67 protein-coding genes and 1 CRISPR repeat array (1 of these 68 running past the window's edge) are annotated in these 54971 nt (G+C 46.8%); of the genes, 29 read left to right on the top strand and 38 right to left on the bottom strand.

The window, feature by feature from the left end; all coding sequences use genetic code 11:
* Positions 1-170: 170 nt before the first annotated feature.
* Complete coding sequence (locus AC6RV6_RS06725; RefSeq protein WP_500239840.1) at positions 171-443, bottom strand: hypothetical protein; 273 nt, start codon at positions 441-443, stop codon at positions 171-173.
* 10 nt (positions 444-453) lie between these two features.
* Between AC6RV6_RS06725 and AC6RV6_RS06730 the strand changes: the two genes are divergently transcribed.
* Entirely contained in the window at positions 454-870 is a 417-nt protein-coding gene (locus tag AC6RV6_RS06730; RefSeq protein ID WP_500239841.1) for a hypothetical protein, read from the top strand.
* On the opposite strand, the gene AC6RV6_RS06735 is transcribed toward AC6RV6_RS06730, so the two are convergent.
* The 3 genes from AC6RV6_RS06735 to AC6RV6_RS06745 are packed head-to-tail and all read right to left on the bottom strand — an operon-like array spanning position 851 to position 2173.
* Complete coding sequence (locus AC6RV6_RS06735; protein ID WP_500239842.1) at positions 851-1423, bottom strand: hypothetical protein; 573 nt, start codon at positions 1421-1423, stop codon at positions 851-853. The genes AC6RV6_RS06730 and AC6RV6_RS06735 overlap by 20 nt on opposite strands.
* On the bottom strand, positions 1416-1991 hold the full coding sequence (locus tag AC6RV6_RS06740; protein ID WP_500239843.1) for a hypothetical protein: 576 nt from the start codon (positions 1989-1991) through the stop codon (positions 1416-1418). The genes AC6RV6_RS06735 and AC6RV6_RS06740 overlap by 8 nt, the downstream gene beginning before the upstream one ends.
* Positions 1988-2173 carry a ribbon-helix-helix domain-containing protein gene (locus AC6RV6_RS06745; protein ID WP_500239844.1) on the bottom strand — a complete coding sequence of 62 codons (186 nt, stop codon included), beginning with the start codon at positions 2171-2173 and terminating at the stop codon, positions 1988-1990. Before AC6RV6_RS06745 ends, AC6RV6_RS06740 begins: the two co-directional genes overlap by 4 nt.
* Positions 2174-2286: 113 nt before the next feature.
* Here AC6RV6_RS06745 and AC6RV6_RS06750 point away from each other — a divergent pair, with 113 nt between their 5' ends.
* Positions 2287-3309 (top strand): DNA/RNA non-specific endonuclease, encoded by a 1023-nt coding sequence (locus AC6RV6_RS06750; RefSeq protein WP_500239845.1) that lies wholly within the window; start codon positions 2287-2289, stop codon positions 3307-3309.
* A 46-nt stretch (positions 3310-3355) separates the two neighbouring features.
* Here AC6RV6_RS06750 and AC6RV6_RS06755 read toward each other — a convergent pair whose 3' ends face one another.
* The 4 genes from AC6RV6_RS06755 to AC6RV6_RS06770 all read right to left on the bottom strand — a co-directional run bounded on the left by AC6RV6_RS06755 (position 3356) and on the right by AC6RV6_RS06770 (position 7195).
* The gene (locus AC6RV6_RS06755) at positions 3356-3730 is read right to left on the bottom strand and encodes a nuclease A inhibitor family protein (protein ID WP_500239846.1); all 375 of its coding nucleotides are present in this window, start codon (positions 3728-3730) and stop codon (positions 3356-3358) included.
* Positions 3731-3817: 87 nt separating this feature from the next.
* Complete coding sequence (locus AC6RV6_RS06760) at positions 3818-4333, bottom strand: DUF3035 domain-containing protein (protein WP_500239847.1); 516 nt, start codon at positions 4331-4333, stop codon at positions 3818-3820.
* Positions 4334-4424: 91 nt separating this feature from the next.
* Complete coding sequence (recD2, locus tag AC6RV6_RS06765) at positions 4425-6608, bottom strand: SF1B family DNA helicase RecD2 (RefSeq protein WP_500239849.1); 2184 nt, start codon at positions 6606-6608, stop codon at positions 4425-4427.
* Positions 6609-6622: 14 nt separating this feature from the next.
* Positions 6623-7195, bottom strand: a complete 573-nt coding sequence (locus AC6RV6_RS06770) for a DUF6155 family protein (RefSeq protein WP_500239850.1) — start codon at positions 7193-7195, stop codon at positions 6623-6625.
* A 75-nt stretch (positions 7196-7270) separates the two neighbouring features.
* On the opposite strand from AC6RV6_RS06770, the gene AC6RV6_RS06775 reads away from it, so the two are divergent.
* Complete coding sequence (locus tag AC6RV6_RS06775) at positions 7271-7627, top strand: calcium-binding protein (RefSeq protein WP_500239851.1); 357 nt, start codon at positions 7271-7273, stop codon at positions 7625-7627.
* A gap of 61 nt (positions 7628-7688) precedes the next feature.
* A complete protein-coding gene (locus tag AC6RV6_RS06780) occupies positions 7689-8726 on the top strand; it encodes a hypothetical protein (RefSeq protein ID WP_500239852.1) in 1038 nt (345 codons plus the stop codon).
* On the opposite strand, the gene AC6RV6_RS06785 is transcribed toward AC6RV6_RS06780, so the two are convergent.
* The gene (locus tag AC6RV6_RS06785; protein ID WP_500239853.1) at positions 8723-9613 is read right to left on the bottom strand and encodes a methyltransferase domain-containing protein; all 891 of its coding nucleotides are present in this window, start codon (positions 9611-9613) and stop codon (positions 8723-8725) included. The two genes, AC6RV6_RS06780 and AC6RV6_RS06785, sit on opposite strands and share 4 nt — an antisense overlap.
* Before the next feature lie 72 nt (positions 9614-9685).
* Here AC6RV6_RS06785 and AC6RV6_RS06790 point away from each other — a divergent pair, with 72 nt between their 5' ends.
* From AC6RV6_RS06790 to AC6RV6_RS06815, 6 genes are all read left to right on the top strand, one after another.
* Positions 9686-10270, top strand: a complete 585-nt coding sequence (locus tag AC6RV6_RS06790; RefSeq protein WP_500239854.1) for a hypothetical protein — start codon at positions 9686-9688, stop codon at positions 10268-10270.
* A 194-nt stretch (positions 10271-10464) separates the two neighbouring features.
* Positions 10465-11262, top strand: a complete 798-nt coding sequence (locus tag AC6RV6_RS06795) for an AAA family ATPase (RefSeq protein ID WP_500240188.1) — start codon at positions 10465-10467, stop codon at positions 11260-11262.
* Between the two features lie 224 nt (positions 11263-11486).
* Positions 11487-11711: a hypothetical protein gene (locus tag AC6RV6_RS06800; protein ID WP_500239856.1), complete on the top strand. Its 225-nt coding sequence runs from the start codon at positions 11487-11489 to the stop codon at positions 11709-11711.
* Positions 11712-11726: 15 nt separating this feature from the next.
* Entirely contained in the window at positions 11727-12758 is a 1032-nt protein-coding gene (locus AC6RV6_RS06805) for a metal-dependent hydrolase (RefSeq protein ID WP_500239857.1), read from the top strand.
* 3 nt (positions 12759-12761) lie between these two features.
* Positions 12762-14072: an HlyD family secretion protein gene (locus AC6RV6_RS06810; protein ID WP_500239858.1), complete on the top strand. Its 1311-nt coding sequence runs from the start codon at positions 12762-12764 to the stop codon at positions 14070-14072.
* Entirely contained in the window at positions 14072-15400 is a 1329-nt protein-coding gene (locus AC6RV6_RS06815; RefSeq protein ID WP_500239859.1) for a hypothetical protein, read from the top strand. The genes AC6RV6_RS06810 and AC6RV6_RS06815 overlap by 1 nt, the downstream gene beginning before the upstream one ends.
* A gap of 265 nt (positions 15401-15665) precedes the next feature.
* Here AC6RV6_RS06815 and AC6RV6_RS06820 read toward each other — a convergent pair whose 3' ends face one another.
* The 5 genes from AC6RV6_RS06820 to AC6RV6_RS06840 form a co-directional block, all read right to left on the bottom strand.
* Positions 15666-16025, bottom strand: coding sequence for a hypothetical protein (locus AC6RV6_RS06820; RefSeq protein WP_500239860.1), 360 nt, complete (start codon positions 16023-16025; stop codon positions 15666-15668).
* Positions 16022-16189 (bottom strand): hypothetical protein, encoded by a 168-nt coding sequence (locus AC6RV6_RS06825; RefSeq protein WP_500239861.1) that lies wholly within the window; start codon positions 16187-16189, stop codon positions 16022-16024. Before AC6RV6_RS06825 ends, AC6RV6_RS06820 begins: the two co-directional genes overlap by 4 nt.
* Positions 16186-16785 carry a PEP-CTERM sorting domain-containing protein gene (locus AC6RV6_RS06830; RefSeq protein WP_500239862.1) on the bottom strand — a complete coding sequence of 200 codons (600 nt, stop codon included), beginning with the start codon at positions 16783-16785 and terminating at the stop codon, positions 16186-16188. Before AC6RV6_RS06830 ends, AC6RV6_RS06825 begins: the two co-directional genes overlap by 4 nt.
* Positions 16760-18388, bottom strand: a complete 1629-nt coding sequence (locus AC6RV6_RS06835; RefSeq protein WP_500239863.1) for a hypothetical protein — start codon at positions 18386-18388, stop codon at positions 16760-16762. The genes AC6RV6_RS06830 and AC6RV6_RS06835 overlap by 26 nt, the downstream gene beginning before the upstream one ends.
* Before the next feature lie 157 nt (positions 18389-18545).
* Positions 18546-19226, bottom strand: a complete 681-nt coding sequence (locus AC6RV6_RS06840; RefSeq protein ID WP_500239864.1) for a hypothetical protein — start codon at positions 19224-19226, stop codon at positions 18546-18548.
* A gap of 193 nt (positions 19227-19419) precedes the next feature.
* On the opposite strand from AC6RV6_RS06840, the gene AC6RV6_RS06845 reads away from it, so the two are divergent.
* Positions 19420-19818 (top strand): hypothetical protein, encoded by a 399-nt coding sequence (locus tag AC6RV6_RS06845; protein WP_500239865.1) that lies wholly within the window; start codon positions 19420-19422, stop codon positions 19816-19818.
* On the opposite strand, the gene AC6RV6_RS06850 is transcribed toward AC6RV6_RS06845, so the two are convergent.
* Positions 19813-21450 carry a hypothetical protein gene (locus AC6RV6_RS06850; RefSeq protein WP_500239866.1) on the bottom strand — a complete coding sequence of 546 codons (1638 nt, stop codon included), beginning with the start codon at positions 21448-21450 and terminating at the stop codon, positions 19813-19815. The genes AC6RV6_RS06845 and AC6RV6_RS06850 overlap by 6 nt on opposite strands.
* A gap of 170 nt (positions 21451-21620) precedes the next feature.
* Here AC6RV6_RS06850 and AC6RV6_RS06855 point away from each other — a divergent pair, with 170 nt between their 5' ends.
* Positions 21621-21938, top strand: coding sequence for a hypothetical protein (locus tag AC6RV6_RS06855; protein WP_500239868.1), 318 nt, complete (start codon positions 21621-21623; stop codon positions 21936-21938).
* Here the strand turns inward: AC6RV6_RS06855 and AC6RV6_RS06860 are convergent.
* Both AC6RV6_RS06860 and AC6RV6_RS06865 read right to left on the bottom strand, forming a co-directional pair.
* On the bottom strand, positions 21930-22817 hold the full coding sequence (locus AC6RV6_RS06860) for a tyrosine-type recombinase/integrase (protein WP_500239869.1): 888 nt from the start codon (positions 22815-22817) through the stop codon (positions 21930-21932). The genes AC6RV6_RS06855 and AC6RV6_RS06860 overlap by 9 nt on opposite strands.
* Positions 22801-23199 (bottom strand): hypothetical protein, encoded by a 399-nt coding sequence (locus tag AC6RV6_RS06865; protein WP_500239870.1) that lies wholly within the window; start codon positions 23197-23199, stop codon positions 22801-22803. Before AC6RV6_RS06865 ends, AC6RV6_RS06860 begins: the two co-directional genes overlap by 17 nt.
* 137 nt (positions 23200-23336) lie before the next feature.
* Here AC6RV6_RS06865 and AC6RV6_RS06870 point away from each other — a divergent pair, with 137 nt between their 5' ends.
* Positions 23337-23789 carry a double zinc ribbon domain-containing protein gene (locus tag AC6RV6_RS06870; RefSeq protein WP_500239871.1) on the top strand — a complete coding sequence of 151 codons (453 nt, stop codon included), beginning with the start codon at positions 23337-23339 and terminating at the stop codon, positions 23787-23789.
* Positions 23790-24135: 346 nt separating this feature from the next.
* Here AC6RV6_RS06870 and AC6RV6_RS06875 read toward each other — a convergent pair whose 3' ends face one another.
* From AC6RV6_RS06875 to AC6RV6_RS06970, 20 genes are all read right to left on the bottom strand, one after another.
* Positions 24136-24465, bottom strand: coding sequence for a hypothetical protein (locus AC6RV6_RS06875; RefSeq protein ID WP_500239872.1), 330 nt, complete (start codon positions 24463-24465; stop codon positions 24136-24138).
* 8 nt (positions 24466-24473) lie between these two features.
* On the bottom strand, positions 24474-24797 hold the full coding sequence (locus tag AC6RV6_RS06880) for a hypothetical protein (protein WP_500239873.1): 324 nt from the start codon (positions 24795-24797) through the stop codon (positions 24474-24476).
* A gap of 26 nt (positions 24798-24823) precedes the next feature.
* Positions 24824-25339, bottom strand: coding sequence for a siphovirus Gp157 family protein (locus AC6RV6_RS06885; RefSeq protein WP_500239874.1), 516 nt, complete (start codon positions 25337-25339; stop codon positions 24824-24826).
* 63 nt (positions 25340-25402) lie between these two features.
* Positions 25403-25762 (bottom strand): hypothetical protein, encoded by a 360-nt coding sequence (locus AC6RV6_RS06890; protein WP_500239875.1) that lies wholly within the window; start codon positions 25760-25762, stop codon positions 25403-25405.
* A gap of 1 nt (position 25763) precedes the next feature.
* Positions 25764-26246, bottom strand: coding sequence for an ASCH domain-containing protein (locus AC6RV6_RS06895; RefSeq protein WP_500239876.1), 483 nt, complete (start codon positions 26244-26246; stop codon positions 25764-25766).
* On the bottom strand, positions 26243-26488 hold the full coding sequence (locus AC6RV6_RS06900; RefSeq protein ID WP_500239877.1) for a hypothetical protein: 246 nt from the start codon (positions 26486-26488) through the stop codon (positions 26243-26245). Before AC6RV6_RS06900 ends, AC6RV6_RS06895 begins: the two co-directional genes overlap by 4 nt.
* 44 nt (positions 26489-26532) lie before the next feature.
* Positions 26533-26898: a hypothetical protein gene (locus AC6RV6_RS06905; protein ID WP_500239879.1), complete on the bottom strand. Its 366-nt coding sequence runs from the start codon at positions 26896-26898 to the stop codon at positions 26533-26535.
* 200 nt (positions 26899-27098) lie between these two features.
* Complete coding sequence (gene iscB / locus AC6RV6_RS06910) at positions 27099-28376, bottom strand: RNA-guided endonuclease IscB (protein WP_500239880.1); 1278 nt, start codon at positions 28374-28376, stop codon at positions 27099-27101.
* A gap of 335 nt (positions 28377-28711) precedes the next feature.
* Positions 28712-28852 carry a hypothetical protein gene (locus AC6RV6_RS06915; RefSeq protein ID WP_500239881.1) on the bottom strand — a complete coding sequence of 47 codons (141 nt, stop codon included), beginning with the start codon at positions 28850-28852 and terminating at the stop codon, positions 28712-28714.
* A gap of 120 nt (positions 28853-28972) precedes the next feature.
* A complete protein-coding gene (locus tag AC6RV6_RS06920; protein WP_500239883.1) occupies positions 28973-29473 on the bottom strand; it encodes a hypothetical protein in 501 nt (166 codons plus the stop codon).
* Complete coding sequence (locus AC6RV6_RS06925) at positions 29470-30063, bottom strand: glucosaminidase domain-containing protein (RefSeq protein WP_500239884.1); 594 nt, start codon at positions 30061-30063, stop codon at positions 29470-29472. Before AC6RV6_RS06925 ends, AC6RV6_RS06920 begins: the two co-directional genes overlap by 4 nt.
* Positions 30060-30245 carry a hypothetical protein gene (locus AC6RV6_RS06930; protein ID WP_500239885.1) on the bottom strand — a complete coding sequence of 62 codons (186 nt, stop codon included), beginning with the start codon at positions 30243-30245 and terminating at the stop codon, positions 30060-30062. The genes AC6RV6_RS06925 and AC6RV6_RS06930 overlap by 4 nt, the downstream gene beginning before the upstream one ends.
* A 2-nt stretch (positions 30246-30247) precedes the next feature.
* The gene (locus tag AC6RV6_RS06935; protein WP_500239886.1) at positions 30248-31381 is read right to left on the bottom strand and encodes a M23 family metallopeptidase; all 1134 of its coding nucleotides are present in this window, start codon (positions 31379-31381) and stop codon (positions 30248-30250) included.
* Positions 31359-31607: a hypothetical protein gene (locus AC6RV6_RS06940; protein ID WP_500239887.1), complete on the bottom strand. Its 249-nt coding sequence runs from the start codon at positions 31605-31607 to the stop codon at positions 31359-31361. Before AC6RV6_RS06940 ends, AC6RV6_RS06935 begins: the two co-directional genes overlap by 23 nt.
* A 46-nt stretch (positions 31608-31653) precedes the next feature.
* A complete protein-coding gene (locus AC6RV6_RS06945) occupies positions 31654-32289 on the bottom strand; it encodes a hypothetical protein (protein WP_500239888.1) in 636 nt (211 codons plus the stop codon).
* A 188-nt stretch (positions 32290-32477) separates the two neighbouring features.
* The gene (locus tag AC6RV6_RS06950; protein ID WP_500239889.1) at positions 32478-34145 is read right to left on the bottom strand and encodes a hypothetical protein; all 1668 of its coding nucleotides are present in this window, start codon (positions 34143-34145) and stop codon (positions 32478-32480) included.
* Entirely contained in the window at positions 34145-34912 is a 768-nt protein-coding gene (locus tag AC6RV6_RS06955) for a hypothetical protein (RefSeq protein ID WP_500239890.1), read from the bottom strand. The genes AC6RV6_RS06950 and AC6RV6_RS06955 overlap by 1 nt, the downstream gene beginning before the upstream one ends.
* Positions 34913-34922: 10 nt before the next feature.
* Positions 34923-35084, bottom strand: a complete 162-nt coding sequence (locus AC6RV6_RS06960) for a hypothetical protein (protein ID WP_500239891.1) — start codon at positions 35082-35084, stop codon at positions 34923-34925.
* Entirely contained in the window at positions 35084-35353 is a 270-nt protein-coding gene (locus AC6RV6_RS06965; protein ID WP_500239893.1) for a hypothetical protein, read from the bottom strand. Before AC6RV6_RS06965 ends, AC6RV6_RS06960 begins: the two co-directional genes overlap by 1 nt.
* Positions 35353-36549 (bottom strand): ParM/StbA family protein, encoded by a 1197-nt coding sequence (locus tag AC6RV6_RS06970; RefSeq protein ID WP_500239894.1) that lies wholly within the window; start codon positions 36547-36549, stop codon positions 35353-35355. The genes AC6RV6_RS06965 and AC6RV6_RS06970 overlap by 1 nt, the downstream gene beginning before the upstream one ends.
* Before the next feature lie 309 nt (positions 36550-36858).
* Here AC6RV6_RS06970 and AC6RV6_RS06975 point away from each other — a divergent pair, with 309 nt between their 5' ends.
* From AC6RV6_RS06975 to AC6RV6_RS07015, 9 genes are all read left to right on the top strand, one after another.
* Positions 36859-37233, top strand: coding sequence for a hypothetical protein (locus tag AC6RV6_RS06975; protein WP_500239895.1), 375 nt, complete (start codon positions 36859-36861; stop codon positions 37231-37233).
* Entirely contained in the window at positions 37208-37894 is a 687-nt protein-coding gene (locus tag AC6RV6_RS06980) for a hypothetical protein (protein ID WP_500239896.1), read from the top strand. Before AC6RV6_RS06975 ends, AC6RV6_RS06980 begins: the two co-directional genes overlap by 26 nt.
* Positions 37891-38862 carry an AcrVA2 family anti-CRISPR protein gene (locus tag AC6RV6_RS06985; RefSeq protein ID WP_500239897.1) on the top strand — a complete coding sequence of 324 codons (972 nt, stop codon included), beginning with the start codon at positions 37891-37893 and terminating at the stop codon, positions 38860-38862. Before AC6RV6_RS06980 ends, AC6RV6_RS06985 begins: the two co-directional genes overlap by 4 nt.
* Positions 38852-39118 carry a hypothetical protein gene (locus tag AC6RV6_RS06990; RefSeq protein ID WP_500239898.1) on the top strand — a complete coding sequence of 89 codons (267 nt, stop codon included), beginning with the start codon at positions 38852-38854 and terminating at the stop codon, positions 39116-39118. Before AC6RV6_RS06985 ends, AC6RV6_RS06990 begins: the two co-directional genes overlap by 11 nt.
* Complete coding sequence (locus tag AC6RV6_RS06995; protein WP_500239899.1) at positions 39115-39756, top strand: ATP-binding protein; 642 nt, start codon at positions 39115-39117, stop codon at positions 39754-39756. Before AC6RV6_RS06990 ends, AC6RV6_RS06995 begins: the two co-directional genes overlap by 4 nt.
* A gap of 15 nt (positions 39757-39771) precedes the next feature.
* Positions 39772-41364 carry a tetratricopeptide repeat protein gene (locus AC6RV6_RS07000; protein ID WP_500239900.1) on the top strand — a complete coding sequence of 531 codons (1593 nt, stop codon included), beginning with the start codon at positions 39772-39774 and terminating at the stop codon, positions 41362-41364.
* Between the two features lie 104 nt (positions 41365-41468).
* On the top strand, positions 41469-42923 hold the full coding sequence (locus AC6RV6_RS07005) for a helix-turn-helix domain-containing protein (protein WP_500239902.1): 1455 nt from the start codon (positions 41469-41471) through the stop codon (positions 42921-42923).
* A gap of 80 nt (positions 42924-43003) precedes the next feature.
* The gene (locus AC6RV6_RS07010) at positions 43004-44107 is read left to right on the top strand and encodes an SWIM zinc finger family protein (RefSeq protein WP_500239903.1); all 1104 of its coding nucleotides are present in this window, start codon (positions 43004-43006) and stop codon (positions 44105-44107) included.
* 20 nt (positions 44108-44127) lie between these two features.
* Positions 44128-45501: a tetratricopeptide repeat protein gene (locus AC6RV6_RS07015; protein ID WP_500239904.1), complete on the top strand. Its 1374-nt coding sequence runs from the start codon at positions 44128-44130 to the stop codon at positions 45499-45501.
* A gap of 65 nt (positions 45502-45566) precedes the next feature.
* A CRISPR array of direct repeats spans positions 45567-48240; the repeat unit is 35 nt; unit sequence GTTTCCATTAATTCGACTTCATAAGAAGCCATAAG.
* Between the two features lie 204 nt (positions 48241-48444).
* Here AC6RV6_RS07015 and cas1 read toward each other — a convergent pair.
* Positions 48445-50334, bottom strand: a complete 1890-nt coding sequence (gene cas1 / locus AC6RV6_RS07020; RefSeq protein WP_500240190.1) for a CRISPR-associated endonuclease Cas1 — start codon at positions 50332-50334, stop codon at positions 48445-48447.
* A 331-nt stretch (positions 50335-50665) separates the two neighbouring features.
* Here cas1 and AC6RV6_RS07025 point away from each other — a divergent pair, with 331 nt between their 5' ends.
* The 7 genes from AC6RV6_RS07025 to AC6RV6_RS07055 form a co-directional block, all read left to right on the top strand.
* The gene (locus AC6RV6_RS07025; RefSeq protein WP_500239906.1) at positions 50666-51538 is read left to right on the top strand and encodes a CRISPR-associated endonuclease Cas1; all 873 of its coding nucleotides are present in this window, start codon (positions 50666-50668) and stop codon (positions 51536-51538) included.
* Positions 51539-51540: 2 nt separating this feature from the next.
* A complete protein-coding gene (gene cas2, locus AC6RV6_RS07030; protein ID WP_500240192.1) occupies positions 51541-51819 on the top strand; it encodes a CRISPR-associated endonuclease Cas2 in 279 nt (92 codons plus the stop codon).
* A 24-nt stretch (positions 51820-51843) separates the two neighbouring features.
* A complete protein-coding gene (locus AC6RV6_RS07035; protein WP_500239907.1) occupies positions 51844-52113 on the top strand; it encodes a hypothetical protein in 270 nt (89 codons plus the stop codon).
* Positions 52114-52256: 143 nt separating this feature from the next.
* The gene (locus tag AC6RV6_RS07040; protein ID WP_500239909.1) at positions 52257-52703 is read left to right on the top strand and encodes a hypothetical protein; all 447 of its coding nucleotides are present in this window, start codon (positions 52257-52259) and stop codon (positions 52701-52703) included.
* A 111-nt stretch (positions 52704-52814) separates the two neighbouring features.
* Entirely contained in the window at positions 52815-53339 is a 525-nt protein-coding gene (locus AC6RV6_RS07045; RefSeq protein ID WP_500239912.1) for a hypothetical protein, read from the top strand.
* Positions 53329-53628: a helix-turn-helix domain-containing protein gene (locus tag AC6RV6_RS07050; RefSeq protein WP_500239914.1), complete on the top strand. Its 300-nt coding sequence runs from the start codon at positions 53329-53331 to the stop codon at positions 53626-53628. The genes AC6RV6_RS07045 and AC6RV6_RS07050 overlap by 11 nt, the downstream gene beginning before the upstream one ends.
* 296 nt (positions 53629-53924) lie before the next feature.
* Positions 53925-54971, top strand: partial view of an AAA family ATPase gene (locus AC6RV6_RS07055; protein ID WP_500239916.1) — the 5' portion only. It continues 924 nt past the right edge of the window; only the first 1047 of its 1971 coding nucleotides appear in the window; it begins with the start codon at positions 53925-53927; its stop codon lies beyond the right edge, outside the window.

A 54971-nucleotide genomic window follows, 5' to 3' on the forward strand; every position in this document is an offset into this window, starting at 1 on the left:
AATGGCTGGTTAGTTAACGCTGATGCAAATGGTGCAGCCAATATTTTAAGAAAAGTAGCGGCAACTTTAGGATTATGTCTTAAAGGAGTCAGTAGCGGCGCTTTGACTACGCCTGTAAGAGTTCGTTACTGGACTACTTCCGAATCCCCGTCTCTTTAGAGCGGGGAGGGTCAAGATAGGTCGGCGCTAATATCGCTGCCGATAAATGCCAAGCTATCATGATTATACTCTAAATTAAATCGATAAGCGTGAATGTGTCCGACTTCCACCGCCGTATTTTCTTCGCCTTTTTCCTCGAGTTCGCACCATTGTTCTTCGGTTAAATCCTCGGCAAAGTCAACGAGTATTTTTGTATATATCCGCGTCGCCATTGAGTCTTCGCGAGTCATGGTACGCCGCGCGTCGTTTGAAATATAAAATGTCGATTCGAGTTGAATTTTCATTGTTTAATCCATGTTTGCCATCACTGCCAAGATCGCCAAGAAATTTGCGCTTCCTTTCAACGACCTCGAGCGCATCTCGACTGGCTGTTGGCTGTTGAATTCGCTGGAAGATGGCATCCTCATGGCCACCCATCAGGATATTTGGTACTCCCTCCTCTTTAGCGATCGCATTGCCGACGATCCGGAAGTTTTGGCAAACCAAGTCATTTCTCTGGCTCCGTGGTATCCTCGCTCTGAAGAGATGCTGTGGTATCGCAATGGCAATGCTTCGATTAGCGCCTTTGCTACCGCGCAAAAGCAACACATTCGACAATTGCTCGGCGACGATCGCCCGTTGGCGGAGATTGCAGAGATTTTAAATGAAACCCCCGTTAAATCCTTGGCTTGGAGAACCCCCGCCGAACTTGCTAAGTTCCATACCGCTTGAACGGCTGCCCGAATTGTTCCCAGTTCTCCTTATTAAACGGCGACTTCCACAGCGCAATCAGTTCCTTTTCGAGCTTTTGGCGCTGCCAATTCTTCCTCGGTACGTCCCATAAAAACGCAATGTTCGCAGCGCGTTCGAATTGATAAGAGTGATGAAGTGCCTGATAGCGCTGCAAGTATTCCCAGCAATAATGGTTCTGCCAGCGCTCTCTTGGGGCATTTTTGGTCTCGCCGATGTAGAGCAGAATTGGCAATTCGCTGTCGATAACGAAGTACAGGCAGTTCGTTCCATCCCATTGCCAGTCGTCGAATTCCCAAAAGTTAATGCTATGCAGTTTTAGCTTAAATGGCGCAATCGCTTTGACATCATAGGGCGACGGTGCAATATCAAATAACGTTTTCTGTTCCGATTTGTCGTTGAGAATGCCTTGTTGATGCGCGTAAACCCGCTTTTTCCATGCAATGAGTTGGTTGCAAGTTAGCACGGGCAAACTTTGCGATCGCTTGGCTTCCGTTGTTTCGACAGAAATGAGAGGCTCTTGGTTCTCACTCATTATTCGGCAATTCGTAAGGGTCGATATCGTTGTCTCGCAGGACTTTCCACAGCAATTCGTTTTCCCGCCGAATATCGTCATCGATGGCATATCCTTCCTCCAGTGCCTCCAAGCTGGTTTCGAGAGACCGAACTCGTTCTGCGAGTTTTTCGTTGTATTCGTCCTCGCTACGGGAAACGCCAAAAGCATTATCAAAACGGCGTTGCAGGGTTTCGCTCATTAAGGCGATGCACAAACTGAGCGCTTTTTTGTTACCGCGATATGCCTCCCAGAGCCAGAATGCCGAAGTTTCATCGAGGGAGAACGGTTTAATTCGCGTTTGCCCTCGCGTCTGTTGTGTAGCATCGACTTCGATGGTTTCATTTTTTCCGGGCGTATATCCCTCACCCAGCAAGGTTTTGATAGCTTTTGAAGTCAAAAACTTCCGGGCGTTACTTTCGTCTTTTTGGACGCATTCGGCGATTTGCGTCTGGCTCATGCGATACTCCCCATCGGGCAACATGAAGCCGTCAACTTCAATCTCGCCGATCCGAATTTTAGCGCGGGTGGCTTTGCTTGTTTCGCTCATTTGTTACCATCCTTTGGCTGTACTTTGATTTCAGGCTGCGGCAACAGTTCGCGATCGCGTAGTTCCTTCACGATGAACGACTCGACCAGATTGGGGACGCTGCGAACTTCTTGCTCGGCAAGGATTTTAAGGATTTCGACGATCTCTTCGTCCAGATAGACCGTCTGTTTTACTTTTGGCATTATTGATAGCCGTTGTGACCTTTCTATTACTATTGTACAGTAAAAAGGTATATAAAATCTCTAAACACGGTAAAACAGTATAGATTCTACATGAATATCATGGAAGTGATAGCATGGCAGAAACTTTAAGAATTCTGCAAATGAAACGAATATTATTGGCAATCGCCACGGTTGCGATCGTTTTCTTTAGTTTTGCGTTTAATGCCTTGGCGCTGAATCTCCCCGAGTGCGCTTTGACCGACTGCAATTGCAGCAACTTTGCCACGCAGCCCGAGGCGCAATACGTTTTCGATTTGTTTAAGGAGGATGTTTTTAAGCTAGACCGTAACAAGGATGGTATCGTTTGTACCAGCTTGCCCGATGCCCCAAAAGACGCTACGGCAGCAAAAGCGACAAGGAAACCCGCAGTTGAGGAAGTGCAGCCTCGTGTTTTATCGGAACTGGCATTGCAGCAGATTAAATTCGGCAACCCCAGCGATGCCAATTACGATAACTTAAATAATTACTTAATTCCCAAAGACCAATTCGTTATCTCCTACAATTGCTCGAAAAATCTTGCCAATTGGGTAAGCTGGACTGTTAATGCAAGCTATTTCGGTGATGTCGAACGCCAAGATAATTTTCGTCCAGACCCCGATGTGCCGTGTTATCAAGTGTCTCCAAGGGATTATCGCAGGAGCGGATACGACAGGGGACACATTGCGCCTTCAGCAGATCGCGATAGCGACCCCGAAGATAATAGCGCGACGTTCTTCATGAGCAATATGATGCCGCAAAGTCCCTCGAATAATAGAGAAGTTTGGCGCGAGTTAGAATCTTTCGAGCGAGACTTAATTCGCAAGTTGGGCGATGAAGCCGTGTATATCGTGGCGGGAGGTTATGGCAATTTGGGAACCATTGGCAATGGCGTGGTCGTTCCCGAAACGACGTGGAAAGTGATTTTAGTTATTAATTCTGAAGGCAGACCCAGCCAAGCCATTGCCGTCAATATGCCCAATGATGAATCCGTCAAGCATACGGATTGGACGGATTATCTGACGACAGTTGATGCGATCGAAGCGCTCACCGGATATGATTTCTTTGAGGAACTTCCCGACGATCTCGAGGCAATTCTCGAAAGCGATGCGGCATTGTGAGTAATATTGTGAAGTTATGGCACTCTGAGAAACTGAGGTGCTTTTTTCAAGTCTCGACTGCCATTGTCTTCAAAGCAATCCATTGCCCTGCTTCGGTTTCGCCGATGACAAAAATATCCACTTCAACTTCGCTCGCACGGTAAACCTGCAAATTCGCGCAATTATCTTGCAGCAACTTCACCAGGGCTTGGTATTTTCGCACGTCGGCTTTCTCGTCCTTGTCGTGCCAGTCCTGCAGTGTTGTGGCAGTGGCGAAAAACTTCTCAAAATCTTTGGTTTCTACCAAGCTCTTTCCCGATAGCTCCGATATCTTGGCTTCATTCGGCTCGCCGTCAAGCGTCAGAACTTCCCACGGTTCGTCGCTTTCACTGACCCAGTACAGATCGGCGATCGCTTCTTCGAGTTGGGAGCGCGAGTCCATAAGAAATTCACAGAAGAACACTTTTATTTTGCCACGAGATCGCGTTTTCTCTTGCTACGAGGACAAAACTCAGAAAACTCAGATTCTCTACTTCCCAATCTCCATTTCCCTCAAACTCGATGCGACCGAGAGTTGAAACCCTTGTCCCGTATCTTCTAATTCAAAATCAATAATCATGCGCTTGTATTCTGCAAAATAGCGATTCTTGCGTGCCATTAGCTTTTCGATAACATCTTGTATTTCTCTGCTGAATTCTTCGTCTTCTTTAGCGACACGCTGAGTTATATCCGCCATCATTTCTTCTCGGTCTGCTGGGTCGCATAAGGTCATATTCCATGCAAACATTGCCAAGGTGAGCAATTGAATAGTTGCTTTAGTCGTGGGCGCGGAGTTGCGGTAGGGTTCGACAAACTCTTCCAGCACTTCTGACATCTTTGCTGCACCGGGAGGATTCGCAATCAAACGGTCAAATTGAGGCAACTCTGATGTTAATTTGCGCTCCAGACTGGCTAAGGGGTTTGGCGAGTGCTTTTGAGGTTTGGGCTTTCTTTGCTGCTTCAGTAATTCCCGAAAGCCCTTGGATTTTCTATGTTTTTTGGCCATGTTGCTCTTTCCTTCGCTTGCTTTTCCTTACTCGTTTAGTATTTTTTTAGCATACCCAGTTTTTGAATTTCCATACAGAATCCCAAAATTTCTACTCCTCCCGAATCCGCTCTGCCAGCCTCGTGTATCTCGTTGCATCCCGCACCTGATTCAACGCAATCCCGATAGCCTTAGAATTTCCCACCACAACTGCCAGCTTCTTTGCTCGGGTCATGGCGGTATAAAATAAATTCCTCGTCAGCATGGGAAAATGCTGAGTAAAAAGCGGCATCACCACCACGGGATACTCGCTGCCTTGGGACTTGTGAATGCTGATGGCTCTCGCGAGAGCAAGCTCGTCTAAGTCGGCGAAGTCATATGCGATAACGCGATTGTCAAAGTTCACCAGCATTTGCTTTTCGACTTTATCAATGGCTTCGATAATCCCCAAATCTCCATTGAAGACTTCGTAATCGTAATTGTTCTTCTGCTGTATCACGCGATCGCCAACCCGAAACACCATTGCACCTCGCGTGACTTCAGCTTTATCCTCGCAAGGCGGATTGAGCAGCGCTTGCAAGGTGATATTGAGTTGCCGCGTCCCCACCGACCCTCGCAGCATGGGACAAAGCACCTGCACGTCATTGCGAACGTCAAAACCCAGAGCGAGGATAAAGCTCTGCAAAAGTTCTTCAATGGCTCTCACGCCGCGCTCGGGTTCTGCTACGTCAAACCACAAGCAATCGGACTGCGGGCGATCGCTGACTTTCTCTAACGCCGGAAATTTACCCTGATTAATCGCGTGAGCGGAACGGATAATGGCACTTTGCGCGGCTTGGCGAAACACTCGGGTTAAGCGAACCACTGGGACTTTTTCGCTGGCAATCAGGTCTCGCAGCACGTTACCGGGTCCGACGCTGGGGAGTTGGTCGATATCGCCTACCATGAGAATTTGAGCATTCTTGGGAATGGCTTTAAGGAGCGAGTTTGCTAAGAATAAATCCAGCATTGAAGATTCGTCAACAATCAGGGCATCGCAGTCGAGGGGGTTTTCTTCATTGCGTTGAAATCCCATTGTCTTCGGGTCGAATTCAAGCAATCGATGTACGGTTTTGGCTTCGAGTTTGGCCATTTCGGACAATCGCTTGGCGGCGCGTCCCGTTGGGGCGGCGAGGGCGATACGCTTGCCCATTGCTTTCCAGAGTGCCACGATGGTGTGCGTGGTGAAGGTCTTGCCCGTGCCGGGTCCGCCCGTGAGGATGGCAATGCGGGATTTGGTGGGAATGAGAACGCCTTCGATTTGCTCGAGGGTCAAGGCTGTCTTAACTTTCACGGTGTAGCGCTGCAACCAATCTTTCACTCGGTCGATATCGACTTGCACCGGATTCGCCACGCGATCGCGCATCATCGCTGCCAAATTGCGCTCGCTGAAGAAAAATGTTGGCTTATAGCAAAGCGGCATATCTCCCTCAGCAGGCTCGATAACCAAGTCCCCTTCTGTTCCCATACTTTCGACAACTGCCGCGACGGACTCTGCTTCGGCTTCGTGACCGTCATTGCTCAAGCAGGACGTGGCATTATTGACCAGTTCGGGCATCGGCAGAAAACAATGCCCGTTCTCGGCAGCTTCGCTTAGGACGTGCAAGATGCCAGCTTGGTAGCGCTGCTTCGACCACGGAGAGATGCCAATATTGCAAGCAATGCGATCGGCGGTGAGGAAACCGATGCCGTAAATGTCAATGGCAAGCTGATAGGGGTTTTCCGTTACCGTGACGATCGCTTTGTCTTTGTAGGTTTTGTATATCTTGACGGCGTAAACGGTACTGACTCCGTGGCTTTGCAGAAACAGCATCACATCTTTGATGGCACGTTGCTGTTCCCATGCCTTGACAATGCCTCTGACGCGCTTTTTGCCAATGCCGTTCACTTCAATGAGGCGCTCGGTTTGAGTTTCGATGACCTCGAGCGTTTCCAAGCCGAAATGCGCGACAATGCGTCGTGCTGTGACGGGACCGACTCCCTTGATTAAACCGCTTCCCAAATATTTTTCAATGCCCGTCAGGGTTGCAGGCTTGCTTTCTTGGTAGGACTTGGCATCAAATTGCGTGCCGTATTCGGGATGCTCTCGCCATTGCCCCCAGACTTGCAGGGTTTGTCCGGGCTGAATGTTGGCAAAGTTTCCCGTGACCGTCACCAAATCCGAGAACCCCGATACTTTCATTCGCAGTACCGTCCACCCCGATTCTTCCGAGTGGTACGTGATGCGTTCGATGATGCCGGAGATATTTTCGGACATTAGGAAGTCGGGAATTACTTGGAAAAACCTTCAGTATAAATTTCATACAGCATATCGTGAAAACCCCAGCCAATTCCTTCGGTTTCTTCTACGATTTTGTGGCAGCGCTGATGAAAAATGCCGTGCAATCCTTCGTCGTTAATTTGCTGAACGGCTTTGTCGTACATCTTCTCCATGCTTTCATAAAACGGCTCGTCAATGTCTCCATAAGCATTCGTATATTTAACGCCTTGCTCGACGTAAAATAGCATGATATCTATTATTATAGCTGAGGATTTGGCGATTTTTTTGTAATCGTTAATTGCTTTTTTGGCTATGAATAATCTGGCTTTCCCATAGCCTCGTGCTGGAAAAAATTCGTCTTCGATAATCTTTTTGTATTTACCAATGACTTCCGTTTCGTCTTGCGGTAATAATTTAATTTGATAGTAATCTTTGACGGCAGGGGATTTCTTGAAAAGTTCGATTATCTCTTCGATCAATTCTGCTTTGGAAGTATTCTTGAGATGCTTTTTAAGTGCCGTTAACGTGATTTTCTTTTGGGGCATTGTGAAAGCGCGATCGCGTGGCTTTCTTAAAAATAGCACCGAATCTCAAAGTGGATAGCCCCATAATTTTCGATTTCTGTATAGAATCTAAAATTGCAGCAACTTGCGAATATTATGAAACCCCCCCGCGACCCCGAACGCGAAGAGCGCATCGAAGAAATTATTGTCGATGCCGACGACCCCGAAGAGCAGGCGATGAGTTGGTACTATCATCTCGGCGAAACTCTCGCGTTTCCTTTTTCGGCACGATGGGGTAATGATATTGTTCAAGTAACGGGTATGGTATTAGCAGAGGATTGCGATCGCGAGATGTTCGTGATGGTGCGCTACCAAGGCAAGACGGGAGAAAATACGGTGGTGGCGAGATTGCGGGATATTCAGCCTCTTGATGAAGTTAATGATGAATTCGATGAGGATAGCGTACAAGCGATAGAGGACTGGCATTACTGGGTCGCACGGGGTCGAATGTAGTTTGCTGCTAGAATCCAGCCCGTAATAGTAAAATTAAAACTAAAGTTAGAACGATGACATCATGCTTGCTCCTCGCTCTCTACAATACAAAGGTTTTTCTTTCGCACTTTGCTTCTTCGTCGCATTGCTGAGTTTTGGCTGCGAGACAGAGGAAGTGGAGCAAGAAGAAACGCAAACTGTTGCAGGAACGACGGAAAATGTTGAAACAGAAGTAACTAAAGGCGTTTATTGCTATGCTTTACCTTATGGCGAAACTTTGAGAGAGGATGAATTATCGGAAGCAACGCTGTCAGTTAAAGGCAATGGCTTTGAATTGTCTTTAACTGACAGCATTGGAAAGCATCGTCTTTTTCTTAGTCAGGATTTAATTGTGCAAAAAGCAACAACAACAGAAAATGGCAGAACATTACCTTGGAATCTAGTACGATATTCTGGCAATCCTTTGAAGGTCAAGCCTGATGGTACTTTTGATATGTCAATGGCACTCAATCGTTCGGCTTGTACGTTTCAAGGAATTTTGTCATTTGTCGATGACGCAGATATAAAATTGGGTTATCCAAGACCCTATCCAAAAGAACGATTAGGTAGTCTTGATTATTATCAATTTCGCTATGATAATTTTGTTAGAAGAAATCCAAATGTAACACCACCAGATTACTATTTAGATTTTGCCGATAAATCCATTCATCGTTTTTTTAATGAAACTCGTCCAAAACTTTCTAATCGAGGCAAACAATTTATTGATACAGTAGGAAAAAGTTTACAATCAAGGATGGAGATGATACTGAATACAGATCCTCAAAGATTTGCAGAACTAGAACGATCTCCATATAAATTTCGTCAAATTGCGTTTTTAACGCACGTTAGAGCATATTGTGATGCAGGATGGGGTCGTTTAACCCAACAAGATAGAAACACAGTTATAGGTGATGTTGGTTTTTGGGATAAGTACGATCCGACGCAAATTGGAGGAGTTGCATCGGGTATTTGGATTACGGGTGAATGCGGTAGCTGGCGAGATATTGCACCCAATTGGTTTGCTGAAGCGCGTGACGATCTCTTTAAAGGCTGGGAAGATATTCTTGACTTTGTTCTCTAAACAGTTTCCAACCGCCCCAGCCGCTCCTCCACGATCTGCACTTCCTCACGCCGCCACAGCCCTCCCATACCCCATTGATACTTCCACGTTCCCGGTTTGCCCAAATGCACGAAGTTTTTCATCTCGCCCGTATCGGGATGCGGAATGAGCTTGGGTTTATCTCTGCTTCTCACGCAAAGCCGATAATTGCCTTTGCTGTCGATGGAGTAAGTCACGCCAGCCGGAGCAACCCATTGCGATCGCAATTCTGCCAGACGCATTTCCAATTGGCAGCGCAGGAGAATTTTCTCGTTTTCACTCAATTCGTAGAACCACAGAGGACGTGCTTTGCGTTTGTCGATCGCATAGCAAATGCGTTCTACCGGGATAGGTTCGGTGCCGTAAGTGGTTCGCAATAAATTTTTGAATTCCTTAAAGTCGAATAACTTCTCAAAAGTCTTCCAACCCGTGATGTAGCCGTCGCTCCACGGTTCGCCTTTGGGAATGTGATGCCCCCATTCTGGCGTTGAAAGGATGATATGCTTCCTTGCCAGTTCGTAGCAGCGTTTAAGAATTTCCTCGCGCTCTCGAGGGGTGGGAATGACATTCAGCACGTAAAGGCACGTCACCACATCGGCGGGTTGCAAATCTTCGAGGCGATCGCCTAATCCCTCTGGATATTCTTCGTAGCGCTTGCATAAATTGGGGTCGTAGCCCGTCGCAATAATGCCCAAACCCCGAAGAACCTCTACATCTTTACCCCAGCCGCAGCCGTAGTCCAATACAGTGGTTTTGCGATCGATAAAGCCTTTTTTGACTGCCGCCGCCATGCCTTGACTCCAATCTTTGCGACGAATGGCAGTGCGATGGATGTGAAATGTGGGAATCGTGGTGGATGTTGCAACCATGAATGAAGCGATTATCTTTTGCTCATCCTACAGGCTTTTCAGTATAATTGCGGATATTGTATGGTTAACGAGATGACAGAAACTTCTACACTTGCCGCACCTCAAGAGATTCGAGGATTGCTCGCGCAAATCAAAAGTGCCTTGGCAGAACGCTACGGGCTGAGTCCCAATAGCCAGAAAAGCATCGTGGGGCGCATCAAACGTGCTGGATTGGAAAGAATACTTAACAATACCGGAATCATTACTCTGTCCGTTGAAGATGTTGAAGCCATTGACAAGGCGCATTTTGAGATGGCAGCGAATAATCCCATGTCTCACGTTAATAATAGCAACGGTACGGCAACAGCACTTACCACTCTCGAAACCAGCACCGACCCCGAGGCCCTCATTGAAGCGGCACGGAATATGAACCCTGCATTACTCGCACTGGCTCAAAACCAAGCAGCAGCCATTTTAATTGCCAACGGCAAACAACAGGCACTCGAAGAGATGACCGAGTATTTCGTAAATAATCCTGAGTTGCTCGATGACAAGACAAAACAACTCATTGAGGAACAAACCGACCCAAAGCACTTAACGGTCTCGGTCAGCGCGGAAATCGACCCCGTAGCAATGGCAGACAAAATCCTCCAAAGCAGGCTAAATCGAATGCTGTAGGCAAGAATTTATTTCGTCGGTTTTTTGGAAGTCGTGGGAATCGAACCATCCCCACGACTTCCTCTCAATGGCATTCACATACAGAGGAATCTGAATATAACCAAAATGAGATAGAGCGTAACGCGAAACCGATTCAGACTTTATCTTCTCCCGACTCATGGCACGTTCCACTCTACCGCGACGAACGCAAGCGCATTGAAGCCGCCATTGCCGCTCGTCGCAGCGTCGTTATCGTGGGAGCCGCAGGCTGTGGCAAAACTATGCTAGCCGAAGAAATCAGAGCGCGGCTGACTTGCCATAGCGCCATCGCCCTGTGGACGAACCAAGGCGAGACCCTAAGCAAACTCTGTGAAGATGTGGGAATTTCTTTGCAAACCGACAAAGTGACGGCAACGGGCAAAGTGACTGGGAAAAAGCAAAAGAGTAACAACGAACTTAAAGCCGAACTCAAAGAATTTGTTAAAGCCAATAAAACAGTAATCTTTGCCGATAACGCCCATGACTACGGCAAAGCGATGATGACGATTCTGCAACAACTGATGGAATTAGGGGCGGTGTTGGTCTTGCTCTCTGTTAGCTCCTCCAAAAAAGGCTTGTGGCTCAAGTGCGCCGAAATTCTTCTCGAAACTCCCTCAGAAGCACAAATTCGCGAGATTATTGCCAAATATTCTGTCGCTCGCGGGATTCGCCTTTCTCCTCCGGACATTAACAACTTGCAGCGCTACGCCGGGGGCAATCCCATGCTGGCGATCGCGGCGGTGGAAGATGAGAGCTTGGCACTGCGCGACGAAACCCAGAGCAAAGCCGTGTATGTAGACATTTCGCCGTTTGTGAATGGCTTATTGATTCTCTTGGGAGTGCTGCGGTTCTACGGCCTCGGTACGGGCGATCGAGGATTGTATATTATCGGCGGGATTTCGCTGATCGTGGGGCTGGCACTGAGTCGGTTTATGGCACAGTTGAATAAGAAAACAAAGCGGCTGGGGGAATAGAAGGGAATCGGGGTAAAGAAAAAATAATAAAATACTCAGAAAAATAAGGGAATAGGGTGAAAATCAAGGAATAAATACCCCCTACTCCCTACTCCCCAAATTCATCGCACCATCCGCAAAAATACGCAGTACAATAATTTTAGTTTAGAAGCCACTCGGTTAGCATCATTGACTACCCAAGTCCCGCAAGCGCTTCTGCACGTATATTTCATTCTCGAACAATTATGTTAGCTCTAATTTTTCTTGTTCCTTATCTGGGTTCGGGAGCGCTCTGTTATTTATTGGCGTTTGCTGAATCCAATCGAATTAACGAATCAAAACCTCGCAAGCACCTCATTTTATTCTGGATTTTTTGGCTCGTCGTGGAAATTAATAACGGTTCGAGGTCTCGCTTTTTCTTCAAGCTGCCTTGTCTTGCCAAAAGTCGCAGTATAGCTTCAGTTCAATAAATGTTTATTGGCTTCATGGCAGTCACGCACGTTGCTATTTCACTGACCTTGGCTGCCTTTTTTATCAGTGCCAATCCTTGGGTTTTAGTGTTAGTGGGCTTGGGTGCGGTATTGCCCGACCTCGATTCCCCCGAATCCCTATTCGGCAGAATGCTCCTGCCGATTACTAAATTCATCGCTGCTCATTACGCTCACAGAACGCTTACGCATTGCCTGTGGACGACCGTGGCGATCGCCATTGCTGCCTTGCCTCTCTTTTATTACTACGATTGGCAGCATTGGGCGGCGCTACCTTTCGGTCACTTGAGTAGCATCTTGGCAGATACCCTGACGGTCTCTGGCGTTTCTCTGTTCTATCCAGATACGCGTATTTACGTCTACGGCGGCAATCCCCGCGCTCGCATTAAAACCCAGAGTAAAGCTGAGTTCTTCTTGTTAGGCGCGATGTTCTTGTGCTTTTTGTTCTTTATGAATATTCAAAGTAACGGCGGATTGCTGATATACGTGAATTCGCAGATTATCGGCGGCAAGCAAGGTGTCGAGACGATCTACGAGCGCTATGGCGGTAGCAATGAAGTCTGGGCGAGTATCGATGGCACGTTCGCCACCAGCCAGCAGGAAGCCACGAGGAAATACTTGGTCGTCGGTCGCAATGGGGAATTCATCGTCGCGAACCAGCGCAATCGCGTTTACGGTACCAGCACTAATCTTGCCGTGCGCCGCATGACCGCTAAGGAAGGCAATGCTCTCACTGTCAGAACCGAGAGCTTGCTCTGGCAGGACGAGGATTTTCTCGCTCCCTTGATTGCTTTGTATAACAACAACTCCAATGCCCTCATCTATATCACCGGACGCATCACCATCCACGCACCCGAAGATGTGGCAGTAATACCCAGACCCGAGCAATATAACGCTCTGTCTCTCAATGGCTCCGAACTCATCCTCGACCACTGCCCGATTCAATGGCTGGGCAAGATTCAGTACCAGTACGCCACGGGCAGCGCGATCGCCAAAATACTTTATCCCTCACCGTTTGCAAAAGAATGAACAATGAACAATCGAGAATTCGATCGGCTTGTCGGGGATTTGTTAATTTCCGTGCCAGTGCCTCAGAAAAAATCAAGTTCTGTAGGTCATCCCAAAATTGATAAGGTAAGTCGCATTATCCAGATTGCCAGCAAATACTCTTCTTTTAAGAAGCCAACGCAAAAGCCCTCTGCTAAACTCCAAAACCCAAATTTTGCCTTGCATCTCTTCGGCATTACTGGGTTTTTGTCCCTTGCAATTTTCACTGTCACTCAACTGGATATTAAAGTCTTGCGCTTGCCCGCGCTGGCAAATAATCCAGAGAATTCGGGAGAAACACTGCTCGCACGGGCATCGGGAGAGCGTTTGCCCATCACTGCCAGCATTGAAGACCCTTCGGATTTATTGGTAGCCGAAGGGGATTTTGTCAAGGCGGGGCAGGTCTTGGCAGATAAGGCACGCGATCGCCGACGTTTGGAAGCGCAACAAAAACAAGTCAAACTCAGCATCCAAGCCATTCAAAGCAACGTTCCCGTTCCTCCCCAAGAACCGCAGCCCGTCCCGCCCATCCCCGAACTTCCTCCGACCAGCATTGCGCCTCAAGAAGCAGCAGTAGCCAGTGCAGAACTCGCCCTCAAACAAGCCAGACGGCGGTATTCATTGGCATTGGAAGGCGAACCCTTGATTCGTCCGATGGCTGCCCTTGAGGAAGCCAAAGCCGCCGCGACTACTGCCGAACGCGCCGCACAGCAGCAATCCGATAAACTTGCTGCCATTCAACAGATACCGGATTTACCCCCGGAGGTGATGCAGCACGAGGCGATGGTGTTGTACGAGCGGAACAACGAACGCACCCAAGCCAAGTCGAAGATTGCCCAACGGGAGGCAGAGTTTAACGAGGCCAAGCAGCTTAGAACCGAGTTAATGCAGAAGCTCGCCGATGATATCGGCAAAGCCGAAGTAGCCCTGCAAACTGCTCAAGCCAACCAGCAACTCGCCCGCGATCGCGAAAATCACCGCCGCTATCAACATTCTCTGAGTATTGCAAGGCGTATTGAAGAAAGCAACCAAGCCAATCAAAGTCATGCAAGGCAAAAAGCGGCGTATCAAAATAATTTGCAGCAGCGACAATTTAGGCTCGCGCAATTGCAGGAAAGAGAAGCAGTGATTGAAGAGAATTTAGCGAAACTCGCGATTATTAAAGCGCCCTTTGCCGGACAGGTTCGCACCATTAGAACCCGCCGTCAAACCGATAATACATTACAAGTTGAAATTACGTTGGTTTCTAATACTTCTAATAGCACTGTCACCCCCTCTGAAGACCCTTTTAACTGATGAAAAGACTCAAGAAATTCCTCGTTCTTTTCGCGATCGCATTCTTTCTTGTAGTGCGTCCAGTCTCGCTACTACCGTTTCTGCTCGTATCTTCTGCCGTTAGTCAAGAAATTCAACAGCAACCCGAAGAATACGAGACAGACGAAGAAGCAAACGAAGAATTTGACGAGGATTTTGCCGATGAAGAACTCGATGAGGAAGATGGCTTTGAGGAAAACTTTGAAGGCGAAATCACACCGCCAGACTTAGAGCAATTCAATGCCCCTAATAATCCCTTGAGAACTCCACGCAATACCCTCAGAGAACTCGTTGAAGGACAGATGAGCGACGATATTTGGGAATCGCTCCTCGGGGAATTGCCTTGTGCCAATATGAGCCAAGAATGCCTCAGAGATTTACAAAGTTTAGCTGTTGAAAATAGCCCGATACTTTATGAAATTGACGAGAGAGTTGCTGAAGTCGAATTTCGCATCGAACAAGCCAGAGAGCGTAATGAAAAGTCGGTGCTGCTCGGTTTCTTTACGCCAGTGCTGCAATATTATCTTAGCACCGACCAAGCTATTTCCACAGAAGAACTCGCCAGACAAAGAGCCGATTATGAATTTGACAGGCGACAATTTGAACGACAGCAAGAACTCAGATTGCGCTTATCTAACCAAACCGACGAGGAAATCTTGGCATTGCAGCGCGAAGAATTTAGAACGTTTCGCGATCCGATTACGCCATTATTACGATTAGTCGGTGATATATTGAACCCCGGTAGATTATTAAATAACGTACTTTCTTTGGTGGGCATAAACTTATTTGAGGGCTTAGTGGGTGGCGGTAATGATGCCGCACAAAGCCGCGCTATCGCCATTGGTGACTTACAGATTCGTCTCGCACAAATGCAGCGAGATAGAGCAACAGTTGCCGATGAAATTAGAAATAAAGTGGTAGACTTAGTATTAGATGTAGACACCGAAGCTCGCGAGTTTCAAATTACCCGCGAAATAGCCAAGCGCGATTTGCAACGCCTTCAGATTCTCAAGATTAACTATCAGTATTCATCGGATTCAATAACTACCGAAAGTTACTTAGGACAGTTGAGCAACTACGACCGCCAAGAAGGTTCGGTATTACGACACTGGACGCAGCTACGCATTAAAATGCAGAAGCTCAGAGTATTAGTAACGGGGAACTTAGACTTGTATAGCTTCAGCGAAACCGTAATAATCGCCGGACAACTTCTAACCATCGAATACAACGGCAATTCCGCGTTTGCTTGGCAGCCGCAGGATATTGCTTGGGAACGGGAGAGTCACGAATTGACAATTGGGAGTCGCTGAAATCCTTTGCATTATACAATTTTTCAGCTTCCTGCTCCATCTGTGCTTTGGTCTGGATGCGCCCAGAAATTCTTTGGTTTTCTTCAAGATTAGCCTTAATGATTTTGCGGGCTTCTGCTCTATCTTTGGCTTCGATTGAAATATGTTTTACGGTGATTATCTTGGTATAAAATCTTGGCATAGTTTACTCCTAGAGAGTTTAATTCTAGAAAAAAAGAGGCGCGATGCCTCAATGGAAAAGATGGAAATGGAAATCTAACAAAATTTAAGTAGCTTTTTCTGACAAGAATGATAATTTTGGTGCAGGCAAATACCTCACTTCGCTTTCGATTTCTGTAATGAGCCTTCGCGCATACTCGAAGCGTCCGGCTGAATCTAATTCGCTCAATAAATTCAGTACATTCTGCACGCGCTCTCGGACTTCCTCGGGTAATTCTAAAATTTCGCGTTCTTTGCCGCAAGCCGATGCCATCGCCAATTGAATAAACATGACTTTGCCGTCAATATTGAAGCCTTTGCTGCATTGCACGGCTAGATCGATTTGGCGTTCATCGAGTTCTTGGGGAGCTTGAGGAATGGTAATTTCGGGAAGTTCGATACTGGGCGTTGGTAGGGGAAAAGTCATGAGTTTTTTTGTAGAATCAAAACATTTATGCGATCGCAGATGTCAGCGCTGTTCGAGATGGCTCTGCGTCGCTTGCGTGCCGATGCCTCCCAATCGCTCACAAAATTCTCTAAGTCCTCTTTTAGCTTTTGAGTTTCTTCGAGTTGCTTTTTAATATCTGTCATCTTTTCCTCCTCAGCCACATTAGCAAAGCACTGAAAATTAATAATGCCAAAACACTCGAAGATTCCGGCACGCTCGTGGTCTCGCCACGTTGCAGCAGCGCTAATTGATCTCTCGTAATTTCGCCCTCATTGAATTCTGAGAGTTCGTAGCTTTCGCCGCCTGTGACTCTGGCAAGGTCGATGTAGTCGGCTTGGGTGTCTCGATACCCAGAGTCCACAATGGGAAAGAAGCTGGCGTTGTTGGCTTGAAGAAGCTGTGCAATCGCATCGGTTCCCAAAAGATTATGCGGCGTGTCGATAAGCGGACAACCCCAACGCCCCAACAAGCTACTCAAGTCGCAATTGTCGCTATCGGATAGCAAGAAAATATTGGGGCTTTCGGGGTTGAGATATTGAAAGGTTTGTTTTAGAGCTTCATAGCCAGCATCGTTGCGATATCCAATAACTTGAAAGTTTACTTCTATTCCCAAATCCGTCACTTCTTCGTTGAATGACTCCAGCCAATCGAAGAGCCAAAAGCGAATATTGGGCGGCAGAGAAACATCGAAAAGAACAATATAATCTTGCATATTAATGACCCCAATTGACCGTGCCATTTAAGATTGTGTTGTTTTGATGATCTAAGATAGGCGTAGTGGAATTTACAGCAATTGCGCCCCAAATCTCATTGCCAAGAACATTGTTAATGGTGTCGTAATTGTCGATTCCCGTGAGTCCGGAAATGTAGTTATTTTCAATCGTTTCAATCGTTCCACTAAAATTGAAAATTGCTGTTTCAGCAACAGTGAAATTACTATCGCGGATGGAATTAATGTTGCCGTTGTTTTGGTTGACAACGCCGTAATACCCCGGAAAATTGAGATTTTCTAAGATCGTGCTATTACCCGAATTAGTCAGATAATTTGTGATGGTCAAATCAGAAATGATGGCGTTATCGCTTTGAATCTCAATATTATTGATACTACCAGTGCCAGTTACGGTAATATCTGATGCTGAGAGATACAAAGTAGAAGCATGATTTCCATCCAGCCAAACTGTATCGCCCGAACTCAGAATAGAATTGATTGGATTGCCAAAAGCATCAATGCCAATAGTGTAGCCAATGCCATCGAAAGTGACCTGAGTTCCATTCGCTAACCCTGCCCAATCGTCATCAATGACAACATCAGAAATAATTTTTTCTTGCAGAATGACATCGTATTGATTGAGAGAATTTTGCAAAAGATACGGACTATCGGAATCCAATCTGAGATAATAAGAACCTGCCGCTAAATCGAATAAACCTTGGGCATTTTCGGAAATCGGTGCAAGGCTATCGCTAACAATATACGCATCAGTGGCATTGATACCTGTTAATAATTGGTAAGTGCCGCCATCTACGCTAAAACTATACCAATCCTCATGGTTTCTCTTGCCAATGAAAGCATCCTCGATCTTGAAAGCGCCAGTGAATGTCTGCGCGACTAAATCACCTCGAATGTAATCAAAACCCGCAGTATCAATATTCCCCAGATCGATCGCGCTGGCTTGAGAAAATCCTTGACTTGGCGACGTGCCAATCGCTAATTCATAGTTTGAAACAGCATCGCCAATCCCCCAAACTTCAAGGACATATTCACCGGGTTCGAGAACATTAACATAGTTATGCTCCTGCGCCCCCCCGGACTCCCAGCTATACCATCGCGCCCCCGGTAAGGCTTTGCCCCAGCCGAGTTCTTGGAATAGTCGTGTCGATACGTTGTCGCTTTGCCCTGATAATAAGTATTCGATTTCTGTCGTTTCCGTGGTAACGAACGAGTAATAATCGCGATCGCTCTCGTTCTCAATGCTCCCAGAGATATTCCAATCCTGCCCGGACTGCCAAGAAAGCATTTGCGTGTAGGCAAAAGTATCGCCCCCTTCGACCTCTGGGATAATCAAGGGATTGTCAAAGAGTCTCAGAGGGTTTTGGTATTCGGTGGCATCCCAGAACTCAAGGGTTTCCACATTATAGAGCGTTGACAAGACATCATTGGTTTTGTTGGTGACTTCAATCCGATTGCCGAGCAGAGTCGAGGTATCATCCCAGCGCTTCACTTTGTATTCCTCACGAAAGCCGCTAAAATGTGCGGTGTCATTGCCCGCTAAACCATCATAGGAGTCGGAGGAATCCAGCCAGCTAATGGTAAAGCTGTCATGTCCTGAAGTTCCAGTTTGCATCACCAGCCCTCCATAGAAGCGGCAGACAATGCGGACGATATCAATAATGCAAGCAAAATTTTCATGGTAAAAGAAGTGCGATGTACCCGCACTTTGCAAGGAATCCCCAAATCCCCAGCAAGCGCGAGCAAATAGAATAGCAAACCCAATCTCTGCATTAGCTCGCGGGATTCCAACGCACGTAAGCGCCCGAAATGCCCTTTTTGCAAATTGGCGGATTCTTAGCTGTCAAGGTGGCAATAGTTTGCGAAGTTCCAGCAACTTTAATCGTGGCAGGCAAAGGATTAGAGGCAGTATTGGTAATTTTGAAGTACCCGCATTTCCCGGGGCGGATGGTTTTGCTTTTATCCACGTCATCGTAGGTCACTTCGTACCGGATACCCGCCGTAAAACCTTTGATAAAAATGCGTCCTTGTGCGTCTTTCCAAGATGTAGCGCTGCCGGAGTCGGGAGTCAGCACATTGCCAACGCATTTTGTTTCTAGCGTGCTGGCACTACTCGTGTCGTAGCTGGTGCCGTCAATTGTGAAATTACTGCCAATGCTCGGTACGCTGGCAGATGTGCTGATTTTAATTTCCCCGCAATACCCAGCACGAATCTTTTTCTGCAAAGCTACGCCAACGAGTTCGAGGGTGGTTTCAGCCCCCAATGCCGTCGCATCGGTGTCGGTATAGTACACCGATCCCTTGCTATCTTTGAAGATATCGGCAACTGCGGGATTGGCAAGAAAAGCAAGGAAACTTACACCGCTACCGCCTAACAGCAGCAATGCGATCGCGCGTCGAAGATATCGCGAGAGTTTTCGTTCGGTTGTAGGTTTGGTTGTAGTAGGACTCATGAGACAATGGATGTGAAATATATAGATTTGGCGAAGCAGTCAACGACCGCCTCGCTATTTTTTTGGGATCGCGTCGGTCACTCAACGATGCAATCCGCTCTATATGCGTGATAATACGTAAGCCAACCAAAATCAATCCCTTGGACGCGAAAATGACAATATTGGCAATATGATGTCTAAACTGTAAAGACTTATGAAGAATTTTAATATCTATTCGTTAACTTTTATTGCAACGATGATTCTTTCAGGTTGCAGCGTTCCGCCGATGAGTAAGACAGCAATGGTCACAAAAATTACCAATGATTTGCAGATTGTCGTGGAGATGGAAGGGCGCGAGGAAACGCTGAAACTTTGTGGTATTGAGATGAAAGCAGAAGGCAATGAGTATCTCAAGCAGTTCCAAGGCGATCGCGTAGTGGTAGTAAAATTTGGCGAACTTGCAGATATTTTCGTTGCCGATGGTAACGGCGGCGAACTTTATCTCAACGGAATTTTGGTGATGAAGAATTTGGCAGAGGTCGATGAGACTGAAGCAAAACATTGTAGCGATCCGAGTGTTTTCGAGACAGCGAAGAAGTTGCGAGAATCATAGCGCTTGCAGTTTAACATGAGTTCTTTTCATTAACTTTTTCTGCAATGCCTTCCCTCGCTCTGTTGTTGGCTTTAAAGTTTCTAATAACTCCAAACCTTCTCCTTCATACTGCAAGCAGCGCTGTAATAATTCGCATTCAATATTAGCATCGTTTTTCGCGGCAGCAAAACTCTTTTTGATTCCTTCGAGACCACCGAGAATTGCTGTATTTCTAGGAATATTTTGAGAAGTCAATACCGCATCGGTTTCTTCTGGAATTGCAGGATCTTCGGAGGCTGGTGGCACTCTTAATACTTCCTCGGCAATTTCTTGGAAGTGTTGGCATTCTTGCAATGTTGCAATAATTTTATCTTTCTTCCAAGACTTTTTCAAGATAAGCTCGTAGCGTTCTCCAAATGCTATCAAGTCATCCTTAGTTCGCTGATTTAACAATGGTAATACCAGAGTTTTTGCATGATTCCGCGTTTCTCGACGAGTCCGCAGCACGCCGCGAAGAATATCATTATCAATAGTTTCTCGTGCAATTTCGAGCAATTCCAATGGCACGAGAAGATTAGCACATTCGAGAATGAGTTGGAACGGATGTAGCCAATCTTCGATAACCAAGCCTTTAACAGTTTCGTGGCGAGTCCAGCGTAGAACTGGACGCGATCGCAAGATTTTTCCGCACCATTCCTCGAAATAATTCCGGCGTTTTGGCGATTCGATAAAACTAGAAAGCAAGCTAAAATGCTTGCCGATGCTCGTGGGTTTAGCAAAACCTTCTCCCGTCCACTGAGACGGATAAGATGACGGTCGCATCGCATCGAGTAACCCAAACATCACGTCATCGGCAAGGTTTGCAATATGCCAATTCCCGTTAATTTTAACGATATTCCAATAGGGCGAATCTAGATTTCGATGATGCTGAACTTTACTTAATGCAAATTCGACTTCCTCGTGTAAACATTCGGCTTTGATTTTACTCAGTGGCATCGCCAGCCATTCTTTCTCCTCGAATTCAAAGCGATAGAGTTTCTTAGAAACTTTCTCGATTTCATTAGGTTTGATAACCTGCAAATGTTCGGCTTTACAAACAATCAGCATATTAATAATTTCTGTACTATCTGGCATCTCGAAAATCCATTGTTCTTCATCGAGAAATGGCGTTCTTTGAGAAGGAATGCGAACGTTAAAATGCGATGGATAACCTGCTCTCAACGATGCTTCTCGCAGTTCGTCGAATAATTCAGATTCAAGTCGTTCGTCAATCTGCAACAGCAATGAATCTTCTCGCCAAGCCACGACTCTCAACCTTTCGGGGAGTTTTGGCAAAACCTGTAACAATTGCACCCGCGATATTCTCTTAGCTTCCTCGCGATGTTCGGCGATCGCCTTGGCAATCTCTTCGTCACTCATCGATAAGCGATCAATAAACAGCCATCCTTCGGCTTCAGTGACTTCCTTGCAATAACTTCGCACCGCATCGAGATGTTTCTCGTCAAACTCCCATGTTTTGTTCCACTCCACCCAACTGCGCTCCTTCGTCGGTAACTTTTTGATTTTCTTCACCAACGCTTCGTGATAGTCAGCATCGAAGACAACGCGATTGAATGCCTGTATTGACGGTCTTAGCTCTATCGTTCTTGTCATACTCTCTTGCTCAATAGTATTTTTAATACTCTTTGGCTGGTTTAGTTTACTACGAATATTATTAATAGTTTAGCATAATCTTAAGTAGTAAAATTATACGAAATATTTTTCAGACAATATAGCGAATTTTGGTAGAATAAAATTATAAACTTGTAGCACGGCAAAAAGCAATGACATGGCTGGAATATCACAATAAAGCCGAAGAATACTTCGAGAAAGCGGAAAGGCTACATAAATCCAATACCGAACTCGCCAAGCAATACTTTCGTATGGCAGCCGAAGCCGAAGCGAAAGCCTTGCAAGATTTAGAGCCAGAGAAGCAGCGAACCCTAGGGATTACAGTCGTTAGCGTCGTTTCACTTTATGTGAAAGGGGGCATATCGCAAACTGCGAAAGACTTAGCAAACCAGTATCTCGCTTCTGACTTGTTACCTAATTTTGCCATTCAAGAACTCCATGACATCCTCGCAGCAATTGCGTTATTCTAACTTTGCAAATGCTTTCCGCGCGGCGCTTTCGGCTTTTCGCGATGTTACCTTGGCATATCTCAGTGTGGTCTTGATATCTTCGTGTCCCATCAGCGCTCTGAGTTCTTCGATATTCATCGTCCCCACGCGCTCGGTGGCAAATGTATGCCTCAGTCGATGAAACCTGACATCGGCGATTTCCGAGATTTTCTCAACGATTCCCCGTAGTTCTTGGTAAGCTCTGGCATAGCTAAGTCTCGATATTCTCTGCCTTACAGGGTCTTCAGCAAGAAATAAAGCCTCGTGGCGGTCATCGTGGTAATACTCCAAGTATTCACAAAGTAACTCCCGCGCACCTTCACTAAAATAGCACCAGCGTTGCTTATTCCTTTTGCCCGTGACGAGAAACTTAAGCGACGGCATATCCAAAGCCTCGCGATCGCATCCCAGTACCTCGTCAATTCTCGCGCCGGACTCGTAGAGCAAGCGACACAGCACATGCAACCTGAGATTCTTGGATTCTGCCAATGCACCCCACAATAACTCCAGTTGCTCTTCGGTGAGATAGCGAATCTCGTCGTTCCAATGCTCTCCCTTGCTGGCATCGGGCTTCTTGGGCTTCAGTCGGGCGCAGGGATTGCTGGCGATTAGCTCTTCGGACAGCGCGTAGTTAAAGAGCGCGTTGATAATGCGTTGATGCTTATTATGAGTCGTATAACCAATGCTATCGAGGGTGTCGTTGAGGTACGAGCGCACGCCGTCTCGGTCGATTGCCGCGATATCTTGCATTCCCCAGTGAGAAACGAAACGAGCCAACACCGACTCGTAATCTCGTTTTGTGAGTAGAGAAATATCGGAACGTTCTATAAAGTTAGTGGCGATTCTAGCAAGCGTCGGCATCTTCTGACAATCTCCAAAATTCCTGCGGTACGGGCATCAGCAATATCTTCATCATCTCTGGCGACAGTACTTCCAATGCGACTTCCTCGCCGTCGTAGATAACATTAGGATAATCGTTAGGCACGAAGATACCGTGAGGCAAGCGAGAATCGCCGCCAAACCAAGCTCTTGCTCTGTAATCCACGCGCTCTCCCATTTCGAGGTCGATCCAGAAATGAAGCGGAAAAAGTTGGTCATCAAACGCAATACTGCCTGCATAGCAAGAGTGAGGAATATTCAGATCGGTCAGGATACTATGAAAAACTCTTGTCATGCCGTCGCATTCGAGGGGAGCATCGTCGTAAGGATCGAGAAGAGAATGCAAAGATTGTGAGGATATCATAGAGCAAATAGTGGAAGAATTTTGCACTCTATTTTATCATAGTTTTTACTAAATTTTTTACAATTTTAGTATGCCAGTAATCTACAAAATTACTCGAAATATTCTATGATTTTAAATACAAAGTTATATATATTTTTATGCCAAATCTTTTCATCGACAAAGCGCCCCGAGAGAGCGAAACCCTAGCGGAGTACGTGCGGCGGCTGCGAGGCGGGCAAAGTAGAGCCGAGTTAGCCAACTTAGCTGGGTGTCACGAGCAAACCATCGGCAATATTGAAACTGGCAGCACGACGAAACTTGCCAGCAAAACCAAAGCAGGCTTGGCCAAAGCCTTGCAAATCCCAGAAAGTTATCTCGATGCGGCGATCGCGAGGAAGCCAGTGGAGATAATGAATTCTCTAAAACTTTGCTTGCGTTGCTGGACACCGGGTAATGCCCCCGAAGCCTATTGGTTGGATCCGAGGGCAGAGTTTTGTTTTCTGTGTGGCGAAAAACTTACCCAGAACTGCCCGAACTGCAAAGCGCCCATTGAGAGCTACAAACACAAGTTCTGTCCGGAGTGCGGCGGGGGGTACAAAGATTCAGAGTGATTTTGGAATTCTGTAGGTCAATTGAAAAGTTGCTTTGCCAACCAAAACTAGCAAAAATATTTAAAGGGCAATCTAGCTAAAAAGGCTTGCTGTATATGAGCTTCAACCTCCCACTAATTCTCGTTCGCACTCGAGCCGCACTGCGTACAGATATCTGGGCGAGTGCTGCGCTCCTTGCCTCATCTAAGCTCTCCTGCGAATTCATCAGAGGCAAATTTATGAATGAATCGTCGGGATGGTAAATTATCGCGTTGAAGCGATCGCCTTCTTGGTAAATTTCGTACCTAAGACTGCAAGATTTTCCAGTTTCTACTGTGGTTCTCATAGTTCAATTTTTCTCTCCATTTTACTCCTTTATTTCTGCACTCATCAGCACCACCATCGCATCCCATTTCTCCCTCGCAATCTGCAAGGCTTTTTCTAAGTGTATGCCAAATTCATTGGGAGTCGAGATTAATTCAGCAACGCGAGGAATCCGAATACAAACCATTGCATTATCAAGACATCCTCGCTGAAATAATCTGGCTTCTACCATCAACCAAAAATCGGGATGCGTTCCTTTTATCACTTGGTTAACTGCTGTCAGTGCAGAATCTTCCCATGTTAAATTGGGGAAATATTGCTGGCAGAGTTTGATAGCAGTTTGTTCGGTTATTTCAGCTTCTAAATTTTGCATGATTCCTCCTAATAATCAAAGTCAATCTCCAAACCACCGTCTCGTCCTTGCTCCTCCAATTTGGCTTGGATTTCGCGGCCGAGTTCGTTCTCAGAGATTTTCTGGGTTCGGATGAGTTCGGCGTAATCTTCGCGTAGGCTTTCAGAGTCTTCAATACTCAGAAATTTGAGTAAGTCTTCGTAAGTTCCGCTAAACTCGAATTGTTCAACAATTGTATCGGTGCAGGTGAACTTGTGTTCTTCATTGAGATGGGACATAGAAAAAGTCATAGAATCATCTTGTACACTATCTCGATTGGCATTTGGAAAAAGATGACCACGATCGCTTCTCATAGAATTCTCTCGATAATAAAGGTGGTTTACTGAATTCTAACATGGTTTTCGCGTTCTCTCCAATGGGCGTAATTCTTAATAGTTTCATCGCCATTTTCAAGAGCTTCTCGAATCGCTTCTTTATTCGGGGTTATCTCGATTCGCTGGAATTTTCCAGGTAACTCTTCGGGCTGCACGACCAATGCGATTCCTTGTTTGCCGCCGTTTTTTCGCAGGCTAATCCGATGGCGTTCGGTGTCGAACTTCTTAATCTCGTGGCGCTCTAGAAAGAACTGGAGAAATTTCTTGAGTCGCTGAGATTTGCTGTAATCAAACTCTGCCAGTTTCGCGAGTTTTTCGGCGCGTTCCTTGCGGAGTTTTGATAATCCTTGCAAATACTCAATTAACTCGCAGTAATTATCGAGTTTCTGGTGCATTTCTTCGCCAATTTCATCGAACCAATGCTTGATTATTTCTTCTTGTTCGATGTCGCCTTCTGCGTTTTCAAGAAGTTCGTCGAGGGCGAGGAGGTCGTCGGAAATGTTGAGGAGGGTGCGGATCATGGGATTATTTTTGTTTTTTTACACCCCAAGACTCCTTTATTTTTTTGGTTTTTTTTTAGTTTTCTACATCACATCATGATGCTCGATAAATTCTTCGCCGTCTTCACAAACCGAAGCAGTCATATCAAGTTTTCGAGGATTGTAATCGCCTATCCTCGCAGCCAATCGGGTTATTTGTGTCGAGATTTTCTGCTTCTCGAGAAAAATTAAAGCACCCGCACAATGCTGAGAATTCTCCGTTGTTTCAGTGACAATTACACCATCATCATCCATATCTGTCACTACAGTTTCATGGCAGGGAAAACCCTGCTGGCGATCCACAATTGATTCGCAAATATCCTCGGCGCGAAGGTCTCCTAAATAGCCCGGAATATCTTTACGGAACGGGCATTTTTGACAAGGCTTAGTCAAGTCGAAGTGCATATTATACCTCCTGTTTAATCTTCGCTTTCAATTCCCCCTTGGGAATCCAAAGCCCCTGATACCCTCGCGCCGCCACGGGAGTTCTAAGTTTAACCACATTCTCCAGAATATACGCGAACCTGCCGGGCTGCCAGTTGCCCACTAACCTCTCGATGTCTGACGCGAGCGCGATGTTTTCTTCGGTCATTTGGTAGCACTTGGTTAGCTTGGCGATCGCGACGATTGTACCATAAGGCATCTTCTCCAAATCCATCTCAAAGCCAATAGAATCGCAGAGCTTCCAATAACGAACAATATCGGCATTGGTCATTACTCGCGCTGCCGCGTGAATTGCTAACCAGCCGCGCCAATGATAATGCTTGGGGCGCGTTTCGATTAACTTGAAACCTTCAGCGATGAAGCTGGCATAAGGTTGGTGCAGGGTCAAGGCGTGCAGGTCATCCCATTGGATTTTAGGAGTTTCTAGCAGATTGAGTTGTTTCATTTTTGCTCGTTCAATTGACGTTTTAACATTCGTTGCAGCTTGGTTTCCGTTTGTCCTTTGGAATATCCCTGCATATAGATCGAGCTACTGCAATATTCTGGGCTGCATCCCCCGCGACCGTCATCGAATCCCAAGTTAAAAATCCAGTCATTCCAAGTCTCCTCGTTTTCCGGGATTTGCACGTTCTCGCAGTGCGCTTGATAGGCTTCTTGCTCTACTAAAGAGGCTTCGCTGAATTGCATTGTTTTCCTCCTTGATTTTGAGATTCTGTAGATCATTTGAAATTTTATAAACCTGTCAATAACTCAATCAGCCACTCAGTCATTTCCTGCTTGGTCGCCCCAGAGAATCTCAGTCCCGTCTTTGCCTCGCATTCGCGAATGTATTGCCTGAGTTGTTCTCTACTCAGCTTCATAAACTTAGAGAACAAATAGGCTGGAACGTTAACGTTAATCCAACGTACCGCTCCAAGCTCTTGCAATTTCTCATAAGCATAAGGATACAATGCCGGGTCATTGCCCCAACGAAGGTTTACGCTGTTTGGAAGCGAATCGGCGACGGCCATCACTAAGCCATTGACTTTAACGCAATCGCCCGTTCTTAAGTTACAGCCAATGGTTAACATAATCGTCGTTGTCATTGCTACGGTCATTCTTGCACCTCCTTGAGTTTCTTCAACAATTCAGACTTTTTAATCTTCCTCAGCCTACCGATTTTCTTCGTGGGGTTCGCCTTGTTCCAACTAAATGTCGCGAGGGGTCTCCCGTTAGAATCTCCGATTTAACGGGAGGGGAATCGCGACCAATATAAAAATTGAGCGGCAGCACTTCGGCATAGCTCAGTGACCTCGAATCATTGTTTGAATGCGTATTCGTAGCCATCGGCATGATGAATTTTAGTTAAATATTTAGGATGAACATCAAAGCGAGACTTTTGGGTAATTAACATGAAACTAGGTCTGAATCGAATCGCAATTCTTCCAAAATAATTGCCTGCATACTTTCCTTTCGGAATAGATGCTTTAACGATATCGCCTGTCTGAAAACCTTGGAAAAATTTAGCTTTCGGAGCATGACGAACGGGAAAGCCATACTTATTCGGACGGCATCGTTGTCTCGTCCCATGACCTTTAGCAGCAATTAAAAGCGGTTTTCTGACCTCAATAATTAACTGTTCTGAGGTAGATTTTCCAACACAAGCAGCATCGAGCCAATGAGTCTTGGGTAGGTTCTGACGAGTGCGATTAAATTTGGTCAATCCTCCCGTTCCAACCTCAACAGGTAAACCCGTTTTCTTGAGTTTTTCGTACAGTCTCCAACGGGTAGAGTTAACTGCTGCACTATCTGCCAATGGTCGTTTTGCTTGCCCTAGAATCCGTTTGAGAACATTAGGTTTACCTGATAGGAAATCTTGGATTTCTTGGTTTCCTTTAGCTTGATTGCAGGGATGACAAGCGAGGGTTAAATTGCTGACTCGATTGCTACCGCCTTTGGATTTTGGCTGAATATGCTCGACTTCTAAGGGAATATTCTCTGCACTACAATAAGCGCATTTTCTGTTCCACTTCTCAAGCAAATATTCGCGTACTTCAGACCCTAATAATTCTCCTTGCTGGTATTCAGCACCAGAGATTTCTGGGTTTTGTAATGCCTGAGTATCGAATCGAACTAACTCTTGAGAAAGCCCCGATATTGGACAGATTCGATAAAGCCGTTTAACCCACGTCAGGATGTTATGAACTCGCGACATTAAACTGGGAGCAAGCCAGCCTTTAGGACGCTTTCGATTGAGAAAGCGAGGTTTTCTATACCGAGTTTTGCGATTTCTGCGAGAACGTCTTAACTGTCGTCTTGAAGCTAATCTGTCTCTAATTTGCTGTCCGCGATGGGTCAATTCAGCCGCCCAAATCACTCGGTTTCCTTGTAGGATTGCTAATCCTGTCGTTCTCGAACCGGGGTCTATCTTTAACTGACATTCATTAACTTCTCCTCCCTCTATATCTTGAATAATAATGGTAAAGGGAAATTTCTTGAATACCTTAGCTCGTCCCAATTTGAGCAATTTTCTCGCTCTAGCTGGATGAGTTAGGTTTAACGGCTTCTTGTTTTTGTCTAGTACGAAAACCCGCATGGGATAACTCCTTTTTCAAGGGTAAAGTTTGCCTCGTCAATGTTATTTGAGCTTGTTGAATTAACAACACTTCCTTAACTCCTTACAGATGTTTAATTGTTAACGAAAGAGCCAAAAGCTGGCACGCACTTACGGGTTTCATGACTCAAATAACGTAGCGATTTCTCGCTTAGACTGGTCAGGTTAGGAGCTTGGATTTCCCAAGCTCCCGTTAGAACGCGAAGCGTTTAGCGGGAGTTCCTGGCGCCAGCGCTTGTTCTCTGAGTTGCCTATAATTAAACGAATCTAAATCGGGTTCGCTGGCTTTGAGGAATGTCGCATATTCTTCGAGTTCGTCAAGCTCTGATTTTGTCATAGTAACTCACTCGAATATTGTGTTTGACGGCAAACTGACTGCGCTTTTTCCTCGGCTTGTAAACTTGACAGCGCTGCCAGAGCTTGCGAGAAACTTTTCGTTTTCTAGGTACTTTTAGCATGATTTAAGGAGTAGAGAGTCGTAGGCTTTTAGATTTATGATTCCTTTATTTTTCACCCCAAATATTTAGTTTTCTGAGTTTTTATTTGTTTTTTCATATTATCAAAAAATCCAAAATTACTCAAGTTTTATTTTGGAAGTCAGGGCAATTATCTTGTCCGTAAGGATGCAAGCCACAAACGAAGAAATTCTCGCCATCATAGCGACCGACGAAGTTTTTACACGCAAAGCAACCCGGCTCGAATGTGTATTTCTTGGGATATTCGGAGTGCAAAATAAATTCTTGGGTTTTCAATTGTACTTCGAGAGTTTCAATTCTCGCAATGAATTCGGAATCTTGAGAATTATCTAGCTTATCTTTGAAGCGAATTCTTTCGTAGAAAACAGCAGAAATACAAGTCATTCCAAATCCAACTCCGCCGACTCCAGCCCCGCCGATTCCTACAAGCAATGCCATATTTCGGTGCGCTCTCCAAGACAAATTAAACTCGCTACCAACTTGGTAAATGATGACACTCGGCACGATAGAAATAGCCGTGATGCCACCGAGTCCGAGAGTGACTAAGCCAACGCCAATACCTGCGCTGGTTAGGGTTTGCAAAAGTTTTTTGAGGTATTTCATTGTTTTTCTATTAACTCCAAAACTTTCCGACGATGCCGCTTGATCTTGGTACTCCATTGGGAATCGGTGGCGTATCGCTTGCCAATCAGATCGAGAGCGCGATCGGGATTCTGTTGATACAAAGACTTACTGCCGCCACCTCGAGCTAACAAATTATCCAGCGTATTCGCCAAGATATTCGTACAGCGATCGAGGTCTTTACAGGATTCAAATGCTAATTTATATGAGCCTTTACGCCCGTTGACCCATTCGTTAGTCCTAGTCTTGGTGCAGTGCCGCCCGGTTCGATCGACGCACTTGAGTCCCCAGTGATTATCTTTGCCAATCACCGCTCTACCCCAGCCCGTTTCGTGAACGGCGATAGCAATGGTGATGCTGGTGGGTATGCCTCGCGATATCTCCAATCTTCGTGCGGCAGGCAACAGACGAGTAAGATAAGCATTATTGCTGCGGTATTGCACGGACTGACTGGGCTTCGAGACCTGCTTTGTCACCTGTGCTTTCACGGGTGGATACAGTTGCCAGAGCGCCAATAGTCCCAGAGCGCCCCATGTCAGCCATTGGGGATTGAATTCTTTAGAGAAAATCATTGTCTTTCCCTCCAACAACGCGATCGCCAGCAGTCCACGGTCACGACAGCAGCATTATCTCCCACCGTTCGCCACCAATCGACCCAGTACAAAAACGCTGGAATCGTGCGAGGATTAATGGCAAGCGTGATAATCACGAGCAAGCCGAAGAAGGCGAAACAATTGCGAGCGAACTTAAACATAATCAAAAACTCCCGCCAATTGCCGGGCAAATAAAGAGAATATCGCAGGGGTCTTGGGCTTGCTTATTTTCCCGCCACTCGAAATGCAGGTGCGATGATTCGGGAACGCCGTGCTTGGTCGAACCATCACTCAGAACCACGTAGCTATTCCCCGAAAATCCCATCAAGCCTATAACCTGCCCCGCTTCAACTCGTTCTTGCGGACGCACCAGAATTTTCGATAAGTGACCGTAAAGGCTTTGGTTCTCGCCATGTTCTAACGCGATCGCATTGCCGAGTCCCCAATCGTGCCATGCCGCAAATGTTACAGTGCCGTTCTTTGCCGCTCTGACGGGCGTACCGACTGCCCCGGCAATGTCGATGCCTTCGTGGTATGAATGGAACTTTTGAGTCAATACGCCCTCGGTGGGTTTCGTCCAGCCGCCAACTCCTGCGGAGTCAGAGCGTTTAGCCAAGCCTGCCAAAAATTCTTCGGGTTTTTGGTGCAATTTGCCGTCAACCCAAACCTCAATATGCGGATGCGGTCCCGAAGAGCCGGGGAACGTCGTAGAAACTTTGCTCAATAACTCTCCCGCTTCGACATTTTGACTCCGGCGAAACTTCCGCAAGGGTTGGCGATCCAAATGCAAATAGCGAATATTTACAGTTTGCCCTTGCCACCTCGACTCGATGCCAATTGCACCGCCGCTCTCGGCATCCGGCTTTAACTCGACAATTTTGCCCGACAATGCCGCCACAATGCGACCTTTGTAAGCATAGTCTACGCCCTCGTGACGGCGACAATTTTTCTTGCAACCCAAGGGACGAATCGAACCAACGAGATCGCTAATCTTGGCCAAAGCAGGAGTAATGTCTGCGAGGGGAAAGAAGGATTGTGCAGGTGTTGACGCGGCTTTGGCTTGCGATGAGGCTTGAGAAACCGGGACGCTTCGGAAAAACTTGCCGAACTGGGAATTTTTAATTGCACCGTTAACATTCGGCTCGATAATGCAAACCACCAAACCCACCACAACCAACGCCGTCAGCCAATCGCCACGACGCAATGCCACCTCGCGATCGCGCACGTAACGCCATGCGGGGTCTTTGTCGGAGACCACGTGCGGTAATAATTGTTCAGAGGTCGGTAGCGTTCGCATTTTTCAATCTGGGATCCAAAATGGGCGGTGAAGGCATGGGTTCTGGTGCTGGCTTTGGCATCTGGGTTTCCACGAGTTCGCGGGCATCTTTAATGGCTTTATCTCCTCGACCGGATAATGCCTGCCATGCCGTTGCGATGGTGATGCCGCGCAAGTCGAGGTAGAACGCGAGGAGTGCCAGAAGCAATGCGATCGCGTTGGCGGTTCTGAGCCTGATAAAAAACATGGTTCGGCAAAAGTCAACTAAGGGGGTGCGACCCCCGATATGCGCTCTAGTTTTTCAGGAAATCTTCAATAGACTTAGCAACGTCAGGATCTAAGCCTTGGGAATTAACCCGAACTTTGCCATTGCCCGCACTGGTAAAAACAGTATTACTCCCAGTGGTCAAGATGGAGTTACTGGAATTGCGAGAAGAAGTACCGAGATTCAAAGTCCCGTACTTGGCAGCTTCCTCGCGGCGGAACTTCACCTCCAATGCGGCCATCCCGGCTTTCGTGGCAGGTGCGAGAATATCCACCGTCCCGCGTGTATTTCGACCAAGGGCATTACCCACGCGATCGGAAACAGACGCATTTTGATGCAAGGGTACTGGGAAGAAAAAGCCCCGCAAGCCAGACAGGAGAATCCCGCCGAGAACGATGGGAGTTAACGTCAAGCCCACCATATATACGGTGCCGCTCTTGGGATTGCGCCGCCACGATTTGAGTCCGATGCCCAAGCTCGTTACGATGCCATCGGGAGATTCAGAGATAACATTGCTGGCTTTTTTAACCGCATCATTACGCTCTCTTTGAAACCCTCGAAAACGCTGAATGGCATTGTTAGTTTCGTCGTAATGATTGGGTTCTTGAGTTTGTGTTTGGCTTTGATTTTTCCTCGTGTCACCACGAGCTACTGGTTGATTCATCGCTTACCTCCAAAGCGAATTGTTTACTTGTTTAAAGGGACGAATCCCAAGCGCTAAGAGAGACTCGAACTCCCAGGGGCTATCCCGAATTATTTGATAGCTTTAGCGCCAAAAATAGCGAGAGAATTTCTGTCGGGCTGGGTTGTTGGGAAATGGTCGTGATAACCTGTCTGGCTTTACATTCGCTATCAGGCACGTTGTCCTCTCTGCTTTAGCACGAAAGTCAATGATTGCCCTTCGCCCCGACAGCAACCTAAATTCAACCCTGCTAATTCTTGAAATATCTCGCGGATATCATCGGCAGAATAGTCCGCTAAAATTGCATATTGAATCCGCATAATATCGCGGGCTGCAATAGCTTTTTGTTGCTTCTGCGCGAACTTGAGAATAACTTGTTGCTGCGGTGAAAGTTGAACGCGATTGGTAATCGAAATAATATTACTTTGCTCGCTGCTTTGCTCGCTGCTTTGTTCGGAGAATTCTTCTAATTCTTCAGCTTTCTCCAACAACACGGGCGGCGCTGCAAATTCAGAATTTTGATTGTTATTCTGGTTATTCTCAGCTATTTTGGCTTGTTCGCTATCTGCCAATAACTCACCGAAAACCGCGAGAATATTCTGAGGTCGCAGCCATTCGGGTAAAGCCAACGCCATTTCAATGTTTTTACCCCGTTCGTCTTTGTCGAGTCCCTTGAGCAGTATCTTCCCCGATGGCATAGCACGCCCCGTTATACCTCGCTGGGCAAAGCATTGAATCATCACGCCGCCGCGATCGATCATGCTGCTGGTTCCCGATGTGCCGCCCAAGCAAGTCAGGGTGTCGCCGTGGGATAACAAAATCGGAAATTCGTCGTTTTTGTCGGACTCCGATAATACGCTTTTAACAAAGTCAAAGTCTCCAGTTTTTTGAGAGTTGCAATTCTCCTTATATTGCGTGAACTCATCCCAAATTGTCGTGGTCGCAGTCTTTTCATTGGCTTTGAGTGCCAAGCGCTGGCGATATTCACTAATACCTTTATCAATATCGGGGTAAGTCCGAGCAGCAATATAAAAACATTCGCTCCAAGAATTTAAGTGCGCGTGGGGATCGTATACTCTAGCGCGATGCCCGACTAACAACATTCGCAGGAGAGCCACGCAATCTGCCAAGGTAGATTTGCCAGATCTTTGCTCTCCCCAGATAATCACTGGAGTCGCCTCGAGCAGTTGAATCAGCCACGGATGCTTAGCAAGCAGAAAATCCCACAGATATTGCAAGCGATCGCGATAAGGCAAGCCCGCGATAGAATTCAAGAAAATAATATCGGCATCGGTAATGAGGGAATTGGGAATCGTGAGTCGGGAATCGTGGGAAATCGGAGAAGGTTGTTGGATGAGTTGGTTGTTAACGGTTGGTTGTTGGTTGTCAGCGAATAATTGCGATGGCTGTACGGTCTTCTGCACTACCTGCGGTTGAACCGGATTTATCACAGAATTTACCATCATATTCTGCAAATCTTGTTGCAACACTGGAGGCGAAGAAGTATTCGAGATCCCGTTACTTCTATTCCCGATTCCCTGTTGCCGATTCCCTAAAATCCCCAGATTCTCCCCCAACACCCACAGCAATACCGCTCCCCCAACTGCATTGCATCCCAAGGAAATTAGCGCGAACATCGGCGCGGAAGGATGGCGCTGTCGGGTGGCATAGATTGCAGGATTATCTTGTTGAATACTCTCGGCGGTGGCAGCTAGAGTTTGCTCGTCCTGCGCGGGAGTCTCCCATTGCGCGGCACTGGCAAAAAACCAGCCGCCCCCAAAACAGCCGAGAATAATTGCACCCTTGATGATGATTCTGGGAGTCAAAGTATTGGTCATTACTCCGTGCCTCCAGAATTTTCGGAATCTTCTCCCTCGTCGCCATCCCACCGATACCCTTGACCTCTTGAATTTCTGGCGATCGCGTTGGGATTGTTGCTGCCAAAGTGCAACGCTAAGTCGCTCTTGCGCTTTTCGAGAACTCTTGCCTGCAAGCTATCAATCGGAATCGCAGGGGCTTGAGGCACTCCCGTTTGTGCCTGTTGGAGTGCGAGGGCTTGTTGGAGAATAGCCAGAATCTCGGCGTTACGCTGGTTATCGGGTAAAGTTTGCGCTTTTTGCAGCGCATCGAGTTGGCTATCGGTAAAACTTCGCAAACACACTTGCAGGGGCTTGCCATAACACTTCTCGGCGCGTTCCAAACTCACGAACTGCGAGGCACTGGCAGAATACCTTTGCGCTTCTTGACCCCGCACCAACTCGGTCAGGTATTGCAGCCAAAGCGAATATTGCAAATCGCAAAGCCTGAAATCTCCCGCACAATAATCCGAGTCTTCCAGCCATGTCGCATCTCTGGTTGGCTCTTGCTTTTCAGGCAACTGCACCGCCACTTGGTTCTCTTGTTGCACCGGAGTCAAACTCGCAATCAATAAACTCAACGAATTGCCCGCGATCGCCAGCACAAAAACGACACTAACCCCGAAAAAATAATTATTGCGGTGTCTGGCACAATGTTTGCTAATGTGCCGAATCAGAGCGCTTTGAATGCTATTTTGAATGGCAATAGGCGCTTGGGGAACTGGAGTATCTTGAATTTCTTGATTCACGTCGCACCTCCTAAGAGCCTGTCGGCGCGTGAGACATGGCACAACGACCGGAACAACTCACGCAGTCGCCGCCCCGCTCGGAACATTGGGCTGATACGGGATTGCTAAAGCCGCACCAGCAAACCAAGCCAGCCAAAATCATTGCAATAATCCCTAGCGTTAAAACCATCATTAAAGCCCCCCAAACTCTTCGGGTTCTTCGTACTCTTCGGGTTCTTGGGAAAATGTTTCAGTGACAGAAGCAATAGAAGTTGTTGCCATTGCTGAATTTCCTACCGGCACGCCAGTTTCAGCCATAGCCAAGGCTTGGTTGCCAAAGAAGAAGAACATCATCGCAACTGCATCGGTGGGATTGGTAAACCCTGCGGCTTGGCGGATCTCTTCCAGTTTTTGATGGCAGGGCGAACCTTTTCTAATCGTGACTCGAATTTCGTTTGCCATTACTTCCCTCCCTTATTGCTCTTGTTATTGCTCTTGTTATTGCTCTTGTTATTGCTCTTGTTATTGCTCTTGTTATTGCTTGTGTCCAGCAGCATTCCTCGTGCCGTGATAGTAGCGGGATTGTTCTTGACGACAAAAATCCTGCCCTTGCTCTTCGCGGCAATGCCTTGCAATAACGGCGCACTCCCGCCAATGACAGCAGCTTGACCGAACTCAGAGAAAAACGCATTCCACTTGGAATTTAATTTGCGCTTGAAGTCTTCAAGCCATGCGTCGAGATGCGTTTTGTAGGCTTTAGCAATGGAGACGTTCTTTCTGGCACCGCGATATTTTTTGTTTCCAGCGATCGCATCGAGTATCACCTCAATCCTTGGCGACACTCCACTGGCTTCAGCGCCTATCAAGATTGGATCGCGGGCAATGAGTTGTGCCAGTTCTTTCGTACCGTCCAAGGTAATTCTGGAGTCCCAGATGGGATGCCCCGACGAACTAAATAACATGGCAGTTACATTGCCGCCTCCAGCGTCTATCACGCCATTGACTCGATCGCGCCATTTGAAGGCTTTATTCTCCTGAAGCCACTGAAACGCTGAGAGACCCTCGGCTTCTACGAGAACACGATCGATCTGGAGATTCATCAAAGCACCATTGCGCCGATACCGATGCCGTCCTTCGAGGGCTTGCCGAATGCTCTCGACTTTCTCGGTATCTTGAATATCGGGAATGCAGACTTTAAGCGCTTCGATTCGCAGGGGAATGGCTTTGCTCCGATTTCGAGGACTGGGACAATCCACCGCAGCGAGGGCAAATCTGGCATACACTTCGCTCTTTTCACCTTCAAACGTCGGGATGCCGTTCAGTTCGCGGGCTAATTTGCCCACCACCCAACGCTGGTCTTTCAATGCTTCATTGCTGCCATCCAAATATTCGATAACAATACTGCCATCACTGTCATCGCTCTTGACAAAAGGCGTTTCGTAGTCGAGAAGACTCTTGTAATATGCCGGGATTACATTGATTTTCTGAGGATTTCGACCGTATTTTATTTGCCGATTCCCGCAATCTGCGGCAAGAACCGGGTAAACCAAACTTCTAATGTGGGAAACCGGTTTCCCAGAATGGCTGTCGGAGGATGTGGGATTTCCCCGACCATCCCCAACGGGATTTTTCGGTGTTTTAACTATTGCTTGGGTCATGAGTTTTCATCGGTTTTCGTTGTAGTTCGCTGAAGTTCTTTGATTTCAAAGGTTTCGAGGTTTTGACGATGCAGCTTCACCGCACCGCCCGCGCATTTCCCGCGCGTTTATCGTGATTTCGCCGTCTCAACCGTTTCTAGCGCGGTTGTCGGGAAATCACGAGAGGATGTGTTGCGTCCTTGAGATTTATCATAGTCCAAATGTCTGGACATTACAAGAGTCTGGACAAAGTTTTTTAAAGGACATTCGGACAGTCCGGTAAAATGAGGGTTGGGGGACGGCGAATTTAGTTCGCCATGTCCAACCAAAATGTTGCGTCCTTACCATTCAATTAACGTGGTCGATCGAAAGCGAAGCGAAGACTATAAAGGCTTAACCGTCTACCTCCCCAAAGAACTCGAGAAACAATTTCGGATCGCCTGCATCGAACTCGAGATCGGCAATCAATCCGAAGGTGCCGAGACGGCCATCTCATTTTGGTTGAATGGCATGGCGTTTCTCAAAGCACTCCTAGAAGAACGCAGGCCGAAGAATTGCGAAATCGTCAGACTCGCCCGCGATCTCGATATGGAAGAGGAAAAACTCGTGGAGCTTTGCGATCGCTTATTTCCAAGAAACCAAGACAACCAGCACGAGCAAGAAAATCAGGAGGAAGCCAATGACAAGCAAAATAACAAGCATTGACGCACTTTGCGAGAACATTGCCAGACAACTCGGACAGCCCGAGCTAAATTTATTTTTTGCCGGGACTTCATTGGTCATCGAAGCGCCATCGCGGGCTAAAGCATTGGCACTGGTTGACAATGCCACCGATAATCTCGCCAATTCCCTCGTGGGCTTTGGAGGTCTTTGCAAAGAAGTGAAAATTCGCTTCCCCGGTTGTTCGCGTCCGTTTCGGGTTCCCTTGGTCATGGCATCGAAAGAACAAAAGCTCGATGAAGGCGAAGTAACGCAATGGGTCTTTGGCGGCGGCATGAAGTTCGATGCGCGATCGCTGGCTATCTTGGAGCGCATGAAAAGTTCAGAGAAACCGATGAGCTTAGTCAACTTAGCAACTGACGATCAAGAGTGGGTCAATTTAGCATTGGCAAATATGCTGGCATTAACTCCCGATCGCGCCACTGAGTTAAACATGAGAAACTATTGGGAAGAAGATGCTTTAGCCTACGTGAAGCGCATTTTGAGACAACAAACACGATTGGATCATCGCTACGAGGCGTTTATTCCAGTCGGGCGCAGATTCTTTTCGAGTACATTTGAGGTGGTGAAGTTTGGGAATACTCAAGCCGATTACCGATTGGTGACAATTCACGAGTGCAGTTCCGTAGCAGCCGCAGTGCGATGACAGAAAAAATTGCCAGCAACAAACAACTCGTGGAACTGGCGAAGAAACTATCGCCGGATTTGCTGGTACATTTTCTCAAAAAAAAGCACAGGCATTACTCCGGCTATTACCCTTGGGAATTCGTGGCATCGGGCTTGGCGATCGCCCTCGGAGCAACTCGAGTGAAACCCTATTCCTCGCTGGATTTTGCCTCGCGCTCTGCCATCGAAATCGCTTGTTTTTTTCAGCAAGAAGAATATCCGGTGTACTATTTGGAGCGCAATCTCTTCGAGGCTTTCCTGCACAGCGACTTGCCTCCTGCCATCTACGAAATGCAGCGCGTCGTACCGAGGGGCATTATCATGCTACCGACTAAACCGGGTCTGCACTCTCCCGACAATACTGAAATTGCTTGGCTGGGTTTTCATCACGTTATCGAGGGCGATCGCTTTCCCGAAATGATTCTAGACGGCAAGGTCATCAAATATCCTAGCGTCGCTGCTGACACCAAACTGGGTTGGATGTCGCTGATACGCGGTGCGACTTATGCCAGTATCGTTGGCTTGCTGCCCGACGAACAAGGATTGCCTCAAAGTGGCAAGATGGAAATGGCACCAACAGCAGGTTTCTACGATCGCAACACCGACCCCGAACCCGAACAAGCCTTTCTGAGGAATGTCGATTCCATTGCTCTGCAAACTATCCTTTACCTACAGACTTACCCTGAAGATATTGAAACCGCTTCGGGCAAGAAACTGCGACGAAAACCCCCGCAAGCCAAGGGATATAGAAAGTTCGAGCCGCTTTGGATCGGTCGCGACTACGTTCGTTCTACATCATCTCTGGCTCGCGGCGGTCATCACGCCAGCCCCAGAAGCCATTGGCGGCGAGGGCATTGGCGCAGGGTCGCAACGGGCGAAGGACGCAAAGATCGCGAGTGGCGCTGGATTCAACCGTGTTTAGTTAAAGGAGAAAGCAATGAGCATTGAAGAAATCGTGCAGCCATTTATTGACATAGCGAATCTACTCAACCTCGCCGTTACGCTGGGCTGTTTCGGCTTGGGAATTGCAGGAGCTTTCTGGCTTCGCAGTCTTCTATTCGCACTGGTTTTTTGCGGCGTACTTTTGTTCTTAGGATTCGTCTTCTCTCCCTTTTTTCTCAATGTCAAACAAAATATGTTGCCGAACATAACAGCGATTCTGGTAGGATTTGGCATCGGTAGGCTATTCAAGTTCATGGCATGATTTCGCATTCTGTATGGAAATTGAAATGCTTCAAGCTCGTTGGTAATTTTCGTATCCTCAAAGATATCGAGATTGATTTTGCACCAACAACACTCATCACGGGACTCAACGGTTCCGGCAAATCCACATTGCTGCAATTTCTCTTTGCCCTCTCGCAGGCGGGGAAGAACAAGAAGTTTGCAAGAGCCATCGCCAAGCACGGGCAGTTCGAGTGTTGTTTAGAATTTGACGTGGGGACATTGGTTTTCTCGACGAATTGTGCTTTCGACGGGATGGCATTGGGTCAGTGGAACAATAATATTCTGAAAGCCCGAGGTAACACAGAAATACTATCGAAATTCAAGTCTGGCGTTCATCTTCTGCGCCTGTCCGAGGAACGAGCGTGGTATGACCGAGAAAAATGCCAAAGCCGTCGCGATCGCTGCTACCGCGAGTATTTTGGGAAAGCTGAGGAAATTGCCGATAAATCTCTGACGGTTCGGAGATTTATCGATGGAACAAAGCCGGGTTCGATTTTGCTGGTGGACGATGTGGAGTTTTGCCAACCCGAACAATTGCAAAATGAGAGCAGGCAAATTATCGCGGCGACGAATTCTTCAGCTTTTCATCCCGTTTCGACATTTTCAAATTCCATATAGAAATTCAAAATTCCCATGAGTATCTCCAGTTCTCTCTACAACAGCCTTGACATCGACATTACTGCAATCTCGTGGGAGCATTTAAGTACCTACACCGCCATTGAATATTATTTATGCCGCGAAAGCGAACCTCCCGATAATACCTTGCCCCTTCAGCAAGTGCGGCGCTATTTGCAATCATTTTATCACCTTTGCGATGCGGCAGATTGGCGGCGGGCAGCAAAGGTTTTGACGGTAGAATTAGACAAAGATGAAGGGGCAAATATAGACGAGGAACTGCACGATCGCTTGGGATTGTGGGGATACTACGAAGAGCAGGAAAAGCTATATCGGGCGCTGCTGGGGAAATTCAACGCTCAGTGCGATATGGTTTGCTACAACGGCTTGGGAAACATCGCTGACAGCCGGGGCAATCTCGATGAAGCCGAAGAATATCACAAAAAGCATTTGGAACTGGCAAGAGAAGCGAGAGAAAACACGGGTATTTGGATTGCCCTAATGGGGTTGGGAAATGTCGAAAAAAGTAGAGGACGAGGAGAAAATGCGGCTGACTACTATCGCGAAGGCTTGCGGGCAATCGAGAAAGCCGCAGATACCGCCAAAGCGCCCAAACTCCGCGCCATGTTCCTCGGCAATCTGGCGAATGTCTTGCGAAGCGGTCAGACCCCGCGTCGGCGAAAGACGCAAGGGAATGCTGACCAAGAGAACCAGCAACCGGATGAAGCGCTTGCACTGGCCAAACAATGCCTCGAACTTTCGCGGGAATTGCATCATACTTCCATGCTGGCGCGAACTTTAGTTCTCATCGGCGACATTCGCAATAATTTGAACCAACCGGAGGAGGCGATCGCTTATCATCGAGAGGGCTTTGAGTATGCCAAGGAATGTCGAGATCCGGTGGCAGAATGCGACGCGCTCAAGGGGCTGGGAGAAACTTACTGGCATCTCTACGAATTCGATGAGGCACTGGCATGGTACGAACAATGCCGCAAGAAAGCAACATCTCTTGGCGAGCGTTCTTTGGAAGGTCAGGCTTTACGGGGATTGGGCATGGCAGCGTATCAACTGGAGAATTATCAAGCCAGCAAGGATTATTTCCAGCAGTATTTCGTTTTGGCTTCGGACATCGGCGATCGCATGGGAATGCTCGGGGCAACCAAGGGACTGAGTTATGCCTGCGATGCCTTGAACGAACTGGATGCGGCGATGGCATGGGAGACGATGGCGTTGCAATTAGCAGAAGCATCAGGGGATGAAGAGGAGGCGGCAAGTTCTCATGGTTATTTGGGTTATGCGTATTTAAACACCGAAGAATACGAGAGAGCCTTGGAGCATTTGTTATCAGCGCTGGCATGGCAACAAGAGCATGGCGAACCGTCGCAGATGGCGATAACTTATTACAATTTGGCAGATGCTTATAGTTATTTGGGAGAGGGAGAGAAAGCATGGCAATCTTGGGAACGCGGTGGTCAATTAGCGCGACAATATAAACCAGATTTAGTGGCAAATTTTCGGGAATTACGAGGGAAACTCAAGAGGTTAGAAAAGAACGAAGCGAAATCACTCAACAAAGAAACCGCAGGGAGTAGGGAGGAAATCATGGATTAATAAAAATAAAGAAAAGTGAAGGATAGGGTCAAAAAATCAAGGAGGTCGAAGAGTATGAAGAAAACTCCCGATTGTCCCCAATCTCCAATTTCCTACTCCCTCCCATGCCCCGTTCCATCACCCTCAACCCAGCCCACCAAAAAATCGCCACAGATGCCCTCAAGCGCAATGGCTTTATGACACAGGGAGATTTAGCTGCCCATGTCGGTATCTCCGAAACCACTGCCAGTCGTTTTTTTAATAGTAAGCCCATTCGCACTAAATTCTTCGAGAATATCTGTGAAAAACTGGGTTTGGATAAGCAGACTCTCGCCAAAGCACCAACTTCAGATGTATTAACGCCAGATTCGACTCCATCGCTTTTTCTTTCCTACGATAGCGATTGGGTTGGTCGCGAGAGTCTCGTCACCGAACTGTCAACGGCATTGGATTCTCATTATCTGGTGATGATTTTGGGGCTGACGGGCATTGGCAAAACGGCATTGGCTGAATGCACTGTTGCTCAACGTTACGGTACCCTCGCCCCTCAACATTTTCAACGTGCCAACTTTGAGAATGGTGAGTACGACCGAGACTTTACCAGTATTGCCTTACAATGGCTGGAAACTTGGGGCGTGACCCTCACCCCAGATGAACGCCGACCCGAGGCACTTTGCGATCGCTTGCTGGATTACCTTGCCCATCATGACGTGCTGTTGCTAATGGATTCAATGGAAACGCTGCTCGCGACCGGGGAAGACAGTGGCGGACGCTTCAAAGATACGCTCTGGGTTCGCTTCTTCAACGGTATCCTCAGTGCCAATACCCTACACGGACGCATCATCATCACCTCCCAAGAGTTACCCCTTGAGATTACGAAGGAACGCTATCGTCAACGTTGGTATCGTTGTGTCCTGACAGGATTGAGCCAACCCGAACAACTGGCATTATTCGAGCAGACCGAACTCGAAACAGAAGACGGATCCAGAGAACGGGACATCTTACTGCGTTTGGGCGCAGCCTATCGAGGGCATCCTTTGATGTTACGGGTCATAATTGGGGATATTCATGAATCCTTTGCCAGTAGTATCACCGCCTACTGGCATGAAGTGGGTCGCAAAATCAAGGAAGTTGAACAAGCCCTTGCTGCCGCAGAAGCGGGTCAAGTCGAAGGCGCTCAAGATGAATGGAAGCTGCACGTTCTCACCCGCAAGGTTCGGCTTGAGGTGAACCAACAGCGCTTGCAAGATGTGTTCGAGCGCCTCCAAACCCAACATCCTGATGCTTATCTACTACTCTGTACCGCAGCCATCTATCGGATTCCAGTGGAAGTCAAGGGCTGGATGATGCAGTTGGCAGCGTTTACAGCAAGAATGGAAGGAAAACCCTGTGACGAAGAACGACAGGATTTAGCATTAGAAGAACTCCAGTACCGCTTTTTAGTCGAAGAAGGCATCAATACGAATCAATATCGAACATTGGGGCAACATCCTTTAGTGCGGAGTTCAGCATTGGAGCGGTTTCAGAAGTTTGTTGACGAGATGGAGAGTAGGGAATCGGGAATAAAGAGTCGGGAATAGTAGAGGCGTATTGCATACACCCAGTCCAGTTAACTTGCTATCAGTCATTGATAATTGATCATCGATCATTGAAATAATAAATGTTCTCTATCAGCGAAACCAAAATCCAACGCCTTGCCACCGCCAATAGCTATGACCGAGGGGAAGATTATTACCGTCGCGGTACGATTTTACAGCCCACGCGACAGGGCAACGTTCTCTCGGGGTATTGCGTGGGGACGGCACTGTACAATGTGACCATTGCTTTCAATGATACCGGAATTACTAATACTGAATGCAGTTGTCCTTACGATCGCGGGGGTCTCTGCAAGCATAGGGTCGCGTTGTTGCTGATGTGGTGTAGAACACCAGAATCTTTTCAAGAAGTCCCGACCTTGCAGGAAACACTGACCAAACACAGCAAAACCGAACTCATCGAACTGGTTGAGGCAATGATCGTGCAAGAACTTATATTGCTTTCGCTGGTTGTTGATTCCCCATTACCAACTCCCGATTCTCTACTCCCTCGCATCAACGCTGCCCTCGAATTACCTACTGCTCGTGCTATAGTCGAGGGATTTCAGCCGTTTATTGCATTAGCACGACGTTGTTTTGATGTGGGCGATATTTTCTATGCTGGGTCGCTATACTGTTTGCTACTCTCAGAACTTACGCAAAGTTACGATGCGGAACGCGAATCACTAGATTCCAACGGTGAATTGTGCGCTCTTTCATCCGTTTGGGTAATGGATTTACAAGCGTGTTTGGTCAATTCAGACATTCCAAAAACGCTGCAACAACTCTGGATCGGTGCGCTTGTTGAAGCCTACCGAAGAAATATTGATGGTGGTGAATATGCTTATGGGGTCGAGGCTGTATTGTTGGCGATCGACTCAGAACAATTAGAAGACGTTGTAGCAAACTTAGACGATCGCCAGACCCAAAATGCGATATTCAAGTTGTTGGAGAAAAAGACAGCGTTCACCCATAAGAAAACTATTGCTATTTCCGATTACCCTGCCGCAATCGAGAAGGAAATTAACAAGCGCCATCATCGTTATTATCGTCAAGCTGCACTTTATCTTCAAGAGTACAAAGCAATTTGTGATGAACAAACTTGGCTGAATTATATCAATTTACTACGCGATCGCTATGGTTCTTTGCGCTCTCTTTGGAAGGAAATTGAAAAGGCAGAATTACTCTAAATCAACCGAATTAAAATTTTATGAACATGATCAAGAATTGGAAAGCATCGGGTGAATTATTATTTCAAGCGTTAGGGATAAAATTAGATGATATCCCTTTTGAACATCTTGCCAGCTACACGGCAGTTCACTATTTTTTGACGGCTGAAAATCAACCCCATGCTAATGCTCAAAATCTCGATAAAGTGACACGATATCTCGAATCGTTTCATCATCTTTGTGCCGTAAGCGATTGGGATTTAGCTTATAAAATTATGTTTTTGCCTCTGGAAAGTTTTGATGACAATCACTTAACATTACAGTTGGATATTTGGGGATATTATGAAAAAGAAATTTCCCTTGGCGAACAATTATTAAACAAAATTTCACCTCAAGTTGATTTAGAATGTCTAATCGTAATAGGGGATGGATATATCGACCTCGGAGAATATGAAAAGGCTTGGAAAGTCTACCAACAAGGACTAGATTTATCCCACACCATTAATGATTCAGAGATGCAAATCACCTGTTTGCTGTGCCTTGGACTTGTTTTAAACTATCAAGGGAAGTATCGCGAATCTGTTGCATACTATCAAGAAGCTCTCAATCAAGATATCAAACTTTGCGATTTGAAAACTGAGTATCTCGTTCTCAAAGCGAGAATCTTATCAAATCTAGCGATGAGTTATTATAATTTAGATCGAAATAAAGAGTCACTAGATTGTAATGAGAAGAGTTTGAGCTTATTCCAAACTTTGGGCGATCGCAAAGGAGAAGCAACAACTTTAATCAGTCTAGGCAGAGACTATTACATTTTAGAAGATTATGAACGAGGATTCAAATTGGGCAAACAAGCATTAGCACTGGTTCAAGAAATTGGACATTCTTCGGGGGAAGCTGAAGCCTTAAACTTGTTAGGCATGATTTATTGTGCTACGGGGGATTTTCAACAGGCTCTTGAGGTTCACGAAAAACAAATTACCATCGCTCGTGGAATCGGAGATTTGCGTGAGGAAGCCTATGCTATGGGGAATTTAGCCGATCTTTACGAGACATTAGAAGATTACGATCTCTCTGCTCATTATGCTCAAAAACATTTAGCGCTTTCACAACAAATTGGCGATCGCAGAGGAGAGGGTGCAGCTTTACATTCTTTAGGAATTGTTTTCTTGGAGAAATCCCAATTTGCTAAGGCACTGGACGCATTACAGACAGCACTCATAATTTTCCAAGATGTGGAAAGCCGAAGTGAAGAGGCTCAAACCCTTGCAGATTTATCGGTAACTTATTGGCGATTAAATGACAATGAATCTGCTCTAAACTATTGCGATCGTGCCTATACTTTAGCTAAAAAATTAGACCTTTCTCTGGCGGATGAATGTCAAGACCTTCGACAACAAATACTGGATTATTAAAATTAGATAATAGGTTAAAACAGAAAAGCAGTTTTGACTTTTGTTACAGAAAAACTGCTTTTGTTGTTTCCATTAATTCGACTTCATAAGAAGCCATAAGCCTCACGAAGTTGAGGATTTGGGGTTCGTTGTGGGGTTTCCATTAATTCGACTTCATAAGAAGCCATAAGCTGAACGACACAGTGCAGGCCTTTGCCACATTCTGGTTTCCATTAATTCGACTTCATAAGAAGCCATAAGTCTCGTTTGGAGCCATACCGATGCCGGTCGGACTACAACCGTTTCCATTAATTCGACTTCATAAGAAGCCATAAGCGCAAATTCCGCTGGCGATCTGAGTGCACTTTATACGGTTTCCATTAATTCGACTTCATAAGAAGCCATAAGAAGTGTGTAATCTTAAATCTTATTTTGAAGAAGTCTGGAGTTTCCATTAATTCGACTTCATAAGAAGCCATAAGACGTGAAAAGGGCGTTTTCGATACCGAACAAAAGTTTCCATTAATTCGACTTCATAAGAAGCCATAAGATTTGCTCACGGAAACGCAACTGCTCAGTATCACGTTTCCATTAATTCGACTTCATAAGAAGCCATAAGGAAATTTCAGCTAAAAGTGGCGGAGTCATCGCAACGTTTCCATTAATTCGACTTCATAAGAAGCCATAAGCGTTTCTGGTATCCCTTCCACAGTTGGAAAGGCGTTGGCAGTTTCCATTAATTCGACTTCATAAGAAGCCGTAAGAACTGCCAGTTATCCACTGGCATTCGGGTCAAGGAGTTTCCATTAATTCGACTTCATAAGAAGCCATAAGAAGGACACAGGCGACAATTACAACTTTTTCATTAATGTTTCCATTAATTCGACTTCATAAGAAGCCATAAGCAACCGAGTACGACCCTAGCATGAATACCTCTGGTATCATTTCCATTAATTCGACTTCATAAGAAGCCATAAGTTTGTTTTCGTTGGTGGTGTTGTTCTGGTTATCTGGTGTTTCCATTAATTCGACTTCATAAGAAGCCATAAGCCCTAGCGTCCGCGAAGTGCGCAGCACCACGGGTTTCCATTAATTCGACTTCATAAGAAGCCATAAGTTGTACTGGGGGGTCTGGTTCGCTTTTAGCAACCAGATTAGTTTCCATTAATTCGACTTCATAAGAAGCCATAAGTGGATGTTAATATCGATGACACCGTCGGAGCAAGTTTCCATTAATTCGACTTCATAAGAAGCCATAAGTGCTCCTGCCGCTGCTTCCCTTGACCCCAACAACCAGTTTCCATTAATTCGACTTCATAAGAAGCCATAAGCTAAAGGTAAAGGTATTATCTGGACGTTTATCGAAAAGTTTCCATTAATTCGACTTCATAAGAAGCCATAAGCAGCTCCAGCGTTGACTCTCCCGAGTTCCAGCAGGTTTCCATTAATTCGACTTCATAAGAAGCCATAAGAAGATCCTGTCAATATGGTAGTGGTTTTCATTTGGTATGGTTTCCATTAATTCGACTTCATAAGAAGCCATAAGTAAAGGCGCAGGTTGTCGTCCCCCTTTCCTCGAGTTTCCATTAATTCGACTTCATAAGAAGCCATAAGCAGTGGGTATAGTAATCCATTGGATCCCACCAATCGTTTCCATTAATTCGACTTCATAAGAAGCCATAAGTTCGTATCCCAATCCCTTTTACCAATAGCGATATTTCATTGTTTCCATTAATTCGACTTCATAAGAAGCCATAAGCAACGGAGGAACCTTTACAAACGTCGAACTCATCCGGTTTCCATTAATTCGACTTCATAAGAAGCCATAAGTATTACCACCACTGGCACAGTCGCTGGTGGGGACATGTTTCCATTAATTCGACTTCATAAGAAGCCATAAGTTGCACAAAATGATGAGTTTCAAACTTATAATGTTGTTTCCATTAATTCGACTTCATAAGAAGCCATAAGTTCCAGCCGAAAACGAAAAGCGCTAACTAAAACTCTTTGTTTCCATTAATTCGACTTCATAAGAAGCCATAAGATGCTATCTTAGTCGAAACGAAAGCTTTCGCCATTGGGTTTCCATTAATTCGACTTCATAAGAAGCCATAAGCGTTCAGGTGCAGGTGACGAAGGTTTCAAATCGTTTCCATTAATTCGACTTCATAAGAAGCCATAAGAGATTTCACCGATCCAGCAACCCCCGTTGCCAACGGGTTTCCATTAATTCGACTTCATAAGAAGCCATAAGCCTGACTTTGTCTCGAATGCTGCAGCAGCTGCTGATTGTTTCCATTAATTCGACTTCATAAGAAGCCATAAGCATTGCAACAATATGCTGCATTTCTCTATTGAGTTATCCCAGTTTCCATTAATTCGACTTCATAAGAAGCCATAAGCTGTGAAAATTGATGCTATTGAAGCGGCACTTGCTAGTTTCCATTAATTCGACTTCATAAGAAGCCATAAGACCTCAAGGTAGGCACTTGGATTGCCTTCTCCATGTTTCCATTAATTCGACTTCATAAGAAGCCATAAGTTGCAGAACATAATCGAGAGGTGTACCAAAGCAATAGCTTGTTTCCATTAATTCGACTTCATAAGAAGCCATAAGGTAATAGACACAAGGGGTCTTTACCCAATTTCAGAATATGTTTCCATTAATTCGACTTCATAAGAAGCCATAAGAATTCTCGCAAATTCTGTCTAAGTACTCTGCTGAGTTTCCATTAATTCGACTTCATAAGAAGCCATAAGGGACTCCAAATGAAACCCTTACTGTGACTGTATTCTAGCAGCCGATTTTGTGGGGGTCAAGTCAAACCCAAAATAATTGAGGCCAATTCGCAATAGAGCCTTGAGGAAAACTCCTGTAACTCTTGCTATGACTGAGCTTTGTGGGGGTTAACGAAAGAATGCAGGTTACAGCGATTCTTCAACCCCCACAACAGTGTATTTTTCTTACATTTTTTTAAGCATCGGTCGATAAATTTCTCGTTCCTCCATCAAACAGGAAATATACTCCCAAACCTGAAGTTCAAAACAGCGATAATAACTGACTTTCTGCCCAGTATGGGGGTGGGTTGTTTCTAACGAAAGTTTATCTTGCCAATGCTTGAGATAAACTTTGAGAACACCAGGCTGGAGATAGACCCCACCCCGATTATCGGGAGGTGTAAAATCATCCAATGTAAAAATACCAGAGTTCACAAGATACATTACAAACGAATCCACCACAGGAGCGCGAAATTCCTCAATGAGATCGGAAACCAACGCAGGATGATTGTCCCGAGGTACATGGAGGTTGCCAAAATGGGAGTGCAATCCCACTGCCAAAATCAGCGAGTGCAAATTCTGATGCAGCAACGTATAACCCAAACTCAGCAGGCTATTCACCGGATCGGTCGGCGGTCGGCGGGTGCGTTTCTCAAAAGCAAAAGGTTCTTTGACTAATATTCCCAATGCCTGAAAATAAATCCGAGAGCCATTGCCCTCGTGACCCAAAAGCGATTCGAGGAATTCCACGCTATCAATTTTGTCCAAAGCTACTCCCAAAGCGTCAATAGCCTCGATAACTTCTGGAATTTTTCGCTCTCGATTCAACCGCCGCAACAAAATCCGATAATTGTGTAACTTCGCAAAAACAATCGCCTTAGCCTGTCGCAAAACAAATTCAAAATCCTCGGAACAATGAACTTGTCGCGTCAGATAATCCACCCTTGTCATGCCATCGGTTTGCAAGCGCCCGAAGTAGCGTCCTTGATAGGACAAAAACAAAACAGGAATGCGACGGCGTAAGGCCAAACTAACAGCGCCATGAGACAAATTACAACACCCAAATAAGATAATATAATCCACTGCATTAACAGGAACGGAAACCTTCACCTCACCATTCCGCAAGACTTGGAACTGACGGTGCTTCACCTTGACGTAAGCCCCTTGTTCGGTAATATAAAGTGTGGTCATGCCATCTCTCCATGAGTCCAAATATTTTGTGGGTTTTTGTTGTTTCGGCGCATTCGGCGTAACAATCGCGCAAGCCTTGGGTCGCGACGAGAGCGGCACGGATTTACGTTCTTTGGGTTGCGGTATTTTGCGTTCGGGGGGTGTAATCTCTCCCATGCCAAAGCGATAGCCCAAGAATACAAACTCGTCATTCGGCGCAAAAATCTGGGTCTTCTCGGGTTGCAGGGAAAGATACAATTGCGACAGCCATTCCTCAATGCGATGAAGAAACCGCGTGGCTTCAGTGAGTCCTCCAGTCACAATAATAAAATCATCACCGTAGCGGGTCAGGTAAGCTCCCGCATCAAGGCAACGCCGATCAAACTCACTGAGGTACAGATTCGCCAAAGCCCCCGAGAGGATGCCGCCTTGCAACACGCCGCGATAGTTCGGCACGGGCATTCCTCGCAACATCACGCCGGACTCCAACTGTCCTTTCACCCAACGCACCACCTGAGAATCCGTACCGAGCTTTTCCAAGTGCGCCAAGAGCAACGTTCGGCACAAACTATCGAAAAACCGCGAGATATCGGCTTTGAGAACCCATCGAGTCGAGGAGTAAACCTCCGCCACTCGTTCGATGGCGTGACGCACTCCCAAGCCCGGTCGGTAAGCAAAGGAACAATCGGTAAAGGTTTCTTCCAATGCGGGATACAGCAAGCGCAACAAAAAACGCTGCACGATGCGATCTTTGACAGTGGGAATGCCGACCAGACGATGACCACCGCTTTTCTTGGCAACTTGAAAGCCCAAGGCGGGAAAGGGAGAATAGACATCCCGTTGTAATTGCACCGCAAGGCGTTTGAGTTCTTCGCTGACAATGCCTGCAAATAACTCCACAGTCATGCCGTCGATCCCGGCAGCTTTGGTACGAGCGCGGACTTGTTGCCATGAGGAGAGTAGGGAAGGAAGTAGGGAACGGTCAGACCTCGCATCGGCGCAAGACGCAAGGGAATGCTGACTGGGGGGAGGAGGAGGACGCATATTCATCACCAGAGTTCAACACCTCCAACAAAGCAAATGCAAGATGGGGCTAAACATTGCCTTCGATTTTCACTTTTTTCAGTCCGAAGGCAATGTTTTACACCACAAAATCAAAATAAATTTCAGTTTTCAGACGCATCTATGGCAAAAGGAGCGTTTGGTGCAATGGTCTTAGTTCAGATTATTTCATCGAATGAAAACCATTTACCTCGCCCAACCGGGAACACACTTAGAAGCCGATACCCGCGACTTTGCTCTCATTCATGACGACACCATCGCCCATCGCCAGCCCATCCGCGAAACCCTGCAAGTCGTGATGTTTGCAGGCTGCACCATCGGATGCAGCGCCCAACGTGCCATCCGTCGCTATCGCATTCCCTGTAGTTTTATCGGCGACAACGGCAGCATCGCAGCCCAAAGCACCCTCAACGAGACCCCCATTTACTCGGACTTACAACAAGAACGCAATCGCGATCGCGAGTTCTGTCTGACCTTCACCCAGTCCCTATTGCGGGGACGATGGTACAACGCCACCCAATTGCTACACGATACCGATGCCAGCAAGTCGTGTATTCAGCGTCTCGAAAAAGCATTAGAAATGTTGCCCGCACTGAGCCATTGGAACGCATTGCAAGCATGGCACGCCGAGGTACAACGCCGCTACCATCGCGCGATTGCATCGGCTTTGGGTTCTCTCGATGGCTTTGCCTCCTCTCGTTCCCTTGCCTTCACCCTGCTGTCCCGCGAACTGTCAGCACTGCTGCACCAAGAAGGCTGTTCGGCAGAAATCGGCACATTCCACAAGCACTGCCAAAACCACCAGCCCCTTCCTTGCGACCTGATGGAACAATTCCGCCCTGTGGTGGAAACATGGCTTATCGCCAATGCTGTCATTGTCGAGGATTGCGCGGCCTTCATCGAGCGCTGGGAAAACTTCATGGCTTCGGCAATTCCTCATCCCTACATCGGCAAGACAACATTGCGAGAAGCATTGGCATGGCAGGTAAGCGAGTACGTTCGAGCCATTAGCGAAACCCTCGAATACCGTCCTTTTCTGTGGAAATAGCCGTGATTTATCTCATCTGCTACGACATTACCGATAATCGCCGCCGCCGCAAAGTATCCAGCTTGCTCGAAGCTTACGGCATTCGCATCCAGAAATCCGTCTTCGAGGCAACGCTAACCCCACCGCAATTCCGCAAGCTCCAAGGCAAACTCAAAAAGCTCATTGATGGCAAGAGCGACCAACTGCGGTTCTATCCCTTGTCAGTACAATGTCGCAACAACGCCATCATTCTTGGAGTGCAAGCAGATTTTGCCATCGGCGACGGCGCGGTGATTCTCTAAGGTTCTCAAAATTTCAATTTCTATATGGAAATTGTTTCTTTGTCCTTGTCTGCAAAAGCAACCAAACAACTCAGCGCCTTACCCGAGAAAACCCAACGCAAGTACGCAAAGGCTTTCGACAAGCTGCAATGTTGCGGGGCAAAGTATCCCAGCTTGAGAACCCATCGCATCTACATTCATTCTTACTCATCCGAGATTTCCCTTTGGAGTTCTTCGGCATCGATGGCGCTGCGGTTCTACTGGCATTATACCAAACCTCGCCGCGTTGAGGTGAAAGCACTGAATTCTCATTGACTCGCTAGAGAGAGGTTTTATTGACAAAGTAGGCTTTTGCAAACGTAATTACATTTTGAATTTCTGTATGGAATTTGAAAATTTGTAACAACTTCTCTCTTCAGCATTTCTTTTCTTCTTTTCTTCTACTTCCTCAAAAACCCATGTTTGACCCGCATTTTCTCTCGCTTCTCGAAAACAACTGCATCAACGAACTGTTGAATGCCTTGCCTGCTTCTTTATACGCCGATGACATTGAAACCATTCTGTCGTGGGTGACGAGCCTGACGCAATATCTCGAAGAAGAATTGATTCGTCACTGTTTGTCTCACTGGCAAAACGGCACGATTCCCGACTGGCATATTAACTTGCCCTGCATTCCCAATATCCCCAAGCCGAAGTACGCGATCGCTCAGTCGGTTCAATGGATTCCCTTGTTTGCCGACGACAACCCGGATACGGGCAAGGTCATCGGTCGCTTTTGGTGTTACGCCGCGCACTTGCGTTCTTGGCAGTGGTGCTACCCGATCTGGCTCGATGCCGACGCACCCGGTGCAATGCTCTGTCCGTTTGATATGGCATGGGAAATCGATGTGGAGGGAAGAAAGTAGAGAGAGAATCATTGGTTTTTTGTTTCCACCCCGTTCCTCATTTTTCTGAGCTTTTATTGTTCCTTCTTCTTTACCCTGAATCCCCCCTACTCCCTACTCCCTTATCCCCCCATGAAAAATTATCTGCGCTCCGAACCCCCTGGCTACTGGAAAGCCATGCAGGATTTTAATATTACCGTTATCCTGCAACATCTCGAAGAATTGACCCGAGGCGACTGCGACCCGGATAATATTCCCACTCTCGCCGCATTACTCGTCAAACATCTGGTTAACCTCCTGCACCCGGAAACCCTCGCGCCCTACTGCCATGCTTTGAATAACAAGAAAGCGGAGGAAATCGATAAAATTCTCACCGTAGCCCGTTGCCTGCCCCTACCTGCCGATTCACCTGCCTTCGTCCTCGATGCCGCACCCCCCGAGTTTCCCTTTGGCATGGCGGTGCGCTGGATTCCCTTGGATGACCTCGTACCGCCAGATTTCGGCATCGTTCTCGGTCGCTTCTACGGTTATATGCCCGAGCGATCGCGCTGGAGTTGGTGCTACATTGTCCTGCTCGACCCCGATTCTTCCTCAGCAAGATGGTGCAGTATCGATGCGGGCTGGGAATGCGACTTGGAGCGCTGGTATGATGAGTAAGCCAAAGCCCCTCACTTCACGAGAACTGGCATTACTCTCTCGCTATTGCCAGTGCGAACTCGGCATGACTCCGCAAGCCTTCTATGCAAAGTGGAACGTCACTTACGAGCAAATTGCCGAAATCTGCAATCGTTCTGGTTCTACCGTGCGCTGCTGGTTCGCTCGCGGGCAGCGCTACCGTCGTCCGACCGCCAATGATTTGCGGCATCTGGCTTTCATGGATTTGCTGTGGGAGCAATGGGATGAGTTGCCTGCCGAATTCAAAGTGCAATTGAAGTGCAAAGAATAGCTATTCTGTCAAGGTCGCGCCGCTCTGTCTTGCCAATTTCATCGAGTTTATGGTGAGGAAAGAGCGCGAATCAAGCGCTTCGGCTTCTGCGAAGTCGAATTAATGGAAACAACGCGAAACCCATTCGCACGCTAAGGCAAACCTCTCGATTTCTACGGATTTCGAGAGGCTTGCCGCATTCAGAAAAAATCTGGGTATCCAGATTCCCAGCTTGTCCTCAGTCGTTCGCAGCAAAACTTCTCCATTTTGCGATCGCCGCTATATTCTAGAAGTTCCACAACTCCGACTCCCTCACCATGCACCACTTCCTCATCGGCATTCCTGCAAGCGGCAAAAGCACCTTCACAGGTGTTCTCGCCACCGTTATTCCCAATGCCATCATTGTTTCCACCGACAGCATTCGCGAAACATTATATGGCGAGGAAACCATCCAAGGCAACTGGAGCGACATCGAAGCCAAGGTGTTTCGCCAAATCAGAGCAGCCGTTGCCAACGGCAAAACCATCATTTACGATGCCACCAATATCAAACGACATCAGCGTCTCAATTGGCTGCATTCCTTGCAGGATTTAGAACTGGAATGGCTGGCATGGTGTCTCGATACTCCCATTAAAACCTGCAAGCAGCGCAATCGGGATAGAGTGCGTCGCGTTCCGGTAAACGTCATTGACGAGATGGCAATCGCCTTAAAACAATTTCCGCCTATCGTTGCCGAAGGGTTTGCAATGGTGAGCAAAGTCAATGCCAATGCCGACGAACAATGGATTCAAGGAAAACTCGCCAGTATTACCAAGTCCCAACAACAGCACTGGCATCGCACCGCCAATTATCAATGGCACGCTTATTCTCACTTACTTGACTGCGATCGCCTGCTGCGTTTAATTGTTTTGCTCCTCGATAATGCCAAGGAAAATGAGGAAATGCTGGATCCTCCCGAAGCACTCTGCAAAGTCATGGAACAAAAATGGGGCAAACTTTATGGAAAACCCGAGGCGATGGCCAAAGATTTAGCATGGTTGCAAGCCAATGGCATCATTGCCGGCAATGCCGAGGAACAATGGCAATTAGAGAAAATGCCGAGAAATAATGCGATCGCTCATGCTTACTCGGATCGCGATGTTTTCTTACGAGTCATGGAGACGATTCGCTTTATCGCGCGGCATCCTTTTGAACGTGAAGCTGGCAAAAGCGTGCAGGAGGCGTTGCTCGAGGCGATGCAACAAGCCGGAGTTTACATTCCCAAGGGTGCGATCGAAACCCTGCAAAAAGATATCGAACGCATCCTTAAACCTTACGGCCTTCTCGATCGCAAACCTTACCGTCGCGGTTATTATCTGGGTACG

The sequence above is a fragment of the Spirulina sp. LEGE 11439 genome, from assembly GCF_059821285.1.

Coding starts and splice junctions, on each gene's coding strand:
- AC6RV6_RS06890 (WP_500239875.1), bottom strand. CDS start 25,762: ATGCACTTCGACTTGACTAAGCCTTGTCAAAAATGCCCGTTCCGTAAA.
- AC6RV6_RS07025 (WP_500239906.1), top strand. CDS start 50,666: ATGAAAACCATTTACCTCGCCCAACCGGGAACACACTTAGAAGCCGAT.
- AC6RV6_RS06790 (WP_500239854.1), top strand. CDS start 9,686: ATGACAGAAACTTCTACACTTGCCGCACCTCAAGAGATTCGAGGATTG.
- iscB (WP_500239880.1), bottom strand. CDS start 28,376: ATGCGGGTTTTCGTACTAGACAAAAACAAGAAGCCGTTAAACCTAACT.
- AC6RV6_RS06740 (WP_500239843.1), bottom strand. CDS start 1,991: ATGAGCGAAACAAGCAAAGCCACCCGCGCTAAAATTCGGATCGGCGAG.
- AC6RV6_RS07035 (WP_500239907.1), top strand. CDS start 51,844: ATGGAAATTGTTTCTTTGTCCTTGTCTGCAAAAGCAACCAAACAACTC.
- AC6RV6_RS06905 (WP_500239879.1), bottom strand. CDS start 26,898: ATGACCGTAGCAATGACAACGACGATTATGTTAACCATTGGCTGTAAC.
- AC6RV6_RS06825 (WP_500239861.1), bottom strand. CDS start 16,189: ATGACAGATATTAAAAAGCAACTCGAAGAAACTCAAAAGCTAAAAGAG.
- AC6RV6_RS06970 (WP_500239894.1), bottom strand. CDS start 36,549: ATGACCCAAGCAATAGTTAAAACACCGAAAAATCCCGTTGGGGATGGT.
- AC6RV6_RS06915 (WP_500239881.1), bottom strand. CDS start 28,852: ATGCTAAAAGTACCTAGAAAACGAAAAGTTTCTCGCAAGCTCTGGCAG.
- AC6RV6_RS06920 (WP_500239883.1), bottom strand. CDS start 29,473: ATGAAATACCTCAAAAAACTTTTGCAAACCCTAACCAGCGCAGGTATT.
- AC6RV6_RS06975 (WP_500239895.1), top strand. CDS start 36,859: ATGTTGCGTCCTTACCATTCAATTAACGTGGTCGATCGAAAGCGAAGC.
- AC6RV6_RS06735 (WP_500239842.1), bottom strand. CDS start 1,423: ATGAGTGAGAACCAAGAGCCTCTCATTTCTGTCGAAACAACGGAAGCC.
- AC6RV6_RS06745 (WP_500239844.1), bottom strand. CDS start 2,173: ATGCCAAAAGTAAAACAGACGGTCTATCTGGACGAAGAGATCGTCGAA.
- AC6RV6_RS06730 (WP_500239841.1), top strand. CDS start 454: ATGTTTGCCATCACTGCCAAGATCGCCAAGAAATTTGCGCTTCCTTTC.
- AC6RV6_RS07050 (WP_500239914.1), top strand. CDS start 53,329: ATGATGAGTAAGCCAAAGCCCCTCACTTCACGAGAACTGGCATTACTC.
- AC6RV6_RS06725 (WP_500239840.1), bottom strand. CDS start 443: ATGAAAATTCAACTCGAATCGACATTTTATATTTCAAACGACGCGCGG.
- AC6RV6_RS06925 (WP_500239884.1), bottom strand. CDS start 30,063: ATGATTTTCTCTAAAGAATTCAATCCCCAATGGCTGACATGGGGCGCT.
- AC6RV6_RS06850 (WP_500239866.1), bottom strand. CDS start 21,450: ATGACAAGAACGATAGAGCTAAGACCGTCAATACAGGCATTCAATCGC.
- AC6RV6_RS06810 (WP_500239858.1), top strand. CDS start 12,762: ATGAACAATCGAGAATTCGATCGGCTTGTCGGGGATTTGTTAATTTCC.
- AC6RV6_RS06900 (WP_500239877.1), bottom strand. CDS start 26,488: ATGCAATTCAGCGAAGCCTCTTTAGTAGAGCAAGAAGCCTATCAAGCG.
- AC6RV6_RS06870 (WP_500239871.1), top strand. CDS start 23,337: ATGCCAAATCTTTTCATCGACAAAGCGCCCCGAGAGAGCGAAACCCTA.
- AC6RV6_RS06950 (WP_500239889.1), bottom strand. CDS start 34,145: ATGACCAATACTTTGACTCCCAGAATCATCATCAAGGGTGCAATTATT.
- AC6RV6_RS06865 (WP_500239870.1), bottom strand. CDS start 23,199: ATGATATCCTCACAATCTTTGCATTCTCTTCTCGATCCTTACGACGAT.
- AC6RV6_RS06855 (WP_500239868.1), top strand. CDS start 21,621: ATGACATGGCTGGAATATCACAATAAAGCCGAAGAATACTTCGAGAAA.
- AC6RV6_RS06760 (WP_500239847.1), bottom strand. CDS start 4,333: ATGGCCAAAAAACATAGAAAATCCAAGGGCTTTCGGGAATTACTGAAG.
- AC6RV6_RS07005 (WP_500239902.1), top strand. CDS start 41,469: ATGCCCCGTTCCATCACCCTCAACCCAGCCCACCAAAAAATCGCCACA.
- AC6RV6_RS06960 (WP_500239891.1), bottom strand. CDS start 35,084: ATGATGGTTTTAACGCTAGGGATTATTGCAATGATTTTGGCTGGCTTG.
- AC6RV6_RS06860 (WP_500239869.1), bottom strand. CDS start 22,817: ATGCCGACGCTTGCTAGAATCGCCACTAACTTTATAGAACGTTCCGAT.
- AC6RV6_RS06985 (WP_500239897.1), top strand. CDS start 37,891: ATGACAGAAAAAATTGCCAGCAACAAACAACTCGTGGAACTGGCGAAG.
- AC6RV6_RS06805 (WP_500239857.1), top strand. CDS start 11,727: ATGGCAGTCACGCACGTTGCTATTTCACTGACCTTGGCTGCCTTTTTT.
- AC6RV6_RS06875 (WP_500239872.1), bottom strand. CDS start 24,465: ATGCAAAATTTAGAAGCTGAAATAACCGAACAAACTGCTATCAAACTC.
- AC6RV6_RS07015 (WP_500239904.1), top strand. CDS start 44,128: ATGAACATGATCAAGAATTGGAAAGCATCGGGTGAATTATTATTTCAA.
- AC6RV6_RS06980 (WP_500239896.1), top strand. CDS start 37,208: ATGACAAGCAAAATAACAAGCATTGACGCACTTTGCGAGAACATTGCC.
- AC6RV6_RS06785 (WP_500239853.1), bottom strand. CDS start 9,613: ATGGTTGCAACATCCACCACGATTCCCACATTTCACATCCATCGCACT.
- AC6RV6_RS06930 (WP_500239885.1), bottom strand. CDS start 30,245: ATGTTTAAGTTCGCTCGCAATTGTTTCGCCTTCTTCGGCTTGCTCGTG.
- AC6RV6_RS06840 (WP_500239864.1), bottom strand. CDS start 19,226: ATGAGTCCTACTACAACCAAACCTACAACCGAACGAAAACTCTCGCGA.
- AC6RV6_RS06800 (WP_500239856.1), top strand. CDS start 11,487: ATGTTAGCTCTAATTTTTCTTGTTCCTTATCTGGGTTCGGGAGCGCTC.
- AC6RV6_RS06945 (WP_500239888.1), bottom strand. CDS start 32,289: ATGAATCAACCAGTAGCTCGTGGTGACACGAGGAAAAATCAAAGCCAA.
- AC6RV6_RS06830 (WP_500239862.1), bottom strand. CDS start 16,785: ATGGCACGGTCAATTGGGGTCATTAATATGCAAGATTATATTGTTCTT.
- AC6RV6_RS06885 (WP_500239874.1), bottom strand. CDS start 25,339: ATGATCCGCACCCTCCTCAACATTTCCGACGACCTCCTCGCCCTCGAC.
- AC6RV6_RS06780 (WP_500239852.1), top strand. CDS start 7,689: ATGCTTGCTCCTCGCTCTCTACAATACAAAGGTTTTTCTTTCGCACTT.
- AC6RV6_RS06940 (WP_500239887.1), bottom strand. CDS start 31,607: ATGTTTTTTATCAGGCTCAGAACCGCCAACGCGATCGCATTGCTTCTG.
- AC6RV6_RS07045 (WP_500239912.1), top strand. CDS start 52,815: ATGAAAAATTATCTGCGCTCCGAACCCCCTGGCTACTGGAAAGCCATG.
- AC6RV6_RS06755 (WP_500239846.1), bottom strand. CDS start 3,730: ATGGACTCGCGCTCCCAACTCGAAGAAGCGATCGCCGATCTGTACTGG.
- AC6RV6_RS06895 (WP_500239876.1), bottom strand. CDS start 26,246: ATGAAACAACTCAATCTGCTAGAAACTCCTAAAATCCAATGGGATGAC.
- AC6RV6_RS07040 (WP_500239909.1), top strand. CDS start 52,257: ATGTTTGACCCGCATTTTCTCTCGCTTCTCGAAAACAACTGCATCAAC.
- AC6RV6_RS06965 (WP_500239893.1), bottom strand. CDS start 35,353: ATGGCAAACGAAATTCGAGTCACGATTAGAAAAGGTTCGCCCTGCCAT.
- cas1 (WP_500240190.1), bottom strand. CDS start 50,334: ATGACTGTGGAGTTATTTGCAGGCATTGTCAGCGAAGAACTCAAACGC.
- AC6RV6_RS06845 (WP_500239865.1), top strand. CDS start 19,420: ATGAAGAATTTTAATATCTATTCGTTAACTTTTATTGCAACGATGATT.
- AC6RV6_RS06990 (WP_500239898.1), top strand. CDS start 38,852: ATGAGCATTGAAGAAATCGTGCAGCCATTTATTGACATAGCGAATCTA.
- AC6RV6_RS06750 (WP_500239845.1), top strand. CDS start 2,287: ATGGCAGAAACTTTAAGAATTCTGCAAATGAAACGAATATTATTGGCA.
- recD2 (WP_500239849.1), bottom strand. CDS start 6,608: ATGTCCGAAAATATCTCCGGCATCATCGAACGCATCACGTACCACTCG.
- AC6RV6_RS06995 (WP_500239899.1), top strand. CDS start 39,115: ATGATTTCGCATTCTGTATGGAAATTGAAATGCTTCAAGCTCGTTGGT.
- AC6RV6_RS06815 (WP_500239859.1), top strand. CDS start 14,072: ATGAAAAGACTCAAGAAATTCCTCGTTCTTTTCGCGATCGCATTCTTT.
- AC6RV6_RS06835 (WP_500239863.1), bottom strand. CDS start 18,388: ATGCAAACTGGAACTTCAGGACATGACAGCTTTACCATTAGCTGGCTG.
- AC6RV6_RS06820 (WP_500239860.1), bottom strand. CDS start 16,025: ATGACTTTTCCCCTACCAACGCCCAGTATCGAACTTCCCGAAATTACC.
- AC6RV6_RS06775 (WP_500239851.1), top strand. CDS start 7,271: ATGAAACCCCCCCGCGACCCCGAACGCGAAGAGCGCATCGAAGAAATT.
- AC6RV6_RS07000 (WP_500239900.1), top strand. CDS start 39,772: ATGAGTATCTCCAGTTCTCTCTACAACAGCCTTGACATCGACATTACT.
- AC6RV6_RS07010 (WP_500239903.1), top strand. CDS start 43,004: ATGTTCTCTATCAGCGAAACCAAAATCCAACGCCTTGCCACCGCCAAT.
- AC6RV6_RS06880 (WP_500239873.1), bottom strand. CDS start 24,797: ATGAGAAGCGATCGTGGTCATCTTTTTCCAAATGCCAATCGAGATAGT.
- AC6RV6_RS06935 (WP_500239886.1), bottom strand. CDS start 31,381: ATGCGAACGCTACCGACCTCTGAACAATTATTACCGCACGTGGTCTCC.